We start from the raw sequence: 57,671 nt of genomic DNA on the forward strand, positions 1-57,671 counted from the left end.
TACTTAGATGATGACTTTTCAGTGACTTATTTAATACCCGTTACACCTATTCCAGCAGTTGAAACAGGAAGGGTACGCACAGCGGGCATTTCACTAGATGGCAGTGAATTGTCGGGCCCAGCCCCCATTGATGCTATATTAGGTGCTTATACCATTGCCGCATTCGATGATTGCGGCGGACATATTAATGTTCATCAAGCCTATCATTATCATTCATCTACGGGCTGTACCAACAAAGCTGACAAATTTGATGATGGCCATGCGCCGCTTATTGGTTATGCGATTGATGGTTATGCTATTTACGCCATGAAAGATGCCAGTGGCAATGAGAGTGAAGATTTGGATAATTGCCGCGGTTCAAGCGACGCTAGTCGTGGTTACCATTACCATGCGGCTAGCCCCAGTGAAAACATATTTATAGGCTGCCTGCATGGTGAAACCGTGCGCCCTATTAACGGCCACAAGGGCGGACCACCTCCAGGTGGCGGCATGGGTGGCCCTCATGGAGAATCAAATGACCACTAGTAAAAGACAATTTTTAAAAACGGCAAGTGCCGCTATAGCCACGCTACCCTTAGTTGGCCAAGCATTCGCAAGCGAAAGTGCAACAAAGACCAAAGCAAAAACACACGTGCTGAAAGATTTAACAGCTGGGATTCAGCCTATAAGCGCAAGTGAAAGGCGCGAACGAATTATCAAAGCGCAATCGTTAATGCAACAAAACAACATACACGCGATGTTGTTAGAGCCTGGCCCGGCTATGGATTATTTTACAGGAATTCAGTGGTGGCGCAGTGAGCGCTTAACTGCGGTTGTTATTCCGCAAGAAGGCGATATAGCGGTTGTGTGTCCGTTTTTTGAAGAGCCTAGTATTCGAGAAAGCTTACAGGTAGGGGAAGACGTGCGCGTTTGGCAAGAGCATGAAAGCCCATTTCAGCGCGTAAAAGAAATACTAAACGATAGGAAAATAAGTAGCGGAAGCCTTGCCTTTGAAAGCTCAGTTAGGTATTTCGTGCAACAAGGCGTAATGTCATTATTGCCAAATATGGCGGATATAAGTGCTGATCCTATCACTCTAGGCTGTCGCATGTATAAAAGCACTCATGAATTAGCCCTTATGCACAAGGCCAATGAAATTACCTTAAGCGCCTATGCTCACGTATGGTCAAAGCTTGAACTTGGCATGAGCCAATCTGAGCTAAAACAGCTTATGAGCAACACGCAGGCCGCACTGGGTGGCAAGGGCATTTGGAACATGGCTTTATTCAATGAAGCCAGTGCCTATCCGCATGGCACAAAACAAGCGCAAACAATACGCGAAGGCTCAATTGTGCTGATGGATTGCGGCTGCAGCGTTGAAGGGTATCAGTCAGATATAAGCCGTACATTCGTATTTGGTGAAGCAAATAAAAAGCAGCGCCGCGTTTGGGACACAGTGCGTGAAGGTCAAAATGTAGCATTTGCGGCCGCAAACTTAGGTGTTGCAGCAGGAAAAGTAGATGATGCCGTAAGGGCTTATTATATTAAACAAGGCTTCGGCCCTGATTACAAACTGCCAGGTTTATCACATCGTACCGGCCACGGAATTGGCATGCAAGGCCATGAACCAGTGAATTTTGTGCGTGGTGAACAGCAAGTGCTAAAAGCGGGCATGTGCTTTTCAAATGAACCCGGCATATACATTCCAGGAGAATTTGGCGTACGTTTAGAAGATTGCGTATACATGAACAACGAGGGTGTGCAATGGTTTACTACGCCGCCAGAATCTCTTGATTCACCTATTGGGGGGCTTGCTCCTTTAAATGCTTAATTGAAACAGCCATAGGCATAGCAACTAAATGTATTTGTGACTTGTACCAATTATATTAACTGTTTATCCTTTCCCCATATAAACAACTAGAGCTAAAGCGTAATTTTCAAGCACTTTAGCTTTATTCAACGGAGCGCTTTTATAATGGAGTTTTTGCGGTATTGGCAAAAAGTACTACAAGATTCAGGTAAAGTCTGGCTTGACGAGAACGCCTTTAGCTTTGCTGGTGCCTTGGCCTTTTATACTTTATTTTCGCTCGCCCCTATTGTGATTATTGCGGTTACCGTAATTGGATTAGTATTAGGCGAAGAGGCGGCGCAAGGTGAGATAGTAGCTCAATTCACTGACGTAATGGGCGCTGAAGCAGCCTCAGTGGTTGAGCGCGCGGTAAGCCAATCACGCATTGAAGAATCAGGCATTTGGCCCACTTTGTTGGGTGTGGGTGCACTTATGTTGGGTGCAACAACGGTGTTTGGGCAAATGCAATATTCACTTAATTCTATTTGGGGCGTTACCGCCAATCCCAATAAAAATAGCTTGTACATGCTAGCAAGAAAACGCCTTTTTTCACTCACTGTAGTGTTATCCATAGGCTTCGTGCTCTTAGTATCACTGATGTTTGGGGTGGCCCTTCGTGCTGTACTGAATTTTACAGCAGAGTTCCTTCCCTTTGTTGAATTGCTTCTAGGCAGCGCAGAGTTTTTAGTATCATTGGCTATGATTACGCTTCTATTCTCTACTATTTTTAAAGTGCTACCCGATGTAGTGCTTAGCTGGAAAGACGTGCTATTAGGCGCGCTTATTACTGCCATTCTGTTTTCATTAGGCCGCTATGGTATTGCCGCCTACTTGGCTTATACCGCTACGGCGTCAACCTATGGCGCTGCCGGTTCGGTAGTTTTAATATTGCTTTGGGTTTATTACTCATCACTTATTTTGTTATTTGGTGCAGCATTTACCCGTGTCCACATGCAAGCGCAGGGTAAAAAAATTATACCCCGCAACACTGCCGTATTGGTTGAAAAACAAATTAAAGAGCAAGAGCCCGTTTAATATAGCCTAAGTACAAAAAAGCCCGCAAAGCTTAACTTTACGGGCTTTTTTATATTCACATTTTGGCGCTATCAATAACTAATAGCGCCTCAAGTGGGAATGTCTGGCTTACATCATGCCGCCCATATAGATCTTAACTAATTGTTTTAATTGAATTAGTCACATGGGTATCGGTTATGATACCCCACTTTATACCCCTAAGATTAAGTTACTACAAAAATATTTTATTTTCCATGATATTACGATTTTTAAAATCTAATTTAAGTTCTTTATAAATGTATCTTACTTTCCTGAACTAGAGCAAAAGCGAGCGACTCAATCTTTTTTACTAATTTAGTTGGATAGTCGTCCCAATTATTTGTCGCAATAAAGATGAACATTTCATCATCAGGGTAATACTGAAATACAGCGTAGGTATAACCATTTGAACCGGTATGCTCAATTTTTCTATGCCCACTTTTACTCTTACTTAAAGCCCAGCCATAACCATAATGAGATGTCGCCTTTTTATTCTCGGCAATGTAAGGAGTAAACATTGTTTGCCAAGACGCTTCATTCAATATTTTCCTTGATGATAATGCTAAATACCAATGGTACATATCAGTAAGAGTAGATAAAAAACCACCAGCGCCTTCCATATGCCAACGCGGTCCAGGGTTATCGTATTGGTGTTGCAATGAATGTCCTACCGATTTACTTGCTGCTTGCATCGACAGCGCTTTTTGAAAAACATTCGGATCACGACCATAATTAACCGCTAAGTTTTCACTTTCTCTTATCAATAAACGGTATCCTGTTTGCTTTACACCAACAGGCGATAGAATATGTTGTTGAATATATAACTCCCAAGGCATACCAGTGATTTTTTCAATAATGGAAGCCGATAAACCATAGCCAATATTTGAATAATGATACCTACTTCCCGGTAAAAACAATAATTCTTTATCTAGCGCATGTTCGATGAATTTTTCACGCTTCGTTTCTGTATATATCAAGTCATGCGTAGCACCGTCTGGATGAGCTAGTAACGGAAAACCTGCTGAATGAGTTAACATGTGATGAAGTGTGATCCCCTTTTTATCTTCAGGTACATTCTCAAAAAATTCACTTAATGTTGACTGTAAAGATAACTTATCTTCTTGAACGAGTTTCATTATTGCTGTCGCAGTAAACTGCTTGGTGATTGAGCCAACATCAAATACTGTTTTGATATTGAATGGGGTATTAGTTTCTCGATTAGCCAGTCCAAAGAAGTCTTGAAAAATAATTTCACCTTTGTGAGCCACTAGCACACTACCTGAGAAATCAGATTTATTCATTTTATCCTGCCAGCTTTTTAAGCTCTGAGGTTCTTGGGTCTTCGATGAAGCCGATAGACTAAACAGTATTGAAAGGATCCCCCAAAATATGAATGTATACTTATTTGTTGATTTTAAAATTGTTCTCATTGCTTTTGTCCAAACGTTTTAAGTTAAAAATTACTTTCCTTGCTTTGCTAAGTTTAAGGAGTAAATATCGAGAAATTATCGAGAAAATAAAACAAAATTTAAGCGTAGAAAAAGTAATGAAAACTATATATTGTTACTGCCATTGATTTGATGATTATCGGTTTAGCAGCCCCAAAAGCATTTAAAAATAATGACTAAAGCACACGTACTTATTGTTGAAGATAACCTTGATATTGCCGAAACGCTTCAGTTATATCTGACGCAAGCGAAATTTAAGAGTACGCACTTATCGCAAGGTAAGAATGTATTGTCGACAATCGAAAATAAAGATGTAAACCTTGTTTTACTTGATCTTATGCTACCTGATTGTGACGGTGTTTCTCTATGTAAAAAAATTCGAATGATGAGCAAAGTGCCATTAATTATGCTGACAGCAAAAACTCAAGAGCAAGATGTTATTAATGGGTTGAATTCTGGTGCAGATGATTACATTTGCAAGCCTTTTAGGTCAAATGAAGTTATCGCTAGAGTGCAGAGTATGTTACGTCGAACCATGAATTTTCATTCTCTTAATCAACTCATTTTTGATGAACTTATACTTGGTGTTGAATCACGTACACTAACGATTAAGCAAACACCTGTTAACTTAACAAAATCAGAATTTTTAATTTTAGAATTCCTTTTAAAAAAGAGAGGTTGTGTTGTAACCCGAGAGCAAATTATCGAAAATGTTTTTGACCACACCTATAGTGCCAGTGATAGGGCGATAGATTCTCATTTATATAATTTAAGAAAAAAAATTAATTATGATCGGCAATATATACAAACAGTGCATGGTATTGGTTACAAAATGTGTGACCGTGGCGTTAAAGCATAATGAACTCTCTTGCGAATAAAGCAGCTTTTAACGTTGCTATTGTTTTTACTATATTACTTAGCGTCCTTGCTGGGCTTTTCTTTACGTTCAGCTCAAAGCAATTTTTTTCATATTTCGATGTTTCACGTCAAATTGAAAGCCTAAATCAAACGCTCAATTCACGAGCGATAACCATTCAAATAGAGCTTGCCGAAAAGCTGTCTCAACGAATATCTGGCATACAACAGAAAACTTCTAAATCAGAGTTGGTGTCGGTGTTAGATAAAGAAACAGTAAATAAACTTAAGCAAGATGTATTCAATTATCTTCAAAAGCAAGAAAGTGACTGGCCATTTGTTTTATTATTCGCGGATAAAAATAAGGTTGTATTAGCTGCAAACCCCGATGATTTGATAGGAATGGTTTATCAAACTCGAGATGGAGTAATAAAGCTTTCATCAACCAAAAATGAATTTGTATTACCACTGGATAACTTGGCACCGATAACAATACAAGGTGGTTATTCGGTGGTGGTGACCCCCTTTTCAGGTACGGATAGTATCGATACTTATCATTTTTCAATTAGAAGTATAGTAGTGCTTTTTTTCTGTGGTTTTTTGATTATTGGTTTAGTGCTGATTTGGTTAATTATTCAACGTTCGTTAGCCCCAATAAAGCAATTAAATATTGCTACTTCAAGTATCATTCAAGGTATTCATCCAGAACCAATAGCTGTCTCGGGAACTAATGAAATTGCGCAACTAACCCAAAATTTTAATGAAGCAATTGCCTCATTGAAAAAGCAAGAAGCATTGAGAAAGCAAAACCTAACCGATGTTTCTCATGAATTAAGAACGCCATTAACGATTATCATTGGGAAGTTGGATGCATGGCGTGATGGTTTATTAAAAGATGAGCACCAAGTGCAAGCTTCAATTATGCAAGAAGCTAATCAGTTATCACTGTTAGTTAACGACTTACAAGACTTAGCTCTAGCACAAGTTGGAGAGTTAAGAATTCATAAAAAACAATTCAATTTATTAAATACACTGAATGAAATAACACAAGCTAGTCAATATGCTTTCGATGATAAAAAGGTATCGTTTAAAATAATTGTTGATTCACAATTATCTTTGTATGCCGATAAAGTACGCTTTACACAAATCATTAATAATCTGTGTATTAATGCCATTAAGCATAATCATGAGCAGATAGACATAACGCTGAAAGCCCAGTTAGATAATAGCTACATTAAAGTTTTAGTGATTGATAATGGGGTTGGGATAACGAATGAACAAGTAGCTAAAGTATTTAATCGAACGGTTCAATTTTCAGAAAACACATCAGGTCTCGGATTAGGGCTATCTATTGTTAAAAACTTAATTGAATTGCATCAAGGCAAAGTATCTGTTGAAAGCAGACAAGGTTATACCTGCTTTAGTTTATTGTTTCCATTAGCTAAGAATTTAGACTGCTAATATCGATAAACTCCCCATAAAAAAGCCCGAGCATTACTGCTCGGGCTTTTCTTTTAATTAACGTTTCGAAATAGAGTTTTTACTCAACTACTACATCATGCCGCCCATTCCACCCATGCCGCCCATATCAGGCATTGCAGGAGCTGCTTCTTCTTTTGGTGCGTCAGCTACCATTGCTTCGGTAGTAATCATTAAGCTAGCAATTGATGCTGCAAACTGAAGTGCTGAACGCGTTACTTTAGTTGGGTCAAGAATACCCATCTCTAGCATATCGCCGTAAGTATCGTTACCTGCATTGTAACCAAAGTTTCCTTCGCCGTTTTTAACTGCGTTAGTCACTACAGAGGCTTCTGCACCTGCGTTAGAAGAAATTTGGCGAAGCGGGGCTTCCATCGCGCGAAGCGCTAATTTAATACCGTGAGTTTGCTCTTCGTTATCACCGGTAAGATCAACTAATTTAGCTGCAGCGCGAACCAATGCCACACCACCACCAGGTACCACACCTTCTTCTACGGCTGCGCGCGTTGCGTGAAGTGCATCTTCAACACGTGCTTTCTTCTCTTTCATTTCAACTTCTGTTGCTGCACCTACTTTAATTACCGCAACACCGCCAGCTAATTTAGCTAAACGCTCTTGAAGCTTTTCTTTGTCGTAGTCAGAAGATGACTCTTCAACTTGTGCACGAATTTGATTACAACGCCCTTCAATAGCGTCTTGGTCACCCGCGCCATCTACTACGGTTGTGTTATCTTTATTAATAACTACGCGCTTAGCCGTACCTAAGTCTTCAAGCGTTACTTTTTCTAACTCTAGGCCAATTTCTTCTGAAATTACTGTACCGCCAGTTAGGGTCGCAATATCTTGAAGCATTGCTTTACGACGGTCACCGAAACCAGGCGCTTTAACAGCCGCTACTTTCACAATACCGCGCATGTTGTTTACCACTAGTGTAGCAAGCGCTTCGCCTTCAACATCTTCAGCAATAATTAATAATGGCTTAGATGATTTAGCAACTGCTTCTAAAGTAGGCAGTAATTCACGAATGTTAGATACTTTTTTATCAACTAATAAAATGTATGGGCTATCAAGTTCAACAGTACCGTTTTCTTGGCTGTTAATGAAGTAAGGTGAAAGGTAACCGCGATCAAACTGCATACCTTCAACTACGTCTAGTTCGTTTTGAAGTGCTTGGCCTTCTTCAACCGTAATAACGCCTTCTTTGCCTACTTTTTCCATTGCTTCAGCAATGATTTCACCAACAATGGTGTCAGAGTTAGCAGAAATAGTACCTACTTGAGCAATTGATTTGCTATCAGCACATTCAGTTGAAAGCGCTTTAAGCTCTTCTACTGCAGCAATCACGGCTTTATCGATGCCGCGTTTAAGATCCATTGGGTTCATACCCGCAGCAACTGATTTCAAACCTTCAGTTACAATGGCTTGTGCCAATACAGTTGCAGTAGTGGTTCCGTCACCGGCTTCGTCATTCGCTTTTGACGCCACTTCTTTCACCATTTGAGCGCCCATGTTTTCGAATCTATCTTCTAGTTCGATTTCTTTCGCTACTGAAACACCATCTTTAGTAATGGTAGGTGCGCCAAATGATTTTTCTAAAACTACGTTACGGCCTTTAGGACCTAATGTTACTTTTACCGCGTTTGCTAGTACGTTTACGCCTTTTAGCATTTTGTTACGCGCGTCATCGCCAAAAAATACGTCTTTAGCTGCCATGATTAATTTCCTCTATATTCTTTTTGAGTATCTAGTTAGGTTTTAGCGCTTAGGCTAAAACATACATTATTCTACGATTGCTAAGATGTCGTTTTCGCTTAAAATTAGCACTTCTTCGCCGTCTAACTTTTCAGTCTTCACGCCGTAACCTTCGCTAAAGATAACGCTATCGCCAACTTTAACGTCAAGCGCTTTTACGTCACCGTTTTCTAAAACGCGACCGTTGCCTACTGCGATAACTTTACCGCGAGTCGATTTCTCAGCTGCCGAACCAGTAAGTACAATACCACCGGCTGACTTGCTTTCTACTTCTTCGCGTTTGATGATTACGCGGTCGTGTAAAGGACGAATTGCCATTTTCAAATCTCCTGAAAATTCAAATAAACATTAGTGTTTAAATTTAACCTTAGCCCGCGCTATTACGGACTTAAGATACTTATTCCGCTTTTAACTCAAAGCGCAATAAAAAGTTTAGTTAGCATGAAGGCCTAAGCGCTTAGCTTAAGCTTTCATGTTGTCGCAAAGTAATTGGGGGTGAGAAATATAAACTCAAGGGGAAAATGGTAAAAAAAGTCTAATTTAGCCTATTTTTTTCATCATCAGATGGCTTTGTTTCAGAGGTGTCAGTGTACTCACCATCAATGATGTCGCCTTTTTGGTATCCCGGCTTGTTTGTCTGATTAAACGGCTGGTTTTGAAAATCGTCATTCGCGCTAAATCCTGACTGCGAAAAATGGACGTTACCCGCTTGTTTAAACTTCACCTTGCTCATTAAAAATGATGCTATGGGCCCTCGGCTAAAGGGTAAGGTAAATAGCAGGCCAAGAATATCAGTAATAAAACCTGGGGTAATCAATAACACACCAGCTACAAGCAGCAATAAACCTTGCGCCATTTCTGTACTGGGGGCTTCTCCGCGAGCTAGTTTTAACTGCAAAGACTGAAATAAAGCAAAACCTTGCTGGCGAACAAAATAAGCACCAAAGAATGCCGTTACAATAACAACGAGAAAAGTATTCCAACCACCAATGCTGTCTGACACGTTAATAATTAACATAATTTCAGCAATAGGAAGCACAACAAATAACAGAAACAAAAAAGGCATGACACCGTCCTTTACGAATATTCAAAGAATAAATATGGGGTGTTATGGCCAATTTTCAATCTTATTTTGAGCACCAACAGTAATATTGTAAATACAAATAGTAGGCGCTTACATGATTTCATACTACTATCGTAAATATGAATTATGACTCTGCATGAAATTAATTTTTTATTCTGCAGGTCTCATTGGCACAATCTAGTTTTACAAATAGGTTTTTATACATGCTCAAAAATAGTAGTAACGCCCTTTTTTCATCTCAGGCTAAGCCAACACACGGCAATATTAACAAGGGCTTTCACGCATATTTTACTTTGCTATTTTTAATCAGCAGCATGCTTGTTTTTGCTAACCAAGCACTAGCACAAAGCACCCCTGAGCCACTATTTAATGATGCACCTACATTCCTTAAAGTAGACGAAGCCTTTGGTTTTGACTATGAGCAAACTGAAAATAAACTGATTATTCGCTGGACCATTGCTGAGGGTTATTATCTTTACAAAAAGCAATTTAAAACCGTCACAAAGGGCGTTACGCTAAGTGAGCCAAGCTTCCCTGAATCCCAGCAAATTGAAGATGAGTTTTTTGGCTTATCAGATGTTTTTTTCGATGATATGGAAATGGTTTATACCATTGATGCTGCCCAAAAAGATGCCTCGGTTAAAATTCGTTTTCAAGGCTGTGCCTCAGCGGGCTTGTGTTATCCGCCTACCACACAAGTGGTGTTTTTAGACGCTGTTAATGAAAGTGGCAGTTCAAGCAATACAAGGGCTTTAAAAGATAATAGCGCTTCGCAAAACAGCTCCGCACCAGTATCGGCACAATTTAATTTGGCCGACGAACTATTATCTGACCAAAGCATTTTTATTAGCCTTGGTGTGCTGGCTCTTCTAGGATTAGGTCTTGCCTTTACGCCATGTGTGTACCCCATGTACCCTATTTTATCGAGCATCGTGATAGGTAAAGGCAAGCAACAAGTGTCTAGCTCACAAGCGTTTGCGCTGTCATTCGTTTATGTACAAGGCATGGCCATTACCTATTCAATTATTGGGCTTATTGTGGCATCTGCGGGTGTGCAATTTCAGGCAGCACTACAAAATCCGATATTGCTCGGGGTTTTCATTGTACTTTTTGTTTTACTGGCGCTAGCCATGTTCGGCTTATATGAAATTCAGTTGCCCCAAAAGTGGCAAGAAAAACTAAATAATTTAAGCAATGGGCAAAAACAAGGCAACTACGTGGGTGTATTTGTGATGGGTGTGGTATCCGGCTTAGTGGCGTCGCCCTGCACTACCGCTCCATTAACTGCAGTACTAATGGTGGTTGCACAAAGCGACAGCCTATTATTTGGTTTTGCCGCACTATATGCACTAAGCATGGGTATGGGTATTCCCTTGATTCTTTTTGGTGTAACAGGTGGAAAATTACTACCAAAAGCTGGTAATTGGATGAACGTAATTAAGGCCACCTTCGGCTTTATGATGTTAACCGTTGCGATTATATTCGTGGAACGTATTTTCGTATCTGACTGGACTAACTTGCTTTGGGCTGTATTAGGCTTAAGCCTTTTCTCATATTGGTTTACGGTAAACTTGAACACGCAAATGAGCTTTGCCAAAGGTGTTAGAACGTTAATATCTGCTGCAGGCTTAATTATAGCCGTTATTTTCACCTTAGTTTCTTTGCAAAAACTGAACCTTGCTCCTGCTTTAATTGGTTCAAGCACGCCGCATGAAGCCAAATCTGAGCACCCTGAATTTGAAGTGGTAAGAAACTTGGCTGACTTTGAAGCGAAGCTTGCCAGCGCAAATAGCAATGGCCAAACCGTAATGCTAGATTTATACGCTGATTGGTGCGTTGCGTGTAAAGAATTTGAGAAATACACTTTCCCTGATCCTGCCGTTGTTAAAGCCTTATCAAGTGCAGTGTGGATGCAAATAGACTTAACTGACAACACCCCGGATAACATCGCATTTCAAGAAGCCTTTAATATTACCGGGCTTCCCACTATTTTATTTTTTAATGAACAAGGCGAGGAACTTCGCCGTTCAAGAGTGACCGGCTTTATGAATGCCGAATCATTCGCCGAACATGTAAGTTTAACATTGAACAAAAACTAAACTTTTCACTCATTCGTACGATAACATTCTTAAGAGACATAAAAATGTTTGTAGTCCGCATATTGCACTAATCACAGCGTGCTGACGACGAGGCGCGCTCGTTAGTTTATTTTCTTTCAATATGAGAGCTATGGGTTTTCCCTATTTTTCGAGAACTATTGTATGACCATAGTGCCACCCACAATTCTTGACCCAGCCTTATTCATTGATACCGAATTAAAAAAACTTTTTTTACTTAGCTTAAGGGAAGTTTCACAACACGCTCGTCGGCTTCTTGTTGTTCTAAAACAAATAAAATTTGAATTACCTCATCCTATGCTAGCAAGTGACGATACTACGGCCAGTTATAGCCTAATCCAATCAAGATAATCAGGAGTTATATTTACATGAGTGAAAGAGCATTACATATCCCAGAACGTTTTGACTTTAGTTACCACAAAGAATTTACGGATCAGTACCAAGCACTATTAAATAGTGAAGATCAAAGTGATATTGCCTTAGACTTTAGCAAGGTAAGTTATTTAGACAGCTCAGCCCTAGGTATGATGGTTCTATTTCAAAAAAAGGCTAAGTCAGCAAATATTAATGTGAGAATTAGAGGCGCGAAAGACAGCGCGAAGGAAATCCTTCAAATAGCTAACTTTGACCGCTTATTCGACATAAGTTAGCTGAGCTCATTTCATGCGAATCCTCATAGTTGAAGACGACAATTTGTTTGCAGAAATTCTACAAAGCTTTGTAGAGGAAAAAAATTGCGCATGCGTGGTGGTAAATAGTTTAGAAAAAGCAAGGCTACAATTAAAAAATGCAGCTTTTCAATTTGTGCTACTTGATAATCACTTGCCTGACGGAAACGGTCTTCACTTCATACAAGTGATAAAGGAAATCTCGTTAGTTCCTGTACCAGTGATGATGGTAACCGCTGATGACAATCAAAACGTTATGGCGAGGGCTTTTAGCAAAGGTGCCGATGAGTACATTATTAAGCCGGTATCATTAGATTTACTTTGGCAGAAAATTCAACGCGTCCATGAGCTTTACGCCAAGGAAGCCAAGCTAGAAGAGCAAGCAAAAAGCTTAGAACGCCTGCTTGACAAACAAGAGCAAGAGGAACAACTGGCTCGCTATGTATACGAGCATGTATCTTCAAACTTAATAACTGAAACAGAATGTGTAGACACCTACTTGCAATCATCAAGCTCATTTAATGGTGATGTGTTTATTTGTGATACCGCCCCAAACGGTAATCGCTTTGTGATTTTAGCTGATGCCACTGGCCATGGTTTGTCAGCAGCCATCAGCATTTTACCATTGGTTACTACGTTAAAGGCAATGATACGAAAAGGCTTGTCTTTAGCTCATATGGTGCACGAAGCGAATAAAAAATTATGTATTGAATTACCCGATGATAAATTCGTTACGCTTATTGGTGTGGAAGTGAATTTTCATAGTAAGACTTTGCAATTATTCAATGGCGGAATGCCTGACGTTATTGCTTTAAATAAGCAACATCAAATTACGCGACATGCAAGCACTTCACTGGCCTTGGGCATAATGGAGCCAGAGGACTTTGACCCTGGTATCTTGAGCTTGGATACTCATGAACTGCAAAATCTATTCTTTTTTAGCGATGGCTTAATTGAGCAGCAAAATTTATTTGGTGAAGCTTTTGGTATGCAGCGAGTGCTCGATATAATTAAGGATTGGGATACGTCATCACCCCTTTTAAACCTTGTAGTTAACTACTTTACAATTTTTAACGAAATTGGCGAATTACAAGACGATCTATCAATATGTGATTTACAAGTTTCCGCGCTAATGGAAAAGCATATGTTTGCTGATCGCTACGTGAAAAACAAAAAGAGTGGAAAAGTAACAGCAGCACTAACAATTGAAGGTGGCATTATTGCTGACTCTGATTTAGTAGGTGCATTTGACGGACTCATGCAAAGTATTGACGTAGTAGGGGATTTGCGTCAAAAAGCATTTACAGTGTTTGCAGAGCTTATTAGTAATGCATTAGATCATGGCGTACTGAATTTAGATTCCAGTTTAAAAGATGATTTTGCAGGTTTCGCTGCGTATATAGAAATGAAGGAAGAACGACTATTTAATTTAAAAGAAAATGATAAATTAGACATGGTATTTTCTTACGAGCCCCGAACTAATGAAATTGGGTTTTCTATAAAAGACTCTGGTAAGGGCTATGATATTTCAGCCGCCTCAGGCATGGATGATGGTGCGTTGTCAGGGCGAGGCATGGCGCTCATCAATAAGCTTTGCGAACGTGTTGAAGTGCAAGCACCTGGTAATTATGCATCTGTCAGTCTTAAACGAGAAATTTAATTGATGAACATACGTATATTAGTAGTTGATAACTCCCCCAGCATTCGTCAAATGATAAGTATTACACTTAAGTCAGCTAAATACATAGTGACTACGGTTGAAAATGGGCAAGCTGCTTTAGCATTGTGTGAACGCATGCTGTTTGACCTTATAATAACTGACACAAGCATGGCAAAAATGGATGGCTTAACACTCATTGGCTATATACGAAAATTACATTGTTATCGTGATGTTCCCATAATGCTAATCACCAATGAAACAAGTGCCCAGGCAAAAGCACAAGGCAAGCAAGCTGGCGCGACAGAATGCTTAGTGAAGCCGCTGAATCCACAACACCTACTTTCCCTTACAGCAAAAGTGTTGGCTTAATTACATAAATAATTAGCCGCTACTTATAAAGTTTTTAGCTTATTTAACGATAAACTAATTAATGGTCTTTTTACATTCATAATAAGAAAGATATATCACTGGGCTAAACATAAGCATACATAGCGTTTATTAAGCTGGCCTAAAAATTTTCTTTGCGCATAACTTGAGGAAGTATAGTGAGTACCGAGGAGTTACAAACTAAAATTAAGCTACTCGAGCGCCAGCTAGAAAAAGAACGGCGAGGCCGAAAAGAAATAGAAGAAGTACTGCGGTCAAAAATGACGCAGTTGTACAACAGTAATCAATACTTGGACACCATGACGCAGCGCCTTCAATCTGCGCTTTGGGCCGGTAACGAAGTAGTATGGGAATTTAACATTGCTGACAACGCCTATTGTGTTTACAACAGCATAAATAAAAGCTCAGCAAGCGTTGCTAATGTGGGCTCTTTTGACGATATGATCAACAGTGTGCACGAGGATGAACGCCGTGAATTTGCTCAGGCGTGGCAAGCGCATATTTCGGGTAAAACCGACGGTATCAATGTAACGGTACGGCGCTTTTCTAGCCGAAAAAAGTCATATAGATGGATTAGTATTCGCGGTAAGAAAGTCTGCAATGAAAATGATGTGCTCGAAAAAGTAATTGGGGTGTACAAAGACGTTAATACCGCTTATTTAAAGAACCAAAGTTTTCAGACTGTCCTAGATGCATTTTTAAACTACAAATATCCCGCGTTTATTATTGATTCTGAAACCAAACACGTTGAAATCAACTACGTTTTTTACCGTATGTTAGGCCTCGAAAACACATATCTGAATCAAGATGCCCTGCGAAAAATGTTTCCTACGAACGAAATTATTAAGCAGCAAAGAAATGAGCAACGCTCTTTCAACGCTACAATTCAATGGAATGAACAAGCAATAGTGAAGAAAATCACCCTCTCTGACACCTTGTCAAAAGCTAATAACAAAAACGAAACGCGATACATTGTTGGATTTGCGACTAAAAACGAGTCTTAAGTGTAAGCATCTTCGCTGATTAGACCAGTAAATTGCTGAAAACATGCATATAAGTGTGTTATTTTACGCCCAGTGAAAAAATTAAGGGATTATTAAGTGTATTTTTGTCTTAATTTGAACGTTAGCGGCAAATTAGCCACTAAACCCCTACTTTATTAAACAAAAGCGTGATTTTAATGCAAATTCTGTTGTTGAATGGTCCAAATCTCAATCTGTTAGGTACGCGAGAGCCTCATATATACGGTTCAACAAGCCTTACCGATATCGAGACACAGTTAAAAGAGTCTGCACAAACCCAAAACATTGGAATGCAGTGCTTTCAATCAAACGCCGAACATTTACTGATTGACGCTATTCATCAGGCCAAAGGCAATATAGATGGAATCATCATAAATCCTGGCGCTTTTACTCACACCAGCATTGCTATACGTGATGCTTTGGTAGGGGTTGATATCCCATTCATAGAAATTCATATTTCCAATATTCATAAGCGTGAAGCGTTTCGCCATCACTCCTATTTTTCTGATATCGCAATAGGCACTATTGTTGGTTTAGGAACACACGGATACGGCTATGCATTTGACGCTCTTGTTACACATATAAAAAGCAAATTGGCTTAACACAACATAAATTTAAAGGCAGCACCATGGACATTAGAAAAATTAAAAAATTGATAGAATTGGTTGAAGAATCAGGTATTTCTGAGTTAGAGATAACTGAAGGTGAAGAATCAGTACGAATTCACCGCGGCAGCTCTTCACAAGGCGCGCAACTTGCGTATGCGCCACAAATGATACAACAAGCTCCAGTAGCTTCTGCGCCCGTAGCCTCGGCACCTGCCGCCGAAGAAGCGCCAGCATTGCCTACTGGCCACGTGGTAAAATCGCCAATGGTGGGTACTTTTTATCGCTCATCGTCACCTGAGGCAAAACCATTTGTTGAAGTGGGCCAAAAAGTTCGTGTGGGTGACACACTGTGCATTATAGAAGCCATGAAGATGATGAACCAAATTGAATCAGATGCAAGTGGTGTGGTACGTGAGATTATAGTCGCTAATCAAGACGCTGTAGAATTTGACCAACCATTGTTTGTGATCGAATAAAAGGGCCTCATCATGCTTGATAAAGTGCTAATAGCTAATCGCGGTGAAATCGCGCTTAGAATATTGCGGGCTTGTAAAGAGCTTGGCATAAAAACGGTAGCCGCTCATTCGGTGGCCGATAGAAACTTAAAACATGTACTGCTGGCCGACGAATCAATTTGTATTGGTAATGCACCGGCTAACGAAAGCTACCTAAATATTCCGCGTATTATTGCGGCTGCTGAAGTAACTAACGCAATTGCAATTCATCCTGGCTATGGCTTTTTGTCTGAAAACGCCGATTTTGCAGAAGCGGTTGAAAAAAGTGGCTTTGTATTTATAGGTCCTCGCGCTGACACCATTAATTTGATGGGTGATAAAGTTTCGGCAATAGCAGCTATGCGCAAAGCGGGTGTCCCTTGCGTACCGGGTTCTGACGGGCCGTTAGGTGATGACATTGAACGCAACAAAGCTATTGCTAAACGAATTGGTTACCCAATGATTGTAAAAGCTGCCGGTGGCGGTGGTGGTCGCGGAATGCGCGTAGTAAGAAGCGAAGAAGAGCTTGAATCAGCTATTAGCATGACGAAACAAGAAGCTGGCGCTGCGTTTAACAATGACATAGTTTACATGGAAAAATTCCTGGAAAACCCTCGCCACATTGAAATTCAAGTATTGGCTGACGGGCAAGGTAATGCCGTGCATTTAGGTGAACGTGATTGCTCAATGCAGCGCAGACACCAAAAAGTAGTTGAAGAAGCGCCTGCACCTGGTATTTCAGATTCTATGCGAGAAAAAATTGGTGAGCGTTGCCGCAGAGCATGTATTGAAATTAATTATCGCGGCGCTGGTACATTTGAATTTTTGTATGAAAATGGTGAATTCTATTTCATTGAAATGAATACCCGTATTCAGGTTGAGCATCCAGTCACTGAAATGGTGACGGGCGTTGATTTGATAAAAGAGCAACTACGTATTGCTGCCGGCCAGCCCTTATCGATTGAACAATCGCAGGTTAAAGTACATGGTCATGCCATTGAATGTAGAATTAATGCTGAAGATCCTAAAACATTCACTCCTAGCCCAGGCAAGATAACAATGTTTCATGCACCAGGTGGTTTAGGTGTTCGTTGGGAATCACATATATATTCAGGGTATACGGTGCCTCCTTATTATGACTCAATGATTGGCAAGCTTATCACCTTCGGTGAAAGCCGCGATGAAGCTATTGCTAGAATGCGCCATGCGCTGAATGAGCTGGTGATAGATGGCATAAAAACGAATGTTGAGTTGCAGCAGCGAATATTGGCTGATGAGAACTTTTTCAATGGTGGGACGAATATCCACTATTTAGAGAAAAAACTCGAAAAAGAAGCTTAGTTATGAAAACCAGCGAGAGCTGGTTTTTTTATGCTTATTGTAATTTGGACTGTCCCGCTAGTTTCATTTTGGACTGTCCCGTTTAGACTTATTTTGTGATTTGGACTGTCCCGTTTCTTGTTTTGCTTCCAATGTAATCAAAAATCCACCAAAGCCGTATAGATAACAAACCAATTTTGAGGCGCCCTTAAATGTTTAGTTTTTTCAAAAGTAATCCTAGTAAGAAGTTAAGAAAGCAATACGATATGAAGCTTGAGCAAGCCATGCTAGCTCAGCGCAAAGGTGACATTAAAAGTTACTCGCTGTTAACCGCAGAAGCCGAAAAAATGTGGGAGCAAATTCAAGCATTAGAAAGTGGCAAGGAATAAGTCGCTTTCATCTTCTGCCTACACTACGAACTTTTACTTGAGGCTCTTAATGCACCAAGGCTTTCAATGCAGTATCATGCACGCAATTTAGGGTGCGTATCGATGGAATGTTTTTTCGGTATGGCAGTGTGCAAAATAAAACAAGGTTTTCAACATGGCTTGGCAGCAAGTAAAAATAAATGTAAAAGCAGCGTATGCTGAAGAAGTAGGCGACGTGCTATCTGACTTTGAGGCGCAAGCGGTTACCTTTCTTGATGCAAAAGATACTCCAATGTACGAGCCAAAGCCAGGCGAAGTTATGCTTTGGCCCGATACGCAAGTTATTGGCTTGTATGATGCTCAAGATGATATTAGCCACGTAATTAGCCATCTTAAAGAAACATTTTCTAAAGACACCCAAATTGAATGTGTTATTGACCAGTTAGAAGATAAAGATTGGGAACGCGAGTGGATGGAAAACTTTCATCCTATGCAATTTGGTCGCCGTTTATGGATTTGTCCGAGTTGGCGAGATGTGCCTGACCCAAGCGCAGTTAACATCATGCTTGACCCTGGCCTTGCCTTTGGCACAGGCACTCACCCTACCACTGCTTTATGTTTAGAGTGGTTAGATCAAGCTGATTTACAAGGAAAAACCGTTGTAGATTTTGGTTGTGGTTCGGGTATCTTGGCAATTGCGGCACTGCTGCTGGGAGCTAAAGAAGTCATAGGTATAGATATTGATCCTCAAGCCATACAAGCCAGTAGAGACAACGCTGAAAGAAACAGCGTGTCTGACAGATTAAGTTTATACTTGCCCGAAAATCAGCCATGTATTCAAGCTGATATCGTTATGGCAAATGTATTAGCAGCACCGCTGAAAGAGCTGTCAGACACTATTAGCGAGTTTTGCGCGAAAGACGGCTATCTTGTGATGTCAGGGATTCTTGCTGAACAAGCGATCTCGGTTATGAATGTTTACGACCAAAAATTCAAATTTTCGCCTGTAAAACAACAAGGTGAGTGGATTAGGCTAAGCGCTTGTAAAAATACTTGACATTAAAAACAAGTATTAATCATTATTCGATTAAAAATTAACCTTTCCAAACGAATAAAAAATCAGTACTATACGCGACCCATTTGGGAGACGGCTTTCTTTTTTTATTAGGTGGTGCATGCAAATAGGTCCTTACAAGTTGCAAAACAATTTGATATTGGCCCCTATGGCAGGCGTTACAGACCGCCCTCTAAGACGCATTTGCGCCGAGATGGGTGCGGGTTTGGTAGTTTCAGAAATGTTATCTTCAAACCCTCGTGTATGGAAAACAGCGAAGTCACTAAATCGCATGAACCACGAAGGCGAATCTGGCATTCGTTCAGTTCAAATAGCGGGAAGTGAACCTGAGTTATTAGCTCAAGCTGCACAATTTAATGTTGAACAGGGTGCTCAAATTATTGATATCAATATGGGTTGCCCTGCTAAGAAAGTAAATAAAAAGCTTGCTGGTTCTGCCTTATTGCAGCAACCAGAATTAGTAAAAGACATTTTAAAAGCAGTCGTAAACGCTGTATCTGTACCGGTAACTTTAAAAATCAGAACTGGCTGGAATGAGGAAAACCGTAATGGCGTAGAGATTGCCAAAATTGCTGAGCAAGCTGGTATTCAATCTCTCGCGGTACATGGAAGAACTCGAACATGCATGTTTAAAGGTGTAGCAGAATACGACACTATAAAAGCAATAAAAGAAAGCGTGAGTATTCCAGTTGTTGCAAACGGTGATATTACAACACCTGAACAGGCTAAAAGTGTACTTGATTATACTGGAGCCGACGGCATAATGATTGGCCGTGCAGCACAGGGAAATCCTTGGATTTTCAAGCAAATAGAGCACTTTTTATCTACCGGCGGCAAACTAAATGGGCCTTCTATTGAAGAGTTGTCAAAGGTTTGCATTGCGCATGTTAGAGAAATATACGATTTGTACGGTACTCATATGGGGATTCGCATTGCGCGAAAACATGTAGGTTGGTATTTAGCCTCGTACGATACTACTAGAGAGTTTCGCCGAGATTTTAATGTGATCGAAGACAACGACCTTCAGATCCTAGCACTAGAAAAATACTTTTCATTGTTGCCACTGCAAGTGCGTAATAACACTTGCGATGCAGCGTAGCTTTATGAAATTACAAAATAGAGTAGTCATTAATGTTTGATCAAAATTTAACCTCTCCGTTCACCACAACGGTAACCACGCCTTCACAAACTCAGGCTCAAAAGCCTTTACGTTCATCTGTGAAGCAAGCTGTAAATAAATATCTTAAAGAGCTTAATAACCAAGATATAGATAACTTATATGAACTAGTTTTGGCGGAAATCGAAGCGCCATTACTAGAAGAGGTTATGACCTACACTCGCGGCAACCAAACTAGAGCCGCAAACCTTATGGGTATTAACCGCGGAACATTGCGTAAAAAGTTAAAACAGTACGGCTTAGGCTAAATCTGAAATAACATTAAAAAGAGCGTCTATTTACGCTCTTTTTTTTGTTAAACTCCCAGCCCCGGACAGTCCAATTTTCAATTTTTAACCGTTGAGTTCATCATGCAAAGCACCAAAACCATCTCTAGAGCATTAATTAGCGTATCTGATAAAACTGGCATTGTAGAATTAGCCAAAGCCTTAGCTAGCTTGGATATAGAAATATTATCCACCGGCGGAACAGCCACTTTATTACGACAAGAAGGCTTAACCGTTAAAGATGTAAGCGAACATACGGGACATCCTGAAATTATGGATGGCCGCGTTAAAACCCTTCATCCGAAAATACATGGCGGTATTTTGGGACGCAGAGATATTGACGGAAACGTAATGCAAAAGCATGAAATAGTGCCTATTGATTTAGTGATCGTAAATCTATATCCCTTCGCGAACACAGTGGCAAAAGAAGATTGTACCTTTGACGATGCTATTGAAAACATTGATATTGGTGGCCCTGCAATGGTGAGAGCTTCCGCTAAAAACTTCAATGATGTAACCATAGTGGTCGACCCAAAAGATTATGCTGATGTGCTAGCTTCATTAGTGGATGATGAGCCAGGCGTCCCTTACGATTTACGTTTTTCATTAGCAGTTAAAGCATTCGAACACACGGCAAGATACGATGGTATGGTGGCTAGCTATTTCGGTGCTATGCTTAGCGAAGATAAAGATTGCTGCAATGACGATGATTGCGATGCTGAGCATTCTCAATTTCCACGTACCTTGAATGTACAAATGCAAAAGAAACAAGATTTGCGTTATGGTGAAAATAGTCATCAAACAGCTGCATTTTACGTTGAACATGATATTCAGGAGGCGTCAGTTGCCACCGCTGAGCAAATTCAAGGTAAAGCTTTATCATTTAATAATATTGCAGACACTGATGCCGCATTAGAATGTGTTAAAGAATTTAGTGAGCCTGCTTGCGTTATAGTAAAACATGCAAATCCATGTGGCGTAGCAATATGTAGTTCGATACAAAGTGCATATCAAAAGGCATTTAAAACCGACCCTACCTCTGCATTTGGCGGAATAATTGCTTTCAATAGAGAGCTAGACGAAAAAACCGCCAGCGATATTATTGCTCAGCAGTTCGTAGAAGTTATTATAGCGCCGAGCGTAAGCGAAGCTGCTGCTTCGGTGTTGTCAGCTAAAACCAATGTTAGAGTACTAGCATGTGGTGATTGGCAAGGGCAATTGACTGAAGAGTACGACTTTAAACGTGTTAACGGCGGCATGCTTGTTCAAGACAGAGATTTTGGTATGGTTGAACAAGACGATTTAAAAGTAGTTTCTAAAAAAGCACCGACACAAGCGCAGCTTGACGATTTGTTATTTACTTGGAAAGTAGCCAAGTACGTTAAATCAAACGCAATTGTGTATTGCAGAGATGGCGCAACGGTTGGTGTTGGCGCTGGACAAATGAGCCGCGTATATTCTGCAAAAATTGCGGGTATAAAAGCAAAAGATGAAGGATTAGAAGTACAAGGCTGCGTAATGGCTTCTGATGCATTCTTTCCTTTTAGAGATGGAATTGATGCTGCTGCGGAAGCGGGTATTGCTGCGGTAATTCAACCTGGCGGTTCAATGCGCGACCAAGAAGTAATTGATGCTGCAGATGAACATGGCATTGCTATGGTGTTCACGGGAATGCGTCATTTCAAGCACTAAGCTGAACAGTTAAATTAGTTTGGACAGTCTAGATAGTAAGTTTTCTATCTTGCATAAAATTCTGGACTGTCCAAAGTCAACAATTGGAATGTAAGACGATATAAAGAGAGAGTGATGAAAGTATTAATCATTGGTAGCGGCGGCCGCGAGCATGCCCTAGCTTACAAGGCGGCTCAATCTAAGAATGTAGAACAAGTATTTGTAGCTCCTGGAAATGCAGGAACAGCAACAGAGCTTAATGTTCAAAATGTAAATATTAATGCCGACAATATTAGTGCGCTGCTTGAGTTTGCACTTTCTGAGCAAATAGGTCTAACTATTGTTGGCCCTGAGCAACCTTTAGTTTTGGGAGTTGTTGACTCTTTTGAAGATGCAGGTTTAACTATTTTTGGACCATCTAAAGCCGCGGCCCAATTAGAAGGTTCGAAGTCATTCAGCAAAGACTTTTTAGCTAAGTACGACATACCTACGGCTGAGTATAAAACATTTGAAGATATTGATTCAGCAGTAGCTTATATTGATGACAAAGGCGCGCCAATCGTTGTCAAAGCAGACGGTTTAGCGGCAGGCAAAGGCGTGATCGTCGCATTGACTAAACAAGAAGCATATGACGCAGTGCAAGATATGTTAGCCGACAATAAATTTGGTGATGCTGGTAGTCGAGTCGTTATTGAAGAATTTTTAGAAGGCGAAGAAGCTAGCTTTATTGTGATGGTTGACGGCAAAAATGTTCTACCTTTCGCAACAAGTCAAGACCATAAAAGAGCTTATAATGGCGACCAAGGTCCGAATACAGGTGGCATGGGCGCATACTCACCAGCGCCTGTAGTAAGCGATAAAATTCACAACAGGATTATGCAAGAAGTTATTTATCCGACTGTTCAAGGGATGATTGATGACGGCACCCCCTACAAGGGCTTTCTTTATGCAGGCTTGATGATTAACAATAGCGGTGAACCCAAAGTAATTGAGTTTAACTGTAGATTCGGTGATCCAGAAACACAACCTATTATGCTTCGATTAGAGTCTGATTTAGTTGAATTGTGCCAACTTGCTTGCGCAGGTAAATTAGATACCGCCAGTATAACTTTCAATCCTAAAGCAGCAATAGGTGTAGTAATGGCTGCGGGCGGATATCCTGGCTCATATGACAAGGGTGATATCATTTCAGGTCTTGATAGTGCCAGCGAAAACGGCAAGATATTTCATGCAGGCACTATGATCAACAACGGTAATATAGTTACATCAGGTGGTAGAGTACTGTGCATTACATCCTTAGGAAACACAGTAACCGAAGCTCAGCAAAAGGCTTACAAGTTACTTGAAACTGTCTCTTGGGATAATGCTATGTACCGCACGGATATAGGATACAGGGCTATCGCACGAGAGTCTGAATAGCTGTAGTTTTCTTTTGATTATTACGCCGAATTTGTTTTTCAAAATGATATACAAATTCGGCTTCTCCCGCCGCGTAATTAGTTACTGTCTCAAATTCTAGCACAACCGTTATCCAGTTATCATTTCGCTCTGCGAACGCTAAATGCTCACACGATTTTTGTGCTTTAGCACTCAATACCGTTTTGATAAAAGATACATACTCACCTAACGATATATGTTCAACTATAGTCCTACTTGTTTTCACAAAAGAGAAACTAAATGGTAGTAAATGTGAATTTTCAGCCTTCGATGAATTTAAGAGACGGCGTTTTATACTGGTATGCGGGGAAGTTTTAAGGCTTCTAGCTTTACCTGCTCTTATAGGATTTAAGTCAACATAGGCCATACAAGCTAGCACAGCCTGAGCATCTAACAAGGCTTGACTTTTGAAGCGGCTGTCCCAAAAATGCCCTTTCCTTCCGTCCTCTTTATTTGCTCGGTGTGCAATATATGAATTAAGTTTACTCATGAAGGTACTTATGTCGCAAAGTTTGTTTCTATAAACCGCAACCTCTTCAAGAACCTGCGAAAGTTGACCTTCTGTCAAACCCTCACGCCAATTGCTTTCCATATAAACCTGACACAACAGTGAAACTTTACCCACTCTTGACCAACGTTTTAGCACCTCAATACTACTCAATGCCTCGGCTTGGGCAAAGTTTATGTGTAAAACTGAGTGAATATGGTTGTCCATCACAGCGAAGGATAAAAGGTCAATGGCAAATACATCCCCTAACAAAAGCAAGCGCCTTTCAATCCAATCCTGTCTATAGGATTTACCACGCTCGTTTTCAGTATATTTAGATAGAAGGAAGCGTTGGTCAACACAGCGCGACATGCAGTGGTAGTAGCACGTTTGTGAGTAATCGATTAAGTATTTTCTGGCAATAGTCATATTAAAACAATATCAAACCCGCCCTACATGAAAAACTGAATCGTGGTACAGTAAAGTATAAGCTGAGATTAAAATTGGACTGTCCCAATCGAGATCTAGCAAGCTGAAAAACATCTTGACCCATGCCTTAAGCTTGCATATAACTATAATAAACAATAAAAGAAAAATACCATGTCAGTTAAACATCCAATTATCGCCATCACCGGCTCGTCTGGCGCAGGTACTACAACCACCACCAACGCTATCAGGCACATTTTTCGCAACCTCGAAATAGATGCAGCCTCGGTTGGTGGAGATAGCTTTCACCGCTTTACTCGCCCAGAAATGGAAGTAGAAATTCGAAAAGCTCAAGAACAAGGCAAGCACATCAGCTACTTTGGCCCCAAAGCCAACGATTTCGAGCTGCTTGAGACCTTATTCAAGGAGTATGGAAGTAAAGGCCAAGGCCAGTACCGACAATACCTTCATTCATTTGATGAAGCCGTACCTTTCAATCAAATGCCTGGTACATTTACGCCATGGCAAGACTTGCCTGATAAAACCGATTTACTTTTTTATGAAGGATTGCACGGCGGGGTGAAAACAGATGATTGCGACGTCGCATCCTATGTTGACTTACTTGTAGGCATGGTACCTATCGTAAATTTAGAATGGATTCAAAAAATTGTACGCGACACAACCGATCGCGGACACTCCCGTGACGCAGTGATGAGCAGCATAGTACGGAGTCTTGACGACTACTTCCATTTTATCACACCACAATTTTCTAGAACGCACATCAACTTCCAGCGGGTCCCCACCGTTGATACCTCAAACCCTTTTAGTGCACGGGAAATACCTACACAAGATGAAAGCTTTGTAGTTGTACGTTTCAGACGTGACATGAAGAAACTAGACTTCCCTTACCTACTTCAGATGATAGACGGTGCCTTTATGTCTCGAGTAAATACACTGGTTGTTCCCGGGGGTAAAATGGGCTTGGCGATGGAATTAATACTTACTCCATTAATTGCCGAACTTATGGAGAAAAAACGTCGTGCAGATCATCAAATTGACTGGGTCGCTGATAATTAACACAGCTTTGACACACTTAGAAACAAAAGCAAGCTTGGCATAAAAAGTACGATTAGATATATTGCTTAATAAATGGAGTATAGGTGGGTCTCATGGGTCAAGAAACAACCAAAATTATAGTAGTAGACGACGACATACGCTTGCGAGCTTTGTTAGAACGCTATTTAGTTGAGCAAGGATATCAAGTAAGAAGCGCCGGAAATGGCGAACAAATGGATCGCTTACTTGAGCGCGAAAACTTTCATCTAATGGTATTAGATTTAATGTTACCTGATGAAGATGGACTGTCCATATGCCGAAGGCTTCGCCAACAAAAGAACGAAATTCCCATCATCATGCTGACCGCCAAAGGCGATGAAGTTGACCGTATTATTGGGCTTGAAATGGGTGCTGATGACTATTTGCCTAAACCATTTAACCCTCGAGAATTGTTAGCGCGAGCAAAGGCCGTTTTACGCCGAAAAGTAAATGAAGCTCCTGGCGCTCCTTCTCAATCGGAGCAAGTTGTTGATTTCGGCCCCTTCACTCTTAATTTAGCGACCCGTGAAATGTCGGAAGAAGGCAGCCCCATGACACTAACAAGCGGCGAATTTGCCGTATTAAAGTCACTAGTCACACATCCACGGGAGCCTTTATCACGAGATAAACTTATGAATCTAGCTCGTGGCCGTGATTACAGCGCCCTAGAGCGAAGCATAGATGTTCAAGTATCTCGTTTACGTCGCATGCTTGAACAAGACCCTGCCAATCCAAGATATATCCAGACCGTATGGGGTCTGGGCTACGTGTTCGTGCCTGATGGCGAAACTCGGGCTTAAGTCTTTTTTTGTAAAAATATCACCCAGCAGCACGTTTGGCCAAACCGCGCTGCTTATTGGTGCTTTGCTGTTTATCAACCAACTCGTATCATACTTGTCAGTTACCCATTATTTTATTGGACCAAGCTATCAACAAATCAATAAACTTATTTCAAATCAATTAAATACCTTCTTTTTGCATGACATAAAATCTTTATCCCCAGAACAGCGCCAGACACTCCAAAAAACAACAGGCATAAGATTTCATGATGAAGTATCAGCCATGCACGCAGGCCTCAACAACGCCGCATATTTTGATTTCATGTCAGAGCAAATAAGTCTGCAACTAGGCAAGTACACCGAAATACGAGTAAAAACCGGTGAAGACTACGTAATTTGGATACGACCGCCTCAAAGCCCTGACATGTGGGTGTCTATTCCTCTTGAGGGTATCAATGAGCAATCCTTATCTCCCCTTACGATGTATTTTGTGGTAATTGGTGTTTTAAGCGTTACTGGCGGTTGGCTATTCGTAAGGCGACTCAACCGGCCTCTTCAAGCGCTTCAAAAAGCCGCTCGCCAAGTGGGAAAAGGCAATTTTCCAGAAGCACTTCCTCTAGATGGCAGTAGCGAAATCATAGCCGTAACTGAAGCTTTCAACAAGATGTCACAAGACATCAAACAGCTTCAAAATGACCGTATCATTATGACCGCTGGAATATCCCATGATTTGCGAACACCACTTACCCGTATAAGGCTAGCAAGCGAAATGCTACCTGAAGAACAAGATTGGGTAAAAGATGGCATTGCTCACGATATCGAAGATTTAAATGCCATTATTGATCAATTTATTGATTATGCCCGACAGGATCAGCAAGAAGAAATGTCATTTTTTGATATCAATTCTCTTATTGAAGAGTTGGTAGAAGCACATAGCGTAGATACTAGCCATACAATAGACCTAAACTTACATAAGCTCCCTCGAACCAGGCTACGCAAAGTAGGGATTAAACGTGTAATCGAGAATTTAATCTCAAATGCTTTTCGCTATGGTAGCGATAAAATCGTTGTTACCACACAGCTTACTGATAAAAATAAAAGTATTTATTGCTCAATAAGGGATTTCGGCAAAGGTGTAGATGAAGCTAAAATTAACAACTTGTTTAATCCTTTTGTTCAAGGAGATCACGCACGAGGCAGCTCGGGTTCTGGACTTGGTTTGGCAATAGTAAAACGAATAGTTGAAAGCCATGGCGGGCGCATGGCTTTCACAAATCACCCTGATGGAGGCTTAAATGCCGCATTCGTTGTGCCTATTCACTATCAAACGCCAGCCCCATCTAAATCAGCTTAAGCATTCCCCGACTGCAAGTTATGCGAGTGAATGTTTTCAACGTCAATTTTATCAAATTCATAAACACTGTGGCAAAATTGGCAATCCATTTTAATACTGCCATCTTCCTCAACAATTTCTAATAACTCTTGCTTCGCTACATTTTTAAGGGCCTGAGCACTTCGTTCTTTAGAGCAATCACAGAAAAACATAACGTCTTGAGGTTCGAAAATACGCAAATCATCAGCGTGATACAAACGGCGAATCATTTCACTGTGCGGTAAGGTTAAAATTTCTTCTTGCGATACCGTTTCGGCTAAGTGAGCAGCATGTTCAAAATCTTCGTTTGATTCAACATTTGAAGTTTCGCTTGATGTAGGAACGATTTGAATCAACAATCCTGCGGCTTTTGCTACAGGAGCGCTCTGGGTAGTCAGATACACTTTAGTTAGCAATTGCTCAGATTGTAAGAAGTAATCTTCTAAACAAGCTGACAAACTTGGCTTATCTAGCGCAACCATACCTTGATACCTTTGACCATCTTTAGGGGTAAGCGTTATGGCTAGCACCCCCTTTTTAAACCAGCTGGTAAAATCTTCCGGCCAAGTTTCAATATCATCATTCCAGCGCGCAACACCTTTTAATTTCTGCTCATGAGTACCATTTACAATCGCATAGCGAATAAGGCCTTCACTTTGAATTTGCAGGGCTATTTCACCCTCAAATTTTAATGTTGCGGTTAATAAACTTGCTGCCGCCATCAACTCACCTAAAAGCTTTTGTACAGCAAGAGGGTAATCAGCAGAGGCAAGGATTTGTTGGTAACTATTGTCTAAGCTTACTATTTCACCGCGTAAGGGGCGGTTTTCGAATAAAAATCTGTCTAATGTATCTGTCATGTGAAGCCTATTTACTGATGTTTAAATTTAATAATTTGTCTACGTTGCTTTTTGTCAGGTCTGGAGTCTGGCCTTGGGCTATGAAAAAGACTCAATTTTCGGGCCTGATTGTTTTTCTCTCGTTGCGCAATACTCTCTGGCGTTTCTTCAAACAATAATTGCGCTAATTCAGCGCCTAATCTTTTATCATGAAGTTTGAGCACCTTTACTATTTTTTCGTCGTATCCTGCTGGAACCTTAATAATTGCGCCGAGTTCCACTACTCTGCTAGGTTTCGCGCGTTGTTGATTATATTGAACTTTTCCTGATGAAATTAAATCTCGGGCGATTGAACGGGTTTTACAAAAACGTGCCGCCCATAACCACTTGTCGAGCCTAAGGGATTCAATATTGGACTGTCCCCGACCTTGCGTTTGCCCTTTGTTTTTAGTCATGTAAATCACACCTCAAATACCAATCAATTGACGCAAAAATAAGAAACTGGACAGTCCAATTTATAAATCTCGGTAGTCAAAACCACAAACCGGGACAGTCCAAACGCAAAGTCCACATAAAAGTACCAGCAATATTGTGACTTTCAGCCCAGTTTAAAGTAGCCAAGCCAAAAAAATTACAATTTTTAATCAAATCAACTTCACATTAAAATGTTCATAAAAATTTAATTAACATTCAAGTCGCACTAAATACGTATTCGCGAGTCCTATTTGTGATTTATTTACGTACAATACTACATAGCTATTGTAGCATGCATCCGGACTAGCTATGATTATCAATCTTCTAACTATAAAGCAGTAGCATTTAAACCACATGAGTTCATTGTCTTTATCAAGTGCAACAGAGTTCTATCAACGATACGAAAGTAAGTTGATAACCATTATTGTGGTGCTCCTAAGTATATATCTTTTAGCTTTTGCCGCTAAAATCACGTGGAAACTTGTTCCCAGCGAACAGCAAACGCAAGTAAATTCATCACGCTCCACTCAAGCAAGCAACAATACGAATAAACAAAGTAGCCAAATAGAAGTGGACGATTTACTCAGCCTAAATTTATTTGGCGATGCCCAAGCGCAAGATGCACCAGAAGTTCAGCAAGCTGCAGAAGACGTACCAGAAACCTCTCTCAACCTTTTATTGCTTGGCGTAGTTGCCAGCAATGATCCTGAACTTGGCTTGGCCGTTATTGAATCAAAAAATCAGCAGGAGTCATATGCTATTGGCGAAAAAATCCAAGGCACGAACGTTACCTTAGATGAAATCTTTGCCGACCGCGTTATTATAAAGAATCGACTCACTCGTGAAACCTTGATGCTTGAGGGCTTAGATTACGAAGAAGCTAATAAGCAAAAAGCCCAAGCGAGCAACGAACAACAAAGCTTAACCGCTAATTCGCGCACCGTTAGGCCAAACCCTCAAGAAATCAGAGACGCACGAGCAAAGCTAGCCTCATCTCCCGATAGCTTCGCAGACTTTATATCCTTATCGCCCCACAGGGTTGAAAATGAATTAATAGGATACAGAGTGTCGCCTGGCAACAATGCAACATTATTTAATTCAGTTGGCTTGAAAAACGGTGATATTGTGGTTGAATTAAATGGTTTAAATTTATCAGACTTACAACAATCTCTTGAAGCACTTAGTGAGCTGCAAGAAGCCGATAACTTACAACTTGAAATCATGCGTGGAAGCGAATTTGTTTCCCTAGATTTAGATATTACAAATAGTACCGAAGATGAATAAGGTAGCCGTTATATGATGCTTATCAAGCATGGAAAATTAGTAAAAGGACTTGTTCGCTCTTTTATTGCCGCAGGCGTACTTTTGAGTGCATCTGTTTTGGCGCAAGAAGCAGAATTCCAACCTAGCTTTAAAAATGTTGAAATTACTAAATTTATCGACATTGTGGGTGACAACCTCAAACGCACTATTATTGTTGACCCAAACGTACGCGGTAAAATTAGCATTACCAGTTACGACCTAATGACCGAAGAGCAGTACTATCAGTTTTTCTTAAACGTTCTTCAAGTACATGATTTTGCAGTAGTCGAAATGCCAAATGGCATACTTAAAGTCATTCGCTCTAAAGACGCCAAGTCATCTAATATTCCAGTAGTGGAAGAAGCGGATTTTAACGGTGATGAAATGATCACCCGCGTTATTCCCGTTTACAACGTTCCCGTTCGTGACCTAGCCCCCATTTTACGCCAATTAAATGATCAAGCCGGCGGCGGAAACGTAGTTGCCCATGACCCTTCAAACGTAATGATGATTACCGGCCGCGCCGCCGTAGTTAATCGACTAGCTGAAATAATAGAACGCGTTGACCAAGCCGGCGACGAAGAAGTTGAAGTAGTTAAGCTAAAATATGCGTCTGCCTCTGAAATGGTACGCATTATTGACAGTATTAATAACTCTCAAGCAAAGCAAACTGCAAACGCCAAATCAGGTCCACGCCTAGTAGCAGACGACAGAACAAACAGTGTAATTGTGAGCGGCGATATTAAATCGCGCCAGCGCATAGTCAGCCTAATATCACGTATGGATCAAGAGTTGGAATCAAGCGGAAACACCCGCGTTATCCATTTGAAATATGCAAAGGCTGAAGACCTAGTTAAAGTACTGCAAGGCGTAAGCGCGAGCATTCAATCAGAAAGCCAAGGCAGCACTCAAACGCGTCGTTCAAGCACAAGCTCACGTGACGTAAACATTGATGCCCATGAAGATAGCAACTCATTGGTAATAACCGCTGAGCCTGACATGATGCGCTCTCTTGAAGAAGTGGTTCGCCAATTAGATTTGCGCCGTGCTCAGGTGCAGGTAGAAGCCATTATTGTAGAAGTATTTGAAGGTGACGGTGTGACTCTTGGTGTGCAGCTTGTTTCAGAAGAAGGTGGCGGCACGCAATTCACAAACGGCGTTATTGGTGTAGGATCTTTGGGCGTAGCATTACGTGAAGCCGAAGATACCATAACCACCGTAACCACGGTTTCAAATGACGGCACACCGGTTGAAACCACTGACACCAGTGAAGGGGACTTAACATCTCTAGCTTCTTTACTCGGTGGTGCTAACGGCCTTATTGCCGGCGTAATACAAAATGGTTGGGGCGCAGTGGTTCAAGCCGTAAGCACAGACACCAATTCAAACATATTGGCCACCCCGCACTTAACCACTATGGACAACGAAGAAGCGTTTTTTATTGTGGGCCAAGAAGTGCCAATTATTACCGGGGCAAGTACCGGCTCAAACAACTCAAATCCCTTCCAAACGGTTGAGCGTCAAGAAGTGGGTATTAAGTTAAAAGTTACCCCGCAAATTAACGAAGGTGATGCCGTTCAAATGACGATTGAACAAGAAGTGTCAAGCGTGAGTGGCGCTACCTCAGTGGATATATCAATTAATAAACGTGAAATTAAAACTACCGTAATAGTAGATGATGGCGGCACAATTGTACTGGGCGGGCTTATTGACGAAGACGTTCAAGAGAGCATTTCAAAAGTACCTTTGTTGGGCGATATTCCTGTTTTAGGGCACTTATTCAAAACTACCACCACAAGCAAAAGAAAGCGTAACTTAATGGTGTTTATAAAACCTACCATTGTGCGTGATGGTATTACCATGAACGAAATAAGTCACAGAAAATACAACTATATACGCGCTCAACAGCTTGACCGCAAATCCCAAGGCATACCGCTTATGCCTTTTGAAGAAGGTCCAAGTTTACCGGCATGGGACGACGCGCTTACTCTTCCCCCTTCATTTGAAGAATATTTAAGTGAGCAAGACAAGAAGAAAGAAGACTAATGCCAGTTCAAGTAGACAACAATCAAGGTGCGGCCGAAAGCCAGCTTGAAGCCGTGGCTGACAGCGTGGCAAGTGAGCAGTTTGAAGCGCAGTTAGACGAAATTGAAGAAATTGCCGGTATTTCTCAGTTACCCTTTAGTTTTGCTAAACGCTTTAATGTGCTTCTTGATACTAAAACAACGCCTTATGATTTGTACTATACCGACGAAACCCCAATTAGTGCATTTATGGAAGTTAGGCGCTTTTGCGGCCAAGAATTTGTCTTAAAGAAAACCGAACATTCATCGTTTGAGACTTTGCTAACCGATTATTTCCAGCGTGATTCATCTGAAGCGAAACAGTTGATGGAAGATTTAGGTAACGAAAGTGATTTGTTCGCTTTAGCTGAAGACTTACCTGATACCGAAGACTTACTCGACAACGATGACGATGCGCCCATTATTAAATTGATTAACGCCATGCTAGGCGAAGCCATTAAAGAAGGTGCGTCTGACATACACATAGAAACCTTTGAAAACCAGCTTATTGTGCGTTTTCGAGTGGATGGTGTATTGCGCGAAATACTGCGCCCGAACCGCAAAATGTCATCAATGCTGGTGTCACGTATTAAGGTAATGTCTAAAATGGATATTGCTGAAAAACGGGTTCCGCAAGACGGGCGAATTAGCCTGCGCATAGGCGGTAGAGCAGTAGACGTTCGCGTTTCTACTATGCCCTCAAGCCATGGGGAGCGCGTGGTACTGCGTTTGCTCGATAAAAACAACGCGCGCTTGAACCTACAAGATTTAGGCATGACGCTAGACAATCGTACAGAATTTTCAGAACTTATCAGAAAGCCCCACGGCATTATGCTAGTAACGGGGCCCACCGGCTCAGGTAAGAGTACCACCTTGTACGCAGGTTTAAGTGAAATAAACTCTAAAGACCGCAATATTTTAACCGTTGAAGACCCAATAGAATTTGATTTAGAAGGCATTGGCCAAACACAGGTTAACTCAAAGGTAGATATGACCTTTGCACGCGGCCTTCGCGCAATACTACGTCAAGATCCAGATGTAGTAATGGTGGGTGAAATACGTGATATAGAAACTGCACAAATTGCAGTTCAAGCAAGTTTAACTGGTCACTTAGTGCTTTCCACCTTGCACACGAACACAGCAGCAGGTGCAATAACTCGTTTAGAAGATATGGGAATAGAGCCCTTCTTACTATCATCAAGTTTGCTATCAGTGCTATCTCAACGCTTGGTGCGAACCCTGTGTAATGAGTGTAAAACGCCGCATAATCCAAGTGCACGTGAGCTTGAAATATTGGGCCCAAATGCCAAAGCTGATACGGTTATATTTAATCCCGTGGGATGCGTTTCTTGCAACCATACCGGTTATAAAGGCAGAACCGGCATTCATGAACAACTCATTGTTGATGAAAAAGTACGCGAGATGATGCACGATGGGCGCGGCGAACAAGCCATTGAGAAATACATTCGCACCACTACCCCTTCTATTAGGCAAGATGGCTGCGATAAAGTGATAGCCGGTGTTACCTCTCTGGAAGAAGTGCTCAGAGTTACAAGAGAAGAGTAATGCCAGCATTTGCATATAAAGCCCTAGACGGAAACGGTAAAAATAAAAGCGGCGTGCTCGAGGCCGATAACGCACGCCAATTGCGCCAACAATTGCGTGAAAAATCTCTTATTCCACTTGAAGTTGAACAAGTAGCTGAGCAAAAAACCGCGCAAAAGAGCTTTTCATTCCTGTTTAGCCCAAGCATTTCGACCACTGAATTAGCTTTATTGACCCGCCAATTATCAACACTAATTGAGGCTTCATTACCTATTGAAGAAGCCTTACTCGCAGTGGCAGAACAATCTGAAAAGCCGCGCACTAAAAATATGATGATGGCTGTTCGCAGTAAGGTAGTTGAGGGGCACAGTTTAGCCAAGGCCTTAGGTGAATTCCCCAATGCCTTTGATAACTTATTTCGCGCTATGGTGGCTGCGGGTGAAAAGTCAGGCCATTTAGATGCCGTACTGACTCGCTTGGCCGACTACGCCGAACGGCGCCATCAAACCAAAAGCCAAATAACCCAAGCATTAGTTTATCCACTGTTAATGATGGTAGTGGCATTAAGCGTAGTGATTATGTTGCTAACGGTAGTCGTGCCTAAAATTGTTGAACAATTTGACACCATGGGCCAAGACCTTCCCACCATAACCAAAATAATGATAGCCATAAGTGATGGCTTGCAAAATTATGGTGTGTACGGTGCTGTTGTCATTGTGTTACTAATATTTGCTATTAACAGAATGCTGAAAAACCCACGCTTAGAGCTTAAGTGGCATAAGACTTTACTGACCTTGCCATTTGTAGGGAAGCTTTCGCGCGGAACTAATACCGCAAGATTTGCTCGAACCTTAAGTATATTAACCGCCAGCAGCGTTCCTTTGCTTGAAGCTATGACCATAGGCGGAAAAGTATTAGAGAACAAGCATTTGCAAAATTTGGTGGCACAAGCTGCAGAGCGTGTAAAAGAAGGCAGTAGTTTACGTACCGCACTTGATGTAACCAAAGTATTTCCCCCTATGATGATGCATATGATTGCATCGGGCGAACGTTCGGGTGAACTTCAACAGATGTTGGCAAGAGCTGCTGACAACCAAGAGCGTGAATTTGAAAGCACCATTAATATGTCGCTTAAGATTTTTGAGCCGGTACTTATTGTCACAATGGCTGCGGTGGTATTATTTATAGTAATGGCTATTTTGCTACCCATATTAGCGCTAAACAATTTAGTAGGAATGTAAAGGTAATGAGTAAAGTAATGAATCGAAATAAAAATGCTATAAGCAAAGCACAAGAGCAAGGCTTCACCTTAATCGAAATAATGGTAGTTTTGTTTATTATAGGTATTATGGCCGCGGTAGTTGCGCCGCAAATTCTTGGCAATAGAGATGTTGCACAGGTTAAGAAAGCCGCCGTTGATATTCAACAGTTAGAAGGTGCGATGGAAAGATATAATCTTCATACGAATACTTATCCAACAACCGAACAGGGCTTAGAAGCCTTGGTAAGTGCTCCTACCATTGATCCTATTCCGCGCAGATATCCCGCCGAAGGTATTATCAAAAGATTACCTTTAGACCCATGGGGTAATGAATACGTACTGCTTAATCCAGGTGAGTTAGGTACCTACGATTTATATTCTGCAGGGCCTGACGGCTTGCAAGGTACTGAAGACGATATCGGTAATTGGAACATCAACGACTATCTTCAATAGTTATACCCCATGTTAAGCCAAATAAGCCCCGCTCATACCAAACAGCAAACAGGCTTCACTTTAATGGAGGTCATTTTAGTAATGGCCTTAATTGGCTTAATTATGTCAACGGTGAGCTATACCGTATTCTCTAGCAACATTGAAGAAGACATTGAAAAAGAAGTTCAGCGTTTACAAGTGGTCACTAGCTTAGCCAGTGACTACGCCGTAATTAATCAGCAAGAATTAGGCTTACTGATTGACGAAGAAAAACGTAGCTATGAATACCTTACCCTGAACGAAGAAAATGAATGGGAGCCTTTACTTGCTCATAAGTACTTTGAGTTACGTGAACTTCCAGAATCACTCTTTCTAGAATTAAACTTAGACGGCTTAGCCTGGCAAGAAGATGAAAGCTTGTTTGATTCACGTATTTTCGACGAGCAATTAAGCGTAAGTGAAGAAGGTGTTGAAATTGGCAATGAAGAAGATTTGCCGCCGCCCCCTCCTCAAATCATGATCTTATCCAGCGGTGAAATCACTCCCTTTGAACTTAAACTTAAATACAGCGATGACGATGATGAATTCTATTACCTACTAAGCGCTAAGGATACCATTCCACTGGAGCGAGAAGGCCCGCTATGAACAAAGCACAAAGTAGAGGCTTTACCTTAATAGAGGTGATGGTGGCTGTGGGTATTTTTGCTGTTGCTGGCGCCGCCGTCATGAAAGCGACCTATGAACATTTACGGGCTGTTTCAAGCTTAGAGCAACTTACTTTTGCGACCTGGGTGGCTAACAATCAAATGACCGAAAGCACCTTGCGTGCAAAAATTCAGTGGCCTTTAAAAAACAACGACAAAGGCGAAGTTGAATTGGCGGGGCAGCGTTGGTATTGGAAGCAAGAAGTTAAAAAAACGCAAGATGAGTCCTTATTCCAAATTACCATTATTGTGTCAGATGATGTAGATGGCAAAAATGAATTAACGGGCGTAACAAGCTTTATAGCGAAGCTTGAGTCATGATGAACACAACCTCGCTTTTTTTTACCACTTATAAATTGGACTGTCCTGAACACGATTTTCAAGCGCAAAAAGCAGTAAGTAGCGCACGCGGTTTTACCCTACTTGAAGTAATAATCGCCATCGCCATATTCTCCATATTGGCCCTTGGCGCCAACGCTATGTTGGTCAACGTAACAAGTTCAAACGAACTTTCAAACGAGCGTGCAAAGCAACTTGAAAACCTACAGCGCGCCATGATCGTTATGGAGCGTGACTTTTTACAAATGCAGCCTCGCACACCGCGCAGCTATGACGACAGCAACAATTTAGTGCTTAGCGGCGGCGAGTTTGAATTTGAAAGTGATGACTTCGGTGTGGGCTTTGTTCGCAGCGGCTGGCAAAACCCACAGCTTCGCTTAAAACGCAGTCATTTACAGAATATTGCTTACCGCCTACAAGAAAATCGCTTAGAACGTTTACACACCAATTACGTAGATGTTGTAATAGGCACAGAACCTAAAGTACGCGTGCTACTTGAGGGTGTCACCGGCTTCAAAGTAGAAGTATTAAAAGAAGTTACTCGCGAATTTAGTTGGTCAGACACCATTGTTAGCACTGAGTTACCCGCCGCAATTGCCATTACAATTGAAACCGATAGCTTTGGTGAAATACGCCGCGTGTTTAAGGTCAAAACATGAATTGGACTGTCCCAAGTACGCTATTTCAACACACCAAGGCGCGCCAAAAAGGCGTAGCGCTCATTGTGGTAATGCTAATAGTTGCGCTCATTAGCGTTTTGGCAGTAGAAATGAGCGGGCGTTTACAAGTCAATATTGCACGCACCTCTAACGTTAAGGCAAACAATCAAGCTTTCTGGTATGCCATGGGCGCCGAGCAATATGCAATGAGCGCGCTGCAAACCTTACAAAGCACATCAGACGACAACATCAATTTAAGCCAGCCCTGGACGCAAGATTTTGCATTTCCTGTGGAGGGCGGTTCAATAGAAGCTAAACTCACCGATTTACAAGCTTGCCTAAATGTAAACGCAATTAACTCCGAGCCAATAGTAAATTCCAGTGCCAGCAGTGCATCGTCTTTATCGCAACAAGCCTTCTTACGTTTTATTGAAAACTATATTGAAGACAGCTATGAGGCCGAAACCATTCGAGATTCACTGATAGATTGGGTAGATGAAGACGACATACCCTCATCACTAGGTGCAGAAGATAGTGATTACGAATCTCTCCCCATGCCGTACTTAGCCGCAAACACAACAATGAGCAGTTTGTCAGAAGTACGTTTAGTTAATGGTATAGAAGCTATTTTTCAATCTCAAGAATCGAATAAAATACTCGAAGCCTTGTGCGTATTACCCGAACTAAATATAAAAGTGAATGTAAACACTATTACCCAAGACAATGCGGTTGTGTTGTCAGCACTTTTAGGACAAACTTTAGATGTAGGCCAAGACATCATTAGTAGCCGCCCTGAAGATGGATTTGCAGAAATTGAAGATTTTTTGAAAGTGCCTGAAGTGGAAGCAAGCCAATTAACCGCAGACCAATTAGTTTGGTTTGAGGTTACAACTGAGTATTTTAAATTAAACACGCGAGCAAAGTTTAACGGTACTCAATTTAGAATGTCGACTATATTCAAATTAGAAGACGAAACGGTAAGTGTCATCAGTAGAGAATTTGGAGGCGCATTTTAAATGCAGCGTTTAATAATAAGATTAGGGACAAACATAGAAGACCCTATCCACTGGCTAGTATTCAGTGATCAAGAAAATGAGATCATTGCTTCAGGGCAGTTGCAATCAGCCGCAGAACTCCCCAGCCTGAAAGAGCGCGCAAGTAACGCTGAAATGATAGCTTTAGCCCCTGCCAGCGATATCTATTTTGCCAAAGTAGACCTGCCAAAGAAAGGTGCACGTAAAGTAATTGGCGCTATTCCTTTTATGATTGAGGAAGAACTGGCCAGCAACATAGATAGTTTATTTTTTGCCTTAGGTGACAACCAAGATGATAAACAAGATATTGCCGTAATAGCTAAAACCACTATGGCTGAGTGGCAAGATACCTTAAGTAACGCAGGTTTGTTTTGCCCCGTGCTTGTGCCAGATGCACAGTGTTTACCCTCAAATGACGGTATTAGCTTAGTGCAAATTGGCCAACAGCTGCTAGTGAAAATGCCTGATGATAAATATTTACAAGGTGAGGTAAGCTGGTTACTGCCCTTGGCACTTGAGCAAGCACAAAAACAAGCATTAAGCCTTTATTGCTACAGTGAAATTGACAATTGGCCGGCTGATCAAAACGCTCAATTTGTTTTTGACCAACTGCCCATGCAACTTCTGCTTGATGGCGCAAAGCAATCAAAGCTCAATTTATTTCAAGGCGAATATGCCGTTAGGCGCAAAGCCAATCCTACATGGGATAAGTGGAAAATTGCGGCATCTTTAGCTGCCGTAGCAATCAGTCTAAATTTAATATTTACTGCCACTGAACTTAGCGCAATTAAAAGCGAACGCGCCGACGTGCGCGAGCAGACTGCACAAGCTGTAAAGCAAGGTTTTCCGCAAATGGGTAACTACCGATTTTGGCGCACCGCGGTGGAAAAAGAAATGCTCAAACTCGAACAAGGGGGCGGCGATTTAAGCATGCTAGCAATGCTTACTCGCCTAGTGAAACCTTTTGAGGCCTCAGGGGTAAAACCTCAGAATATAAGATTTGATGCCAAGCGCTCTGAACTTCGCATGCAATCAGTGGCGAAAAGCTTTGAAGCCCTAGACAAATTTAAGCGCGACGCTCAAGGCCTTGGTTTTGAAGTAGAACAAGGTGCTATTAATAATCGCGGTGACGAGGTTGTTGGTGTAATTGTGGTAAAAGGATAACAATGAACGCTTTAAAAACATGGTTCGCAAGTATATCTGAACGCGAACAAAAACTAGTCATTGCTGGCGCCGTTATAGGCACATTAGGCATATTTTATTTTTTAGTTTGGTCACCTATTCATAGCGCTATTGAAACCCAGCGCAGTGCCCTAGCGACGGAAAAGCAAACCCTGGCATGGGTGAACGAGCAAGCCAACCGTGCTCAAGTATTGCGCCGTTCAGTCAGCAAAACATCATTTAATGGCTCGCTTACACAACTAGTGAATAAAACCACGCGTAGCGCAGGCATTCCTGTTGCACGAATGCAGCCCCAAGGAGATGAGCTGCAGGTGTGGATTGACCAAGTGGCATTTAACGACCTAATGGCGTGGCTAGAACAGCTTGAGCAACAAGGTGTTATGATTATTCAATCAGATGTGAGCGAAGTTGACCTAGCAGGTTTCGTAAAAGTACAGCGCCTTCAATTAGGAAAAGCATAACGTGAAAAAATGGCATTGGATTTTGTTAGCGGTATTCACTTATTTGCTATTTTTAATTGCTTATACCCCGGCTTCCTTAGTCAGTGAATTAATACACAAGCAAACGAACAAGCAAGTCACCTTGTATGGTGTAAATGGCACCTTATTTAGTGGCAGTGCTGAACAAGTGTCGGCACAAGGCATACATGTAAATAACGTACAGTGGGAATTATCGCCGTTGTCGTTACTCATGCTGAAAGCCAAGCTTGATGTAAAGGGCGGCAATATACGCAACAAAGATGATATTTATGTAAAAGGTAAACTAAGCGCATCTTTGCTTTCGCCTGAAAAGTTTAGCCTGCAAAATGCATCATTATTCGTTCCTACTAAAACCTTACTTTCACAAATTAAACTACCTGTGTTTGTAACCGCTTCTGGCCGCTTTCGAGTAGACGTAAATGAACTTAAATTTGACGAGGGCTGCCAAGCGCTTCAAGGAAAAGGTAATTGGTTAGAAGCCGCCGTAAATGTAAATAAGAAAGAAATAGACTTTGGCACGTTTGAAGCTGCTTTATCGTGTGATACCCCAGGGTTTGCAGTGCAAATACTGCCTGGAAACCGTTTATCTTTAGACGCGAACCTGAGTATTGCGCTAAATGGGAAGTATAAAGTGACTGGCGAATATGCAATCGACAACAGCTTACCTAAGGAAATACAAGAAGCGGCACGGTTTTTCGGTAAACCTCAAGGAAATGGCCGCTACACCATTTCGTTTTAAGTATAATTTGATGAGGCCACGGCTTTAGCCCTAGGCCTCATAAAGCTCAGCAAAAGTATACCGGCAAAGTGCCAATATAGTGGCTGATTCATAAGCGCTAGCGCGAGTTTCTAAGCCTTGGGTTAATTGTCCAATAGCCCCGCCCTTTTGTTTAATATTAATCGTGCCAAACAAATTATCCATCGCCGTACCTAACTCCTCACCCTCAAGCAATTTGCTGTAAACTTTAATCGGTAAAGGTAAGGTGGCCGACTGTCCAAAACTCATATCGACCTTGTTAGTAATACAAAGTATGGCGAAGGTTTTAGGCCCATCTTCAAATACATCGACACCGCCTTCATAAGCAATATAATAATCGGCTTCAATGGCTTCCTGCGCGGCAAGCACACGGTTATACGCGCCTAAGCGGGTTTCCTCAAGGTTCATGGGTTGGTCAGGCACGCCTGAGGGCACGCTAATACTTTCCACCTCAACCACCTTGGATGAAAATACACGGCTAAAGGCTTGAGTAGCCGCGGCTACTTTTATAGGGTTTTGTGATGCAACAACCACCTTTAGGTTTTGCTGGGTAGATGACATAAATTTCCATTCAGTATGCGAAAAGTGGCCGCGATGTGCCAAATATGCTTAGACTAGCATAATCTCAATGTAGCGCGTGCATAAAACAGTATCTATCTTATGCCATGCGAAGAGTGCCAAGCGTTTATGCTTATGCTAAGGTGCAGTTATATAATAATAGTGTATCGTGTAAAGTTGTAATGAGTAAAATAAACCAAGAAAAAAAGTTGCCTGAAATACAGGCACGACGCACAGTGGCACAAAGCCGTTTTTTTAAAGTTGAACAAGTAGATTTAGAATTCAGCAATGGCGTTAAACGAGAGTTCGAGCGCATGGCAGGTAGTGGCCGCGGCGCGGTTATGATCATAGCCCTTACCGATGACGATCATTTTTTACTTATTCGTGAGTACTCAGCAGGTACACATTCCTATCAAATTGGTTTCCCGAAGGGCTTAATAGACCCGGGTGAAAACCCTGAAGAAGCGGCTAATCGTGAACTTCAAGAAGAAGCAGGGTTTAAAGCCGAAAATTACACGCCGCTTAAACAACTTGCCATGGCTCCCACATTTTTTGACGCGCACATGCATTTACTCATTGCAGAAGGCTTGACCGAATCACACCTTGAGGGTGATGAGCCGGAGCCGCTTGATGTGATTAAATGGCCCTTTGATGATATTGCATCATTGTTAGCCCGTGATGATTTTTGTGAAGCCCGAAGTGTGGCCGCCTTACTTTTATTACAGCGCTGGAGAAACGCTTAATATGATGTCAAACGCAATTAGTGAACTGCTTGAAATTGCTAAAGAAGCTGCCGTTAAGGCGGGTGTTGAAGTATTAGATATATACGACAAAGGCGACTTCGAAGCATACGAAAAAGAAGATGAAAGCCCTGTAACGAGTGCTGATTATCGCGCCAACGAAATTATAATGGAAATACTCCAAACGCGTACGCCCAATATTCCCATTATGTCAGAGGAAACGCCCTTAGCCGCCCTTGATGAGCGAAGTAAGTGGACGCGTTATTGGTTAATAGACCCAATTGATGGCACGCAAGAATTCATTGCTCGGTCGGGTGATTTTGCGATAAATATTGCGCTGATTGAAAACAATCAGCCCGTAATAGGCGTTATTTATTGGCCGTGCGGCGAATCATTGTATTTTGCTAGTAAAGAGCAAGGCGCTTATAAGCGTTGCTCACGTGAAACGAAACCCATTTCCGTGCGTAAATTTGAAGTACCTAGCGAAGATGTGATCATGATTGCTATTAGTCGCAGGCAATCTAGAGAGCGTATATTTGACCGTTTAACTGACAAACGCAGTTATCAAACTCTGCCTACCGGTAGCTGCTCCTTGAAGGCTTGTTTTATTGCGGAAGGCCAAGCCGATGTATTCATGCGCCTTGGCGTAACCGGAGAATGGGATACAGGGGCTTCTGAGTGCATTATCAACGAAGCCGGCGGCTCTATTAAAGCAGCAACTTTTGACCCAATTACTTATAATCAAAGAGAAAGCGTAATAAACCCTGATTTTGTAGTATTAGGTGATCAACGTGTGGACTGGGAAAGTATTATACACTACAAGTAATTTTAGAGGCCAAATATGAATTTACACAAAGCATTTTCAGCGTCGTTAGTTATCGCAACGCTTTTTTCAGCATCTTTTGTTGTGCAAGCTAAATATACCCTGAGCCAAAGTGATAGCCAAATTAACTTCATTTCAGTTAAAAATGATCGCGTAGGTGAGATACATTCCTTTGATAAATTCAGCGGTACATTAAGCAATGAAGGTAAGTTGAACGTAGAAGTAGCGCTTAGCTCGGTCAATACCGCTATTGATATTCGAAATCAGCGAATGCAAAACCTTTTGTTTAATACCGACGTTTTTCCTAACGCCACTTTTTCCGCGCAAATAGAGCCTAGTTTGCTTGAACTCTCAGCGGGTGAATCAACTACTACAACGGTAGCCGTGCAATTAAGCTTGCATGGGCAAAGCGTACCAATGGAATTTACATTGCGCGTAAATGCGCTAGCGCCTGGTAAAATTCAAGTGAATACGCTGGTGCCTAGTTTACTTAATGTTGATGATTTTGATTTAGGCAAGGGCCTTGAAGCCCTAAGAGAAATCGCAAAGCTGCAAAATATTGCTTATAGCGTTCCCTTAACCTTTAATGTTGTTTTTGAGGCATAAAGGGAGTGTAGCTTAACCTACAGCTCGTTAAGGCTTGGCAATTATATTGACCGATTCATGCTCTTCAGAATATTCAATTACGGCCAAGCCTTCACGCAATTGTTGTTTCACTAAAGCTACTTTTTCATCCAAGCTGAGTTCTTGTTCGCCATAATCGGTCCCCTCTCGTAAAACTACGCTTTCAACAATGCTGTTTAGCGTATCGTCTTCTAGTTGGTCAAACGGGATCAACATGTTAATTCACTCACAAAGTCTGTTATTCGAGGGGGCAACCATAGTTTATCACGAGCCGATAAACCTGTTAAAAACCCCACATGGCCGCCATATTGGCTAAGCTCGTAGGCAATATTACTATTAATTTGTGTTTGCGTAGGAATAACTTTGTCATTCATAAATGGATCGTCGGCGGCGTGTATAATGAGTGTTGGCTTTTGTATTTTATGAAGGTCAGGTAAGGCACTGCACTTTGTATAATAATCATCAGCATCTTTATAACCATGCAGTACTGAGGTTATATGATCATCAAATTGGCGAAAACGGGTCATTTTATGAATGTCGTGGTTTGATACAAGTAAGTCATTAGACATATCTACTAGGTGCATTTTTTTAATTATATTGGCTTTCATACTGCGCATAAGATGGCGCTGATACACTCTTGCAAAGCCTTTATTTATTGCTTCAGAGGAAGCCGCTAAATTGAGCGGAGCACTTACCGAAACACTGCCATCTATGGGTAAGTGCGAATAGTTCGCCATTAGCTTCATTAGCATGTTACCGCCTAGCGAAAAACCCACTGCCAATAAGGGCAATGCTGCATAGCGCTGCTTAATAATAGGGATAATGAATTCAGGGTCAAATGTGGCTCCCGAATGGTAGGCTTTAGGCCGTAAGTTTGGCTCACCGCTACAACCTCGAAAATGCATCAGCACGGCCCCAAAACCAGCATTATTCAAACTAATAATCAAATGCTTTATATAATGCGATTCACTTGAGCCCTCTAAACCATGAAATAGCACAACCATCGCTTTGGGCGAATCAGGCACTGACCACGCTAAATCTAAAAAATCGTTGTCAGGAGTGGTAATACGCTCTGTACGCATTATGCAATTGGGCGATTTTATAAAAAACTTGGGCACAATGGTTTGTAAATGGGGATTGCGCCAAGCAAAGCTAGGCCTAAAACTAGCGGCTTGAATTTGCCCAAACTGAGATTTGTGTGGTGTGTGCATAAGGCTAGCGGCCTACCGTAGAAAATTGCTGAACAAGCACTGATATTTTTTGCCTAATTAACGTGCTTTTTTCAAGCTTCTTATCTGAACTCAAATCCAAACCGGGACAGTCCAAATTATTATTCGCAAAAAAATACGCGCTCTTAACCAGCTCGCTTTTTAGGTTTTCAAACGCATAGGAAATATTGGTTAATACTGGGCGCTTAAGTATATCGCTAGCGGCTTTCACTATTGCCTCTTGTTGCTCTTTTTCACTCATAATTTCAGTAGCCATTAGCGCCTTATAATATGCGCTAAGTTTACATTTGGACTGTCCCGAACAAGCTAAAGCGAAGCGTATCCGCTTTGCTCTTAAGCGTTTTGTACGCTCATCTAGCGGCTTAATTGCTTTAAAAATATGCGAAATATCAGTGGCATATAGCATGTAACCTTTGCTGGCTAAAAATCCTGAAAACAAAAGTATGTTCACATTCAAATTAGCTTCATCTTGTAAGTATAGTAGGCAGTCTTTCGTTTGACCGGCACCATAAACACGCAAAGAGTACTGCCAGAATGCATCGCTCGTAACAAAAGCACTATTTACACTCACAAGGCTACCGCAGCTTTAGCATCAAACTCAGCCTGCGCAGCTTCTAGGCTTTCTTGGGCATCTAGCCACTCAAGCTCCACTATTTCTAGCTCTGATTTTGCTTTTGCTTGTTCATCTATTATTTGTGTTAGCTGAGTCTTTTTATCAGCCTCATAAAGAGAAGTATCAGACATCGCCTCCTCAATTTGGCTAAGCTGTGCATTAAGCTCATTCATCTTTTTCTCGCTACTTACCAAAGCGCTGCGAAGATGTTTGGTTGATGCTCTAAACTCTGCTTCCAAACGCTTTTGCATTTTTCGGTCAATAACAGGAGCTTTGGGTTTATCTTCTTGTGCCTTTTCATTCTTATTATTAAACAACCAACTTTGATAATCAGTTAAATCTCCAGAAAACGCGCTAACCGCCCCACTATCTACTAAGTAAAAGTCATCACACACACTTTCTAATAAGAAGCGGTCATGCGATACAATTACCATGGCGCCTTCAAACGCCTGCAAAGCGTAAGCAAGGGCTTCTCGCATATTCATATCAAGGTGGTTTGTTGGTTCATCTAGCAGCAACAAGTTTGGTTTGGTATACACTATTAAGGCCAATACTAAGCGCGCTTTTTCGCCACCTGACATTGGCGCTACCTTTTTAAGCGCCTCATCACCTTTAAACCCAAATCCGCCTAAATAATCTCGTATTTGTTGATCCGTTAAACTACGATCTAGCGCCAGTAAATGGTCAAAAGCTGAATTATCCATGTTCAAGGCTTGCACCTGATGCTGCGCAAAATAGCCAATTTTCAAACCCGCCGATACCGTATACTCTCCTTGCAAGGGGTGTAATTCACTCGCCAGCAACTTAATAAAAGTAGATTTACCCGCTCCGTTTCGTCCTAACAAACCAATGCGGCTACCCGGTACTAAATTAAGATGAATATCAGACAATATAACCGTTTCGCCGTAGCCAAGTTGTACCGCTTCCATGTTGATCAAAGGGTTCGGCAGTTTTTCGGGCTCTTTAAACGCAAAGGAAAATTCATTGTCTTGCTGAATAGGCAATAAAGCTTCCATTTTTTCAAGCTGCTTTACACGGCTTTGCGCCTGTTTTGCTTTACTGGCTTTGGCTTTGAATCGCAAAATAAATGAATTTAAATGCTGTTTCTTTTGTTCTTGCTTTTCGTAATGTTTTTGCGCCAGCGCAAGTCGCTCGGCACGTTGCTTTTGAAAGCTTGAATAGTTACCGGTGTAGGTAAACAGTTTGGTATCTTCAAAGCTCACTATTAAATTAGCGCAAGCGTCAATAAAGGCTTGGTCATGCGAAATTAATAACAAGGTGCCGCTATAGTTTTGTAAATAGTCTTGCAGCCAAATTACCGCATCTAAATCCAAATGGTTGGTTGGTTCATCTAACAATAGTAAATCAGATGGGCATAACAGCGCACGAGCTAAGTTAAGTCTCATTTGCCAACCACCTGAGAAACTTGCCACGGTTTCGCTTAAGTTTTGTTCAGTAAATCCTAAGCCCGCTAAAATTGTTGCGGCGCGGGCGTTTACATCATAAGCGCCAGCGTGCTCAAGCTTTTCATGTAAGCTTGCTATGGCTGCGCCGTCATTGGCCTGCTCAGCGTCAAGTAAGGCTTTTTGCACTTGACGTAAATGAGCATCGCCGTCAATTACGTAATCAAGCGTTGTGCGCTGGGTATCATCAATATATTGCGAAATGGCGACCACGCGCCATTGTTTTGTAATGGAGCATTCGCCAGCGTCAGCTGAAATTTGGTTTAAAAGCAGTGAAAATAAGCTCGATTTACCGCAACCATTTGGGCCAATAATAGCCGCTTTTTGCTTTGCGTAAATTTCAACATTCGCATTATCAATCAGAGTTTTTATACCACGTTGTAGGCTTAAACCTTGTAGTTTTATCATAAGGGGCTTCTAGAAAATTAAGGTGTGCAGAATATCAAAATTCAAAGGGGTGATCATTACTTACCGCATTACAGTATAATACACTTTATTAAATATAATTTCGGCAAGTTATAACATGAGTAGAACGAAAAAACGATTTATTGCAGGGGCAAAATGTCCATCGTGCGGGCAATTAGACACCCTAATGCTGTATTTCGAGAATAACATAGAGAAATTAGCTTGCGTGAAGTGCGACTACAAAGAATCGCAAACCACGCAAGAAGTCGCGGCTGCCAGTAAATCTAGCAGCGATGTGATAGGTGTATTTAAACCTTAATTAACTTTTAATATTGCTCACTTGTTGTTCAAGTACTGAGCGAACCTGTTCAAGTTGTTGATTTTGTTCTACCAATGTCGTTGCCAAATGTTTGTTTTGCTCAGCCGACATTTTTAAACTACCTACCTTTTGAACAATACTGCTGTTGATGCTGGTTTGCTCATCTAATACGTCGGTAATTAACGTGTTTCTAGCGGTAATATCTGCTACCGCTGTATCCACATCACCTAATACTTGCGATGCCTCAGTAACAGAATCTTGAGACTGTTTAACCGATACTTCGCCTTGCTTAATTTGTGACACCGCCCCTACCGCGCGCTCTTGTAGTTTAGCAATAATGGTTTTTATTTCTTCTGTTGATTGCTGGGTTCTTGAAGCAAGGGTGCGCACCTCATCGGCGACTACCGCAAAACCTCGGCCCTGTTCACCTGCTCTAGCCGCTTCTATCGCGGCATTTAAAGCAAGTAAATTAGTTTGTTCAGCAATACTATTTATTACCTCAACTACCGTGCCCACAGTTTGTGCGTCGGTATCAAGCTGCGCAATAACCTCAGAAGTTAACTTAATTTGCTCACTTGAAGTGGCAATACTTTTAAGGGTTGATTCCATAGCCTGTCGGCTTTTTTGTGCGGAAGAAGCGGCATGAGACGCAATATTATTGGCTTCAAGAATGTTAGTAGACATCTCTTTCGCCGCACTGCCCATTTGCGTAGTGGCATCGTCAATATCAATAGATTGCTGATGCTGCTCATCAGCCTTTGCTGACAAATCCATTGCGCTACTCGCTAGACTCGCGCTGGTAGTATTTAATTGCTGCTGGTTCGCTGACAGTCCAGTGACTAACTCAAGCATCTTTGTGCGTAAGGTTTCAATCGCACGTGCCATTTGGCCTATTTCGCTATTGCCACCAATTTTTTTAACTTCAGTGAAATCCCCTGCACTTACCGCTTTAAGTTGGTCAATAAGAATAGAAAGAGGGTTGGATACGAGTTGAGTAATAATCTTGCCGCATAATAAAATTGAACATAAAAAGGCAATAACGACTACCGCAAGCGCAACACCTTGATATTGTGATGATTCCTTCACAATACTATTACTCTTCTCGGTATTAATTTCTTGCATGTTTGATACAGCTGCTTTTAGAAGATTGCTGGGCTCGCGGTCTATTCCACGCACAGCGGTATCAGCGGCTTTATGATCAAAGTTTTGACTAAACATGTCATAGGCTTTTTGATACTGCTGCAAAATTTTATTGTGTTCTGCACCAAATTTAACTAATGACTGCTTCACGGCGCTTGGAATCTTAGCTTGTTCAAGCATCTTCACATGGCTTTGGATGGAGGCCTGCCGGTCTAAAAAACGTTCCCAATATTTGTTTAAGTCTGCTTGATTATGGCCCCTTAAGAGCACATTTTTCCATTCTTGAACCTGAGTTTTAAACTCTTGATTAATATTCCCCAGTGCGATTGTATTGGCTGAATCAACCGTTACTAGCGCCTCAAAACGATTCATTTTGGACGCCAGCATTACGCCATCTACAACTGCCGCAATACTTAATACGCTCATACCCAGTACTACGGTGGCGAGTATCCTAGTTTTTACTGTATTAAAAGAAAATTTCATAATAGTGCATGTTGTCCAATTAGAAAGGTGTCAACAGGCTTATCGGCTGCTATACCTTCGTCTATAGGTCAACGGTTAATTATTATGGCCTTTATTTTTAATTAATAATGAGGGGGCAACTCAATTTGACCTGCGCTTGGCATTTCAGGCTCTTCTATTGATTTTAGTTTGTCTAACATGGCACGCACTTTTTGCTCAAGGCGGTCAATTTGATCCTGCTGAGCAATCACTGTTTGATTCAGGCTTTCAATTGTATCTTCCTGATACGCTAGCTTGACTTCCAAAGATTCTAATTCGCTTGCTAAGTCACTGTGTTGTTGTGTCATGGTGTTTGCCATATTTCGTAATTTCCACTGCTTGAAATGGAGGCTGCGCCTCCTGTCATATAATCAACGGCATACACTACAGCCGATTGCGGAGCTGGACCATCATTAGGTGCAACCCGCCATTCTTTGAGTATTTTACCTGTTTGTACATCCCATAAAGCTAATCTTTTAGCTGGGGAGCCGGTTAGTAAACGCTTGCTGTCTGCTGAAAACCTAGCGCTTGTAAAAATCAATTGGCGCTCAATAAAATGCAAACGTGATACTTCCTGACCAGTTTGTGCATCCCATATTTGCGCTTTGTCTAGGCCATCAGCGGTGAATAAATACTTCGCGTTTTGATCAATCAGCACTTGGCTAACTCTATGGGGGTGGTCAAACACATGGATTATTTGTCCATTCTTTGTATCCCATAAATAGGCTTTGTAATCATTCCCGCCGGTTAAGGCATACCTGCCATTGGCTGATAAATCTACTGAATTAATTTTCTCTTCATGACCTATAAATTCTAAACGACGCTCAGTACCAGGTTCGAAAAACATGACGGTACCGTTTGCGCGTCCAACCAATACCGCTTTGCCACCATTAGCGATAGCAATATCGCGAATGCTTGATTCATCAATACGCCAAAATCCAATGGGTTCGCCCGTAGCAATTTCCCAAACAGCAAAGGCCTCGCTGTCAGAGGTGATAACAAAATTGCCATCTTTTGAAAATTTAACGTTATCGACCAAATTTAAGCCGTCACCTTGATGACGCCAGGAATACAAAACCTGATTATTTGCTAAATTATGAACTTTTATTGCTCCGCTGACCTCTGATACCACAGCCAATTGTTTTTCTGCGTGTATGTCTGCGTCATAAACGCCATCTTCAGCCAAGTTGAAACGGCTTAATGGCGTAGAATCAGGAATACTGCAAGCACTCAATAAAGACGCTAGCAGGCAGCATATGAAAAAAAATGTGGGTCGAATGTTTAACAAAGGTTTCACTTTGGCCTTAACCGCATTAACATGTGGCTTAGTATAAACTATCAAGGTGTGAAAACGCCAAATAAAGATAATTCAATCATGTTTACGGAGATAAAAATGAAAAAGGCTTCTCTAGCCCTAATTATCGGTACATCACTTGTTTTGAGTGCATGTGGTAATGACAAAAAAGAAACAAACACTGAAGACCAAGTTACAGTAGACGCTGCTGAGGCAACCGTTACCGCTTATACTACGACCGCCGAGCAACACTCTTATGCGCTAGGTGCAAGCATGGGTATATTTGCAAAAACTAGGCTTGAACAACAACAAGCGCTAGAAATTGAAGTTGACCAAAAAGCCCTAGAAGCTGGATTTAATGATGCCCTAGCGGGTAACACACAATTTTCTGATGCTGAAATTCAAACCTTTGCGCAAGCATCTGACACTAAACTTCGTGAAAAACAAGCGGCTGAAGCAGAAAAGAACTCAGCTAAAATAATTGCTGAAGGTGAAGCATATTTAGCTGAAAACGCTCAACGTGAAGGCGTAATCACTACCGATTCAGGCCTGCAATATGAAGTATTAACGAAAGGCGACGGCGCAAGCCCTAAAGCAGTAGATACAGTAACGGTGCACTACAAAGGTACCTTACTGAACGGCGAACAGTTTGATTCTTCATATGACCGTGGACAACCTACTAGCTTCCCGCTAAATGGCGTAATTCCTGGTTGGACTGAAGGTGTTCAATTAATGGAAGTGGGTGCAAAATACCGTTTCCATATCCCAAGTGAACTTGCTTATGGCGGCCGTACCGCTGGCAGTATTCCTCCTCACTCTACCTTGATTTTTGATGTGGAATTACTTGACGTAACTCCAGCAGAGTAATTGCACTTTGCGTTTTAGGTAGAAAGGTTTTAGGTAGAAAGGCTCATGCCTTTCTACCTACTATTTTTATTTATCATATTCAATACTTAGCACCCACCATTCCTTAAGCCCAGTTGGGGTTTTCACACTAAATTCATCATCCACTTGCTTTTTAAGTAAGGCTCTAGCCATAGGTGAGTCTATGGAAATATACTCTGACGTATCCCCATATATTTCTTCAGGGCCAACTATTTTAAAGCGCATAATTTCACCGGCGTCGTTCTCTATTTCAACTCGCGCACCAAAGAAAACCTTACCCTCTTGTTGCGGCGAATATTCAATTATTTGCAGCTCGGGTAGTAACTTTCTTAAGTAACGTACGCGCCTGTCAATTTGCCGTAACACCCTTTTGTTAAAGGTATAGTCAGCATTTTCTGAGCGATCACCTAAACTTGCCGCCCACGTGACTATTTTGGTAATTTTCGGACGTTTTTCATACCAAAGGTAGTCATGCTCTTCTCGCAGTTTGGCATACCCTTGGCTGGTAATAAGTTTGGTTTTCAATTTACGCCATATATAGTTAGTGAAAAGTTTCAACGGGTATTGTTGTCAGTTTTAGCCTTAAGGTCTAGTTTTTTCTTATGGTCACGCTGTGATGCTGCATAAAACGCTCATTATTTCTGCGTGCACGTTTAGGTTTAAAAATACGAGCTTATTTAAGACTAAATTTGGGATGCCATCAAACAATACAAAGGTTATACTAAGTACAAGTAAACAAGACATATCAATGCTCTTATTCAAATTCTTACCACAATGCCAAAAGGCACATTTTCTAACGGAACCCAAAACTGAATGATTATTGACAAAATTGCTGTTGAACTTGGTGCTCAAAGTAGCCAAATTCAAGCCGCCGTAAACTTGTTAGATGAAGGCGCAACCGTTCCCTTTATTGCTCGTTATCGTAAAGAACTGACTCAGGGATTAGATGATACTCAGCTGCGCAAACTTGAGCAGCGTTTGTCTTATTTACGTGAGTTAGAAGACCGCCGAGCGGTAATACTAAAATCAATAAACGAACAGGGTAAATTACCCCCTGAGCTGGCTGATAAAATTAAATCAGCTGAAAATAAAACAGATTTAGAAGACTTGTACTTACCCTACAAACCACGCAGACGCACTAAAGGCCAAATTGCTATTGAAGCGGGTTTAGCCCCATTAGCAAATACCCTACTTAATGACGCTAGCGCTGATCCAGATACATTAGCCCAAAACTATATTGACGCCGAGAAAGGCATTGCCGACACCAAAGCGGCCTTAGATGGTGCAAAGTTTATTCTTATGGAGCAATTTGCTGAAAATGCCAGCGTGCTTCAACAAGTTAGGCAATATTTGCAGCAACACGCTCATGTGGGCAGTAAAGTAATTGCGGGTATGGAGAAGCAAGGCGAAAAATTCTCTGACTACTTTGATTACTCTGAAAAACTTACTGCAGTACCCTCGCACCGTGCTTTAGCTATTTTTCGCGGCCGCAACGAAGGCGTATTACTGGTAGGTTTAGATGCTGAGCCCGCCAACCCTGACAGTAAAGGCCAAGTGTGTGAGGATATTATTAAGCAAGTGCTAGGCTTACAAAGCGCTAGCATTAATGCCCAAAGTAGCGCGCGTGATAAATGGCTACACACGGTAATTCAGTGGACATGGCGCGTCAAAATAAACCAGTATATGGAAACAGAGTTATTTGCCAAGCTGCGTGAAAGTGCTGAAACCGAAGCTATTAATGTGTTTGCCAAAAACTTAAATGACTTACTAATGGCAGCGCCCGCTGGCCCTAAAGTCACTATGGGGCTTGATCCTGGTTTGCGTACTGGCGTTAAAACCGCTGTGCTTGATGCCACCGGCAAGGTATTAGCCACCACCACTATTTTCCCGCATCAACCGCAAAACCAATGGGATAAGTCAGCGCGTACACTTGCCAACTTATGTAAACAGCACAAAGTTGAACTTATTAGTATTGGCAATGGCACAGGTTCAAGAGAAACTGACAAACTTGTGTCTGAAATGATGAAAGCAAACGCAGATTTAGGTTTGCAAAAATTAATTGTAAGTGAGGCCGGCGCATCGGTTTATTCAGCCTCAGAACTTGCTTCAAACGAATTACCAGGAATGGATGTTTCATTACGCGGTGCTGTTTCTATAGCTCGCCGCCTGCAAGACCCACTAGCAGAGCTGGTAAAAATTGAACCGAAAGCCATTGGTGTAGGCCAGTATCAACACGATGTAAACCAAAGCCAACTTGCGCTATCACTTGATAAGGTTATTGAAGATTGTGTAAACGCCGTTGGGGTTGATTTGAACACCGCGTCACCGGCTTTATTGGCACATGTATCAGGTTTAAATAAAACCTTGGCTAACAATATTGTGCATTACCGTGACAACAATGGCGCATTCAGTGACCGTAAAAGCTTGAAGAAAGTAGAGCGTTTAGGACCAAAAGCATTTGAACAAGCCGCAGGTTTCTTGCGAGTTATGAACGGCTCTAATCCGCTTGATAAATCAGCGGTGCACCCTGAAGCTTATCAAGTGGTAGAAACCATTGTGGCAAAAGTGGGTGTAGCTATGAATGACATTCTAGGTAATAAAGATGTGCTTTCAAATATGAACGCGCAAGAATTTGTTACCGAAGATTTTGGTTTACCGACCATTAAAGACATACTTTCTGAGCTTGATAAACCAGGACGTGACCCACGCCCAGAGTTTAAAACCGCTAAATTCAATGACGCTGTGGAAACCATGAAAGACTTAGAAATAGGCATGGTGCTTGAGGGCGTGGTAAGCAACGTTGCAAACTTCGGCGCATTTGTTGATATTGGCGTGCATCAAGACGGCCTTGTGCACATATCAGCCATTACCGACAAATTTATTAAAGACCCTCGTGAAGTAGTGAAAACTGGCGATATCGTAAAAGTTAAAGTGACTGAAGTGGATGTTAACCGCAAACGTATTTCCCTTACTATGCGACTAAACGATGAAGTGGGCACATCTAGCGCAAGAGCGCCTAGCGGTGATAGAAACAACGGCCGAGGCGATAAGCGCAAAGGCGGCACCGATAAACCACACGCTAACGCAAATAAGAACCGTAATAATCAAGCGCAAAAAGCGCCGGCCAATGCCATGATGGGTAACGCTTTTGCTGATGCCTTTGCGAAAGCAAAGAAGTAAGTGAGTTACGAAAATTCAATAGCAAATTAAGTTGGAATTTTTAAGCAAATGCAGTGAAAGCGGAGCTTTCACTGTATGCTTGAATATCTTCAAAGGCTTTAGTTTTATCATTGCTTTGTGAGCCACCTGCTAGCCCTTCCTCGCTTAATTCTGCGCGAGCTTGCTGTTCTTTTTGCGTAGCTTCTGCTGCCACTTTAATATCTTGTGTGCTTGGCTCTGCTGGGGCTAACGCCGCAGCTTTCACTATTTGCATTTTTTCAATGGTATCTTTTGGCGTGCTTTCTTCGCCTACATCAATTTGCACTTCGCCTGCTACAGCATAGCGCCTACCATCAGGGCCTGTTTCATATTCATAAGTGGGTGCGCCCGCATATTGCCCACCAACCGCTGCATGAGCTTGTTCATGAACACGTACTTCTTGATCACGGTCTTTTAAGGTTTGAACTTCTTTCTCTTCTTCGTCGCTGAGCTCTAAACTCGTTTCATCTTCGTCCTCTGCTTTAGCCGCTTGCTTGGCTTCATCAGAAATACTGACTTTGTCACTAGAAGGATAAGCTTGTGCTTGGGTGGGTGCTTCAATGGCTGAACGTTGTTGATTATCGAGCCGGGCTTGTGCAGTACCCGGCACATTTTGCTGGGCATCAATAGACTGAAAATCAAAGGGAAGAACTAGATTCATTTAGGCTTACGCGAAGGTATCTATAATGGTACCTAGCATACTGTCTGATTTTGAAATCACATCAGCTGAGGCTTGCGCTTGCAAAGAGCCAGAAACTATATCGATTGCGGCTTTGTTGATATCAAGATTTTGCCTGTTCTGTCCGCTGGCTAAATTTTGGCTGGCATCTGACATTTGACGGCTACCATTTTGATACCCTTCTAATCCACTATATAGCGCGCTTTGGCTTGATTCAATCACTGCGATACCTCAATACATTATTACTCAAGGTTGTATCGGCCGCTGCGAGAATTTCTTTAGAAAAAGAAATTTGGACTGTCCCGTTTTACTTTTTGGACTGTCCGAACGGTAGTTTCAGGACGTGAAATTCACGCGGTGAATAAAGTCTGCCAACAATGCTAGGGTGTCTGATTCATGGCTAATAAAAGGTGCATGCGAGGCCTTAGGCATTATATGTACTTCGCAGGAAGGGTTAAGCACCTGAATTTGCGTCACAACCTTAGCCGGTACCAAGCTATCAAGGCGGCCAAAAATTCTTAAGCAAGGAATAGTATCAAATCGCTTAACTTGTTCTCTTAAATCAACACTCGATAACAATTCTAAGCTACTATTTAGTACGCTCGGTGAGCTCAATGGGTGCGCTTTCAACATACCTAGCATAGTCTTAACAGTTTGATTTGGACTGTCCAGCCCCATACATTGAATGGCTAAAAAGCGTGTCAGCACGCTTTCATGATTCTGCGTCAATTGCTTTGCAAACATTTTTAACACGGCAGGTTTTATGCCCGGCCACGCTGAATCCTCTACAAATTTGGGGCTACTGCAAAGCTGTATATGTGCCACAACTTTTGAGTCAGCTTTAGCTACCAAGGCTTGCGTAATCAAACCGCCCAGCGACCACCCCAGCACAATACAACGTTTGGGCAACTGCGCATGCACTGTGTCAACCACGCTTTGCAAATCATAATTAGGTGGCACGGAATCAAATTGCGTACCGTAGCCAGGCAAATCAATACAATGCACTATGCTATTTACACGCTGCGATAATAAACCCGCAAATTGAGACCAAATACCCTGATTCATTCCCCAACCATGTATTAAAACAATGTCAATTTGTTCGTTTTGATTTTGCAAAATATCTGTCCTTTTGATCAGCAGACCAAGCCATTGCCCCGTGATATTGTTTTCTCATCTTGAAACTAAGCTACAAAGAGCTCAGCCAAAAAATATGCGCCCACTGTACTACTACTGCCAACAAATATTTGCTTACATACAATCAATAATTGGGCATAAAAATTGTTTTTTATGCCATCAAAGCAGTGCCTCGCTTGTGTGCGAATTTTGCCAGCAAGATATATTCTTACCTACATTTCCGTCACCCGCTCACAACCTATTAGATTACGAAAGAGTGCACAAGCATCTTATACCTCCCTCATATGTGAGTTTACATGCTTTAGGAGAATACAAGGGCATAATAGCAGGGCTGGTGAGTAAGCTTAAGTTTTCAGGGCAAGTACTTGCAGCCAAAGTACTCAGTGATTTTTTTATCTGCTATTTAAAAGACTCCTTGCTTCATAAGCAAAGTGTGCCCGATGCCTTAGTGCCTATTCCACTGAGTAAATTACGCTATATTCAGCGTGAATTTAACCAAGCGCACGAATTATCAATTCACCTAAGTGAGGGTTTTGATATTCCAATCTGCCAAGCCTTACAAAGGCGCAAGCATACCAAGCAGCAATCAAGCTTAAATAAAGAGCAGCGTTTGCTTAATATACAAAATGCCTTCGAAATAACTACAAGCGTGCCATATAACTCCATTGCACTAGTAGATGACGTTATCACCACAGGTGCAACTATTAACGCGGCATGCGAAGCTATTCAGGCCCACTCTCCCGACCTTGAAATACATGTGTGGTGCATGGCGGTTTCGGTGAAAGAATAAATTCCCTTTGGTTATAAAAGCGGCGTTTGATACAGCGCATTTGCACTTAACTTATTAGTCCCATCCCAATAACCTCTGAAGTGCACGTTATCAACAAAGCCAATTACCGCGCCTTTTTGTTTCTTGTTTACCACCACCGAGGCAGAACGCTTAATAAGTGCCTGCATTTCATCAGCCGAATACCCGGCTACCAGCGGGTTTTCAATATATGTTGCTATGTCTTCAAATGGATTGTCAGTGGCTCGCAGTACACCGTTACTGGTCTTGAATGTGGGCAG

At 41.6% G+C, this 57,671-nt stretch carries 61 protein-coding genes (2 of these 61 running past the window's edge); 41 read left to right on the forward strand and 20 right to left on the reverse strand.

Annotated features, from left to right (window positions below; translation table 11 throughout):
* The 3 genes from ACOI22_RS10015 to ACOI22_RS10025 all read left to right on the forward strand — a co-directional run.
* On the forward strand, positions 1–525 hold the 3' portion of the coding sequence (locus ACOI22_RS10015; protein WP_420671885.1) for a YHYH protein. Its footprint begins 510 nt before the window's first position; only the last 525 of its 1,035 coding nucleotides appear in the window; its start codon lies beyond the left edge, outside the window; its stop codon occupies positions 523–525.
* Complete coding sequence (locus ACOI22_RS10020; RefSeq protein ID WP_420671886.1) at positions 515–1,810, forward strand: M24 family metallopeptidase; 1,296 nt, start codon at positions 515–517, stop codon at positions 1,808–1,810. Before ACOI22_RS10015 ends, ACOI22_RS10020 begins: the two co-directional genes overlap by 11 nt.
* A gap of 144 nt (positions 1,811–1,954) precedes the next feature.
* Positions 1,955–2,863: a YihY/virulence factor BrkB family protein gene (locus tag ACOI22_RS10025; protein ID WP_420671887.1), complete on the forward strand. Its 909-nt coding sequence runs from the start codon at positions 1,955–1,957 to the stop codon at positions 2,861–2,863.
* A 269-nt stretch (positions 2,864–3,132) separates the two neighbouring features.
* Here the strand turns inward: ACOI22_RS10025 and ACOI22_RS10030 are convergent, their stop codons facing one another.
* A complete protein-coding gene (locus ACOI22_RS10030; RefSeq protein ID WP_420671888.1) occupies positions 3,133–4,182 on the reverse strand; it encodes a serine hydrolase domain-containing protein in 1,050 nt (349 codons plus the stop codon).
* A gap of 319 nt (positions 4,183–4,501) precedes the next feature.
* On the opposite strand from ACOI22_RS10030, the gene ACOI22_RS10035 reads away from it, so the two are divergent.
* Together ACOI22_RS10035 and ACOI22_RS10040 are read left to right on the forward strand one after the other, a co-directional pair.
* Positions 4,502–5,188, forward strand: a complete 687-nt coding sequence (locus ACOI22_RS10035) for a response regulator transcription factor (RefSeq protein WP_420671889.1) — start codon at positions 4,502–4,504, stop codon at positions 5,186–5,188.
* The gene (locus tag ACOI22_RS10040; protein ID WP_420671890.1) at positions 5,188–6,645 is read left to right on the forward strand and encodes a sensor histidine kinase; all 1,458 of its coding nucleotides are present in this window, start codon (positions 5,188–5,190) and stop codon (positions 6,643–6,645) included. The genes ACOI22_RS10035 and ACOI22_RS10040 overlap by 1 nt, the downstream gene beginning before the upstream one ends.
* Before the next feature lie 90 nt (positions 6,646–6,735).
* On the opposite strand, the gene groL is transcribed toward ACOI22_RS10040, so the two are convergent.
* The 3 genes from groL to ACOI22_RS10055 all read right to left on the reverse strand — a co-directional run bounded on the left by groL (position 6,736) and on the right by ACOI22_RS10055 (position 9,481).
* A complete protein-coding gene (groL, locus tag ACOI22_RS10045) occupies positions 6,736–8,376 on the reverse strand; it encodes a chaperonin GroEL (protein WP_420671891.1) in 1,641 nt (546 codons plus the stop codon).
* Between the two features lie 66 nt (positions 8,377–8,442).
* A complete protein-coding gene (locus ACOI22_RS10050) occupies positions 8,443–8,733 on the reverse strand; it encodes a co-chaperone GroES (RefSeq protein ID WP_420671892.1) in 291 nt (96 codons plus the stop codon).
* 217 nt (positions 8,734–8,950) lie between these two features.
* On the reverse strand, positions 8,951–9,481 hold the full coding sequence (locus ACOI22_RS10055) for an FxsA family protein (protein ID WP_420671893.1): 531 nt from the start codon (positions 9,479–9,481) through the stop codon (positions 8,951–8,953).
* A 221-nt stretch (positions 9,482–9,702) separates the two neighbouring features.
* On the opposite strand from ACOI22_RS10055, the gene ACOI22_RS10060 reads away from it, so the two are divergent.
* The 14 genes from ACOI22_RS10060 (at position 9,703) to purD (ending at position 23,751) form a co-directional block, all read left to right on the forward strand.
* On the forward strand, positions 9,703–11,598 hold the full coding sequence (locus ACOI22_RS10060; RefSeq protein ID WP_420671894.1) for a protein-disulfide reductase DsbD: 1,896 nt from the start codon (positions 9,703–9,705) through the stop codon (positions 11,596–11,598).
* A gap of 386 nt (positions 11,599–11,984) precedes the next feature.
* Positions 11,985–12,266: an STAS domain-containing protein gene (locus tag ACOI22_RS10065; protein WP_420671895.1), complete on the forward strand. Its 282-nt coding sequence runs from the start codon at positions 11,985–11,987 to the stop codon at positions 12,264–12,266.
* A 13-nt stretch (positions 12,267–12,279) separates the two neighbouring features.
* On the forward strand, positions 12,280–13,944 hold the full coding sequence (locus tag ACOI22_RS10070) for a SpoIIE family protein phosphatase (RefSeq protein WP_420671896.1): 1,665 nt from the start codon (positions 12,280–12,282) through the stop codon (positions 13,942–13,944).
* Between the two features lie 3 nt (positions 13,945–13,947).
* Complete coding sequence (locus tag ACOI22_RS10075; RefSeq protein ID WP_420671897.1) at positions 13,948–14,313, forward strand: response regulator; 366 nt, start codon at positions 13,948–13,950, stop codon at positions 14,311–14,313.
* 176 nt (positions 14,314–14,489) lie between these two features.
* Positions 14,490–15,335: a PAS domain-containing protein gene (locus tag ACOI22_RS10080; protein WP_420671898.1), complete on the forward strand. Its 846-nt coding sequence runs from the start codon at positions 14,490–14,492 to the stop codon at positions 15,333–15,335.
* Between the two features lie 176 nt (positions 15,336–15,511).
* Positions 15,512–15,955: a type II 3-dehydroquinate dehydratase gene (aroQ, locus tag ACOI22_RS10085; RefSeq protein ID WP_420671899.1), complete on the forward strand. Its 444-nt coding sequence runs from the start codon at positions 15,512–15,514 to the stop codon at positions 15,953–15,955.
* A 26-nt stretch (positions 15,956–15,981) separates the two neighbouring features.
* Positions 15,982–16,437: an acetyl-CoA carboxylase biotin carboxyl carrier protein gene (gene accB / locus ACOI22_RS10090; protein WP_420671900.1), complete on the forward strand. Its 456-nt coding sequence runs from the start codon at positions 15,982–15,984 to the stop codon at positions 16,435–16,437.
* 12 nt (positions 16,438–16,449) lie between these two features.
* Entirely contained in the window at positions 16,450–17,796 is a 1,347-nt protein-coding gene (gene accC / locus ACOI22_RS10095) for an acetyl-CoA carboxylase biotin carboxylase subunit (protein WP_420671901.1), read from the forward strand.
* Positions 17,797–17,987: 191 nt separating this feature from the next.
* Positions 17,988–18,164: a DUF6435 family protein gene (locus tag ACOI22_RS10100; protein ID WP_420671902.1), complete on the forward strand. Its 177-nt coding sequence runs from the start codon at positions 17,988–17,990 to the stop codon at positions 18,162–18,164.
* A 154-nt stretch (positions 18,165–18,318) separates the two neighbouring features.
* Complete coding sequence (gene prmA, locus ACOI22_RS10105) at positions 18,319–19,200, forward strand: 50S ribosomal protein L11 methyltransferase (RefSeq protein ID WP_420671903.1); 882 nt, start codon at positions 18,319–18,321, stop codon at positions 19,198–19,200.
* 118 nt (positions 19,201–19,318) lie between these two features.
* A complete protein-coding gene (gene dusB, locus ACOI22_RS10110; RefSeq protein WP_420671904.1) occupies positions 19,319–20,317 on the forward strand; it encodes a tRNA dihydrouridine synthase DusB in 999 nt (332 codons plus the stop codon).
* A 32-nt stretch (positions 20,318–20,349) separates the two neighbouring features.
* The gene (gene fis, locus ACOI22_RS10115) at positions 20,350–20,643 is read left to right on the forward strand and encodes a DNA-binding transcriptional regulator Fis (RefSeq protein WP_420671905.1); all 294 of its coding nucleotides are present in this window, start codon (positions 20,350–20,352) and stop codon (positions 20,641–20,643) included.
* A gap of 102 nt (positions 20,644–20,745) precedes the next feature.
* A complete protein-coding gene (purH, locus tag ACOI22_RS10120) occupies positions 20,746–22,353 on the forward strand; it encodes a bifunctional phosphoribosylaminoimidazolecarboxamide formyltransferase/IMP cyclohydrolase (protein ID WP_420671906.1) in 1,608 nt (535 codons plus the stop codon).
* Between the two features lie 114 nt (positions 22,354–22,467).
* On the forward strand, positions 22,468–23,751 hold the full coding sequence (gene purD, locus ACOI22_RS10125) for a phosphoribosylamine--glycine ligase (RefSeq protein ID WP_420671907.1): 1,284 nt from the start codon (positions 22,468–22,470) through the stop codon (positions 23,749–23,751).
* On the opposite strand, the gene ACOI22_RS10130 is transcribed toward purD, so the two are convergent.
* A complete protein-coding gene (locus ACOI22_RS10130; RefSeq protein WP_420671908.1) occupies positions 23,729–24,685 on the reverse strand; it encodes a transposase in 957 nt (318 codons plus the stop codon). The two genes, purD and ACOI22_RS10130, sit on opposite strands and share 23 nt — an antisense overlap.
* Before the next feature lie 171 nt (positions 24,686–24,856).
* Between ACOI22_RS10130 and ACOI22_RS10135 the strand changes: the two genes are divergently transcribed.
* The 3 genes from ACOI22_RS10135 (at position 24,857) to envZ (ending at position 27,910) form a co-directional block, all read left to right on the forward strand.
* Complete coding sequence (locus ACOI22_RS10135; protein WP_420671909.1) at positions 24,857–25,759, forward strand: phosphoribulokinase; 903 nt, start codon at positions 24,857–24,859, stop codon at positions 25,757–25,759.
* Between the two features lie 92 nt (positions 25,760–25,851).
* Positions 25,852–26,577 (forward strand): two-component system response regulator OmpR, encoded by a 726-nt coding sequence (gene ompR, locus ACOI22_RS10140; protein WP_420671910.1) that lies wholly within the window; start codon positions 25,852–25,854, stop codon positions 26,575–26,577.
* Entirely contained in the window at positions 26,558–27,910 is a 1,353-nt protein-coding gene (gene envZ, locus ACOI22_RS10145) for a two-component system sensor histidine kinase EnvZ (protein ID WP_420671911.1), read from the forward strand. Before ompR ends, envZ begins: the two co-directional genes overlap by 20 nt.
* Here the strand turns inward: envZ and hslO are convergent.
* Positions 27,907–28,788, reverse strand: a complete 882-nt coding sequence (gene hslO / locus ACOI22_RS10150; RefSeq protein ID WP_420671912.1) for an Hsp33 family molecular chaperone HslO — start codon at positions 28,786–28,788, stop codon at positions 27,907–27,909. The genes envZ and hslO overlap by 4 nt on opposite strands.
* Positions 28,789–28,799: 11 nt before the next feature.
* Complete coding sequence (gene hslR, locus ACOI22_RS10155; RefSeq protein ID WP_420671913.1) at positions 28,800–29,222, reverse strand: ribosome-associated heat shock protein Hsp15; 423 nt, start codon at positions 29,220–29,222, stop codon at positions 28,800–28,802.
* Positions 29,223–29,595: 373 nt separating this feature from the next.
* Between hslR and gspC the strand changes: the two genes are divergently transcribed.
* The 12 genes from gspC to ACOI22_RS10215 are packed head-to-tail and all read left to right on the forward strand — an operon-like array spanning position 29,596 to position 40,980.
* Complete coding sequence (gene gspC, locus ACOI22_RS10160; RefSeq protein ID WP_420671914.1) at positions 29,596–30,525, forward strand: type II secretion system protein GspC; 930 nt, start codon at positions 29,596–29,598, stop codon at positions 30,523–30,525.
* Between the two features lie 12 nt (positions 30,526–30,537).
* Positions 30,538–32,589, forward strand: coding sequence for a type II secretion system secretin GspD (gspD, locus tag ACOI22_RS10165; protein WP_420671915.1), 2,052 nt, complete (start codon positions 30,538–30,540; stop codon positions 32,587–32,589).
* Positions 32,589–34,172, forward strand: coding sequence for a type II secretion system ATPase GspE (gene gspE, locus ACOI22_RS10170; RefSeq protein ID WP_420671916.1), 1,584 nt, complete (start codon positions 32,589–32,591; stop codon positions 34,170–34,172). Before gspD ends, gspE begins: the two co-directional genes overlap by 1 nt.
* Positions 34,172–35,392 carry a type II secretion system inner membrane protein GspF gene (gspF, locus tag ACOI22_RS10175; protein WP_420671917.1) on the forward strand — a complete coding sequence of 407 codons (1,221 nt, stop codon included), beginning with the start codon at positions 34,172–34,174 and terminating at the stop codon, positions 35,390–35,392. Before gspE ends, gspF begins: the two co-directional genes overlap by 1 nt.
* Positions 35,393–35,397: 5 nt before the next feature.
* Positions 35,398–35,865 (forward strand): type II secretion system major pseudopilin GspG, encoded by a 468-nt coding sequence (gene gspG / locus ACOI22_RS10180; RefSeq protein ID WP_420671918.1) that lies wholly within the window; start codon positions 35,398–35,400, stop codon positions 35,863–35,865.
* A gap of 9 nt (positions 35,866–35,874) precedes the next feature.
* Complete coding sequence (gene gspH / locus ACOI22_RS10185) at positions 35,875–36,489, forward strand: type II secretion system minor pseudopilin GspH (RefSeq protein ID WP_420671919.1); 615 nt, start codon at positions 35,875–35,877, stop codon at positions 36,487–36,489.
* Positions 36,486–36,869, forward strand: coding sequence for a type II secretion system minor pseudopilin GspI (gspI, locus tag ACOI22_RS10190; RefSeq protein ID WP_420671920.1), 384 nt, complete (start codon positions 36,486–36,488; stop codon positions 36,867–36,869). The genes gspH and gspI overlap by 4 nt, the downstream gene beginning before the upstream one ends.
* Entirely contained in the window at positions 36,866–37,546 is a 681-nt protein-coding gene (gspJ, locus tag ACOI22_RS10195; RefSeq protein ID WP_420671921.1) for a type II secretion system minor pseudopilin GspJ, read from the forward strand. The genes gspI and gspJ overlap by 4 nt, the downstream gene beginning before the upstream one ends.
* Positions 37,543–38,562, forward strand: a complete 1,020-nt coding sequence (gene gspK / locus ACOI22_RS10200) for a type II secretion system minor pseudopilin GspK (protein WP_420671922.1) — start codon at positions 37,543–37,545, stop codon at positions 38,560–38,562. The genes gspJ and gspK overlap by 4 nt, the downstream gene beginning before the upstream one ends.
* A complete protein-coding gene (gspL, locus tag ACOI22_RS10205) occupies positions 38,563–39,744 on the forward strand; it encodes a type II secretion system protein GspL (RefSeq protein WP_420671923.1) in 1,182 nt (393 codons plus the stop codon). It abuts the gene before it with no gap.
* A gap of 2 nt (positions 39,745–39,746) precedes the next feature.
* Positions 39,747–40,223: a type II secretion system protein GspM gene (gspM, locus tag ACOI22_RS10210; RefSeq protein ID WP_420671924.1), complete on the forward strand. Its 477-nt coding sequence runs from the start codon at positions 39,747–39,749 to the stop codon at positions 40,221–40,223.
* A 1-nt stretch (position 40,224) separates the two neighbouring features.
* A complete protein-coding gene (locus ACOI22_RS10215) occupies positions 40,225–40,980 on the forward strand; it encodes a type II secretion system protein N (RefSeq protein WP_420671925.1) in 756 nt (251 codons plus the stop codon).
* A gap of 30 nt (positions 40,981–41,010) precedes the next feature.
* Here ACOI22_RS10215 and yjjX read toward each other — a convergent pair whose 3' ends face one another.
* The gene (gene yjjX, locus ACOI22_RS10220) at positions 41,011–41,559 is read right to left on the reverse strand and encodes an inosine/xanthosine triphosphatase (protein WP_420671926.1); all 549 of its coding nucleotides are present in this window, start codon (positions 41,557–41,559) and stop codon (positions 41,011–41,013) included.
* Between the two features lie 179 nt (positions 41,560–41,738).
* On the opposite strand from yjjX, the gene nudE reads away from it, so the two are divergent.
* From nudE to ACOI22_RS10235, 3 genes are read left to right on the forward strand one after another with little or no spacing between them, the layout of a single operon-like run.
* Positions 41,739–42,299: an ADP compounds hydrolase NudE gene (nudE, locus tag ACOI22_RS10225; RefSeq protein WP_420671927.1), complete on the forward strand. Its 561-nt coding sequence runs from the start codon at positions 41,739–41,741 to the stop codon at positions 42,297–42,299.
* A gap of 1 nt (position 42,300) precedes the next feature.
* Positions 42,301–43,122 (forward strand): 3'(2'),5'-bisphosphate nucleotidase CysQ, encoded by an 822-nt coding sequence (gene cysQ / locus ACOI22_RS10230; RefSeq protein WP_420671928.1) that lies wholly within the window; start codon positions 42,301–42,303, stop codon positions 43,120–43,122.
* Between the two features lie 15 nt (positions 43,123–43,137).
* Positions 43,138–43,725 (forward strand): YceI family protein, encoded by a 588-nt coding sequence (locus tag ACOI22_RS10235; protein WP_420671929.1) that lies wholly within the window; start codon positions 43,138–43,140, stop codon positions 43,723–43,725.
* A 27-nt stretch (positions 43,726–43,752) separates the two neighbouring features.
* On the opposite strand, the gene ACOI22_RS10240 is transcribed toward ACOI22_RS10235, so the two are convergent.
* The 4 genes from ACOI22_RS10240 to ACOI22_RS10255 are packed head-to-tail and all read right to left on the reverse strand — an operon-like array spanning position 43,753 to position 47,456.
* Positions 43,753–43,959 (reverse strand): YheU family protein, encoded by a 207-nt coding sequence (locus ACOI22_RS10240; RefSeq protein WP_420671930.1) that lies wholly within the window; start codon positions 43,957–43,959, stop codon positions 43,753–43,755.
* Positions 43,953–44,954: a hydrolase gene (locus ACOI22_RS10245; RefSeq protein WP_420671931.1), complete on the reverse strand. Its 1,002-nt coding sequence runs from the start codon at positions 44,952–44,954 to the stop codon at positions 43,953–43,955. The genes ACOI22_RS10240 and ACOI22_RS10245 overlap by 7 nt, the downstream gene beginning before the upstream one ends.
* A gap of 4 nt (positions 44,955–44,958) precedes the next feature.
* Entirely contained in the window at positions 44,959–45,543 is a 585-nt protein-coding gene (locus ACOI22_RS10250) for a TIGR02444 family protein (protein WP_420671932.1), read from the reverse strand.
* The gene (locus tag ACOI22_RS10255; RefSeq protein ID WP_420671933.1) at positions 45,540–47,456 is read right to left on the reverse strand and encodes an ATP-binding cassette domain-containing protein; all 1,917 of its coding nucleotides are present in this window, start codon (positions 47,454–47,456) and stop codon (positions 45,540–45,542) included. The genes ACOI22_RS10250 and ACOI22_RS10255 overlap by 4 nt, the downstream gene beginning before the upstream one ends.
* Positions 47,457–47,571: 115 nt before the next feature.
* Here ACOI22_RS10255 and ACOI22_RS10260 point away from each other — a divergent pair, with 115 nt between their 5' ends.
* Positions 47,572–47,772: a YheV family putative zinc ribbon protein gene (locus ACOI22_RS10260; protein ID WP_420671934.1), complete on the forward strand. Its 201-nt coding sequence runs from the start codon at positions 47,572–47,574 to the stop codon at positions 47,770–47,772.
* On the opposite strand, the gene ACOI22_RS10265 is transcribed toward ACOI22_RS10260, so the two are convergent.
* From ACOI22_RS10265 to ACOI22_RS10275, 3 genes are all read right to left on the reverse strand, one after another.
* Positions 47,773–49,395 carry a methyl-accepting chemotaxis protein gene (locus tag ACOI22_RS10265; RefSeq protein WP_420671935.1) on the reverse strand — a complete coding sequence of 541 codons (1,623 nt, stop codon included), beginning with the start codon at positions 49,393–49,395 and terminating at the stop codon, positions 47,773–47,775.
* 101 nt (positions 49,396–49,496) lie between these two features.
* Positions 49,497–49,721 (reverse strand): SlyX family protein, encoded by a 225-nt coding sequence (locus ACOI22_RS10270; RefSeq protein WP_420671936.1) that lies wholly within the window; start codon positions 49,719–49,721, stop codon positions 49,497–49,499.
* Positions 49,718–50,710 carry a WD40 repeat domain-containing protein gene (locus ACOI22_RS10275; protein ID WP_420672355.1) on the reverse strand — a complete coding sequence of 331 codons (993 nt, stop codon included), beginning with the start codon at positions 50,708–50,710 and terminating at the stop codon, positions 49,718–49,720. Before ACOI22_RS10275 ends, ACOI22_RS10270 begins: the two co-directional genes overlap by 4 nt.
* A gap of 96 nt (positions 50,711–50,806) precedes the next feature.
* Between ACOI22_RS10275 and fkpA the strand changes: the two genes are divergently transcribed.
* Positions 50,807–51,574, forward strand: coding sequence for an FKBP-type peptidyl-prolyl cis-trans isomerase (gene fkpA, locus ACOI22_RS10280; protein ID WP_420671937.1), 768 nt, complete (start codon positions 50,807–50,809; stop codon positions 51,572–51,574).
* A gap of 66 nt (positions 51,575–51,640) precedes the next feature.
* Here fkpA and greB read toward each other — a convergent pair whose 3' ends face one another.
* Positions 51,641–52,117: a transcription elongation factor GreB gene (greB, locus tag ACOI22_RS10285; RefSeq protein WP_420671938.1), complete on the reverse strand. Its 477-nt coding sequence runs from the start codon at positions 52,115–52,117 to the stop codon at positions 51,641–51,643.
* 288 nt (positions 52,118–52,405) lie between these two features.
* On the opposite strand from greB, the gene ACOI22_RS10290 reads away from it, so the two are divergent.
* Positions 52,406–54,772, forward strand: coding sequence for a Tex family protein (locus ACOI22_RS10290; protein ID WP_420671939.1), 2,367 nt, complete (start codon positions 52,406–52,408; stop codon positions 54,770–54,772).
* A 40-nt stretch (positions 54,773–54,812) separates the two neighbouring features.
* Here ACOI22_RS10290 and ACOI22_RS10295 read toward each other — a convergent pair whose 3' ends face one another.
* From ACOI22_RS10295 to bioH, 3 genes are all read right to left on the reverse strand, one after another.
* Positions 54,813–55,451: a putative metalloprotease CJM1_0395 family protein gene (locus tag ACOI22_RS10295; protein WP_420671940.1), complete on the reverse strand. Its 639-nt coding sequence runs from the start codon at positions 55,449–55,451 to the stop codon at positions 54,813–54,815.
* Positions 55,452–55,457: 6 nt separating this feature from the next.
* Positions 55,458–55,691 (reverse strand): hypothetical protein, encoded by a 234-nt coding sequence (locus tag ACOI22_RS10300; protein ID WP_420671941.1) that lies wholly within the window; start codon positions 55,689–55,691, stop codon positions 55,458–55,460.
* 114 nt (positions 55,692–55,805) lie between these two features.
* Positions 55,806–56,585, reverse strand: coding sequence for a pimeloyl-ACP methyl ester esterase BioH (bioH, locus tag ACOI22_RS10305; RefSeq protein ID WP_420671942.1), 780 nt, complete (start codon positions 56,583–56,585; stop codon positions 55,806–55,808).
* Positions 56,586–56,781: 196 nt separating this feature from the next.
* Between bioH and ACOI22_RS10310 the strand changes: the two genes are divergently transcribed.
* On the forward strand, positions 56,782–57,393 hold the full coding sequence (locus tag ACOI22_RS10310) for a ComF family protein (RefSeq protein WP_420671943.1): 612 nt from the start codon (positions 56,782–56,784) through the stop codon (positions 57,391–57,393).
* 11 nt (positions 57,394–57,404) lie between these two features.
* Here ACOI22_RS10310 and ACOI22_RS10315 read toward each other — a convergent pair whose 3' ends face one another.
* Positions 57,405–57,671: the final stretch of a M14 metallopeptidase family protein gene (locus ACOI22_RS10315; RefSeq protein ID WP_420671944.1), read on the reverse strand. The gene runs 2,307 nt beyond the window's last position; the window shows 267 of its 2,574 coding nt (coding positions 2,308–2,574); the start codon falls outside the window, past its right edge; the stop codon is at positions 57,405–57,407.

The sequence above is a fragment of the Glaciecola sp. 2405UD65-10 genome, from assembly GCF_048820975.1.
In the GTDB taxonomy this organism is placed as follows: Bacteria; Pseudomonadota; Gammaproteobacteria; order Enterobacterales; family Alteromonadaceae; genus Glaciecola.

Bases quoted from the DNA above. Each gene is read 5' to 3' on its own strand.
- ACOI22_RS10020 (WP_420671886.1), top strand. From the start codon at position 515: ATGACCACTAGTAAAAGACAATTTTTAAAAACGGCAAGTGCCGCTATA.
- ACOI22_RS10025 (WP_420671887.1), top strand. From the start codon at position 1,955: ATGGAGTTTTTGCGGTATTGGCAAAAAGTACTACAAGATTCAGGTAAA.
- ACOI22_RS10030 (WP_420671888.1), bottom strand. From the start codon at position 4,182: ATGAATAAATCTGATTTCTCAGGTAGTGTGCTAGTGGCTCACAAAGGT.
- ACOI22_RS10035 (WP_420671889.1), top strand. From the start codon at position 4,502: ATGACTAAAGCACACGTACTTATTGTTGAAGATAACCTTGATATTGCC.
- ACOI22_RS10040 (WP_420671890.1), top strand. From the start codon at position 5,188: ATGAACTCTCTTGCGAATAAAGCAGCTTTTAACGTTGCTATTGTTTTT.
- groL (WP_420671891.1), bottom strand. From the start codon at position 8,376: ATGGCAGCTAAAGACGTATTTTTTGGCGATGACGCGCGTAACAAAATG.
- ACOI22_RS10050 (WP_420671892.1), bottom strand. From the start codon at position 8,733: ATGGCAATTCGTCCTTTACACGACCGCGTAATCATCAAACGCGAAGAA.
- ACOI22_RS10055 (WP_420671893.1), bottom strand. From the start codon at position 9,481: ATGCCTTTTTTGTTTCTGTTATTTGTTGTGCTTCCTATTGCTGAAATT.
- ACOI22_RS10060 (WP_420671894.1), top strand. From the start codon at position 9,703: ATGCTCAAAAATAGTAGTAACGCCCTTTTTTCATCTCAGGCTAAGCCA.
- ACOI22_RS10065 (WP_420671895.1), top strand. From the start codon at position 11,985: ATGAGTGAAAGAGCATTACATATCCCAGAACGTTTTGACTTTAGTTAC.
- ACOI22_RS10070 (WP_420671896.1), top strand. From the start codon at position 12,280: ATGCGAATCCTCATAGTTGAAGACGACAATTTGTTTGCAGAAATTCTA.
- ACOI22_RS10075 (WP_420671897.1), top strand. From the start codon at position 13,948: ATGAACATACGTATATTAGTAGTTGATAACTCCCCCAGCATTCGTCAA.
- aroQ (WP_420671899.1), top strand. From the start codon at position 15,512: ATGCAAATTCTGTTGTTGAATGGTCCAAATCTCAATCTGTTAGGTACG.
- accB (WP_420671900.1), top strand. From the start codon at position 15,982: ATGGACATTAGAAAAATTAAAAAATTGATAGAATTGGTTGAAGAATCA.
- accC (WP_420671901.1), top strand. From the start codon at position 16,450: ATGCTTGATAAAGTGCTAATAGCTAATCGCGGTGAAATCGCGCTTAGA.
- ACOI22_RS10100 (WP_420671902.1), top strand. From the start codon at position 17,988: ATGTTTAGTTTTTTCAAAAGTAATCCTAGTAAGAAGTTAAGAAAGCAA.
- prmA (WP_420671903.1), top strand. From the start codon at position 18,319: ATGGCTTGGCAGCAAGTAAAAATAAATGTAAAAGCAGCGTATGCTGAA.
- dusB (WP_420671904.1), top strand. From the start codon at position 19,319: ATGCAAATAGGTCCTTACAAGTTGCAAAACAATTTGATATTGGCCCCT.
- fis (WP_420671905.1), top strand. From the start codon at position 20,350: ATGTTTGATCAAAATTTAACCTCTCCGTTCACCACAACGGTAACCACG.
- purH (WP_420671906.1), top strand. From the start codon at position 20,746: ATGCAAAGCACCAAAACCATCTCTAGAGCATTAATTAGCGTATCTGAT.
- purD (WP_420671907.1), top strand. From the start codon at position 22,468: ATGAAAGTATTAATCATTGGTAGCGGCGGCCGCGAGCATGCCCTAGCT.
- ACOI22_RS10130 (WP_420671908.1), bottom strand. From the start codon at position 24,685: ATGACTATTGCCAGAAAATACTTAATCGATTACTCACAAACGTGCTAC.
- ACOI22_RS10135 (WP_420671909.1), top strand. From the start codon at position 24,857: ATGTCAGTTAAACATCCAATTATCGCCATCACCGGCTCGTCTGGCGCA.
- ompR (WP_420671910.1), top strand. From the start codon at position 25,852: ATGGGTCAAGAAACAACCAAAATTATAGTAGTAGACGACGACATACGC.
- envZ (WP_420671911.1), top strand. From the start codon at position 26,558: ATGGCGAAACTCGGGCTTAAGTCTTTTTTTGTAAAAATATCACCCAGC.
- hslO (WP_420671912.1), bottom strand. From the start codon at position 28,788: ATGACAGATACATTAGACAGATTTTTATTCGAAAACCGCCCCTTACGC.
- hslR (WP_420671913.1), bottom strand. From the start codon at position 29,222: ATGACTAAAAACAAAGGGCAAACGCAAGGTCGGGGACAGTCCAATATT.
- gspC (WP_420671914.1), top strand. From the start codon at position 29,596: ATGAGTTCATTGTCTTTATCAAGTGCAACAGAGTTCTATCAACGATAC.
- gspD (WP_420671915.1), top strand. From the start codon at position 30,538: ATGATGCTTATCAAGCATGGAAAATTAGTAAAAGGACTTGTTCGCTCT.
- gspE (WP_420671916.1), top strand. From the start codon at position 32,589: ATGCCAGTTCAAGTAGACAACAATCAAGGTGCGGCCGAAAGCCAGCTT.
- gspF (WP_420671917.1), top strand. From the start codon at position 34,172: ATGCCAGCATTTGCATATAAAGCCCTAGACGGAAACGGTAAAAATAAA.
- gspG (WP_420671918.1), top strand. From the start codon at position 35,398: ATGAGTAAAGTAATGAATCGAAATAAAAATGCTATAAGCAAAGCACAA.
- gspH (WP_420671919.1), top strand. From the start codon at position 35,875: ATGTTAAGCCAAATAAGCCCCGCTCATACCAAACAGCAAACAGGCTTC.
- gspI (WP_420671920.1), top strand. From the start codon at position 36,486: ATGAACAAAGCACAAAGTAGAGGCTTTACCTTAATAGAGGTGATGGTG.
- gspJ (WP_420671921.1), top strand. From the start codon at position 36,866: ATGATGAACACAACCTCGCTTTTTTTTACCACTTATAAATTGGACTGT.
- gspK (WP_420671922.1), top strand. From the start codon at position 37,543: ATGAATTGGACTGTCCCAAGTACGCTATTTCAACACACCAAGGCGCGC.
- gspL (WP_420671923.1), top strand. From the start codon at position 38,563: ATGCAGCGTTTAATAATAAGATTAGGGACAAACATAGAAGACCCTATC.
- gspM (WP_420671924.1), top strand. From the start codon at position 39,747: ATGAACGCTTTAAAAACATGGTTCGCAAGTATATCTGAACGCGAACAA.
- yjjX (WP_420671926.1), bottom strand. From the start codon at position 41,559: ATGTCATCTACCCAGCAAAACCTAAAGGTGGTTGTTGCATCACAAAAC.
- nudE (WP_420671927.1), top strand. From the start codon at position 41,739: ATGAGTAAAATAAACCAAGAAAAAAAGTTGCCTGAAATACAGGCACGA.
- cysQ (WP_420671928.1), top strand. From the start codon at position 42,301: ATGATGTCAAACGCAATTAGTGAACTGCTTGAAATTGCTAAAGAAGCT.
- ACOI22_RS10235 (WP_420671929.1), top strand. From the start codon at position 43,138: ATGAATTTACACAAAGCATTTTCAGCGTCGTTAGTTATCGCAACGCTT.
- ACOI22_RS10240 (WP_420671930.1), bottom strand. From the start codon at position 43,959: ATGTTGATCCCGTTTGACCAACTAGAAGACGATACGCTAAACAGCATT.
- ACOI22_RS10245 (WP_420671931.1), bottom strand. From the start codon at position 44,954: ATGCACACACCACACAAATCTCAGTTTGGGCAAATTCAAGCCGCTAGT.
- ACOI22_RS10255 (WP_420671933.1), bottom strand. From the start codon at position 47,456: ATGATAAAACTACAAGGTTTAAGCCTACAACGTGGTATAAAAACTCTG.
- ACOI22_RS10260 (WP_420671934.1), top strand. From the start codon at position 47,572: ATGAGTAGAACGAAAAAACGATTTATTGCAGGGGCAAAATGTCCATCG.
- ACOI22_RS10265 (WP_420671935.1), bottom strand. From the start codon at position 49,395: ATGAAATTTTCTTTTAATACAGTAAAAACTAGGATACTCGCCACCGTA.
- ACOI22_RS10270 (WP_420671936.1), bottom strand. From the start codon at position 49,721: ATGACACAACAACACAGTGACTTAGCAAGCGAATTAGAATCTTTGGAA.
- fkpA (WP_420671937.1), top strand. From the start codon at position 50,807: ATGAAAAAGGCTTCTCTAGCCCTAATTATCGGTACATCACTTGTTTTG.
- ACOI22_RS10290 (WP_420671939.1), top strand. From the start codon at position 52,406: ATGATTATTGACAAAATTGCTGTTGAACTTGGTGCTCAAAGTAGCCAA.
- ACOI22_RS10295 (WP_420671940.1), bottom strand. From the start codon at position 55,451: ATGAATCTAGTTCTTCCCTTTGATTTTCAGTCTATTGATGCCCAGCAA.